Raw genomic sequence first — 57,671 nt, 5'->3', positions numbered from 1 at the left:
GCAAGAAGCGTTGAAAAGTGGTGCGGATATCGTGAAATTGTTCCCTGGCAGTGCTTATGGGCCAAGTATCATTTCAGCTTTTTCAGCACCGATGCCACAAGTTAGTTTGATGCCGACTGGCGGAGTTAATTTAGAGAATATGGCTGATTGGTTTAAGGCAGGTGCGGTGACTGTGGGTGTTGGTGGTGATTTACTAGCGCCAGCTGCAGTTGGTGATTTTCAAAAAGTGACAGAAATAGCTCGCCGATATGTAGCGAAACTAAAAGAAATTAAGGGATGAGTAGATGGGAAAAGTCGTTACTTTAGGAGAAATCATGCTGCGTTTATCTACTCAGACTGGCAATCGCTTAGTTCAAAGTCAATCTCTGCAGGCCCATTATGGTGGCGGAGAAGCTAATGTAGGGATTTCTTTAGCGAATTATGGACATGATGTCTTGTTTGCCAGTAAAGTGCCAGACACGGCTTTAGGTGATGCAGTTTTCAAACATTTGCAGCGCTATCAGGTAGATACTCGTTTTCTATTGACGGGTGGACCTCGTTTGGGAACATATTATCTCGAAGCAGGTGTAGGTGAACGAGCGGCTTCAGTCATTTATGATCGGGCAGGATCAAGTTTTGCGGAGATGGTAATGCTTGAGTGGGATTTAGCAGATTTGTTTCAAGATGTAACTATTTTTCATATATCAGGTATTACCCCTGCTTTATCTGAAAACTGGCGAATGATGACGTTAGAATTGATGAAACAGGCAAAAAAAGCTGGTTGTAAAATTAGTTTTGATATCAATTACCGTGGGAAATTATGGACTCAAAAAGAAGCTGGGGAAACCTTAAAACAACTCTTGCCATATGTAGATTATTGTTCGGCTGGAAAGCTGGATGCTATTTACTTGCTGGGAATAGCTGAAATGCAAGGGAATGAACAAGAGGAAGTAAGTTTTTATTATAGACAAATGCAACAGATGTTTCCGAATATTCAGGTGTTTTATTCGACTAAAAGAAACGTACAATCGGCGAGTGCCAATCAGTTGATTGGTACGTTATGGCAGGAAAATCAGTATTATCAATCGCAAATCCATGAGATTACTCCGATCGTAGATCGTGTGGGTGCAGGAGATGCTTTTGCTGCGGGGATTTTACATGGTTTGTTAGTAGAAATGCCCTCTCAAGGTACCGTCGATTTTGCTACTGCTGCATCGGCTTTAAAGCATACGATCCATGGCGATTGCAATCAGTTTAGCAAAGAAGAAGTCATGAACTTCTTAGCAGTAGGTTCAGGAAAAATAATTCGTTAAAGGAGCATGAATCATGCAAAATATGGAAAATAGATATACGCATAGTCCAGAAGATATCCGTCACTATTCGACGGAAGAATTACGTAGAGAATTTTTAGTAGAAAAGGTATTTGCGCCAGGTGAAATCAGTTTGACGTATACACATAATGATCGCATGATTTTTGGTGGTGTGACCCCTACAACAGAGCCATTAGAGATCGTTTTAACCAAAGAACTAGGGGTTGATTATTTCTTAGAACGTAGAGAGTTAGGCGTTATCAATATCGGAGGGGCAGGCTCGATCACTATCGATGGAAAAACGGAACCGATGAAAAAACAAGATGGGTACTATATTGGGAAAGAAACCAAACAAGTGATTTTTCAATCAGCCGATCCGGCCGATCCAGCGAAGTTTTATGTGAATAGTGTTCCAGCTCATCATAAATACCCTAATGTAAAAATCAGTATCGATCAAATCAAACCGATGGAAACAGGCGAAGCGTTAACGTTAAATAAACGCAGAATCTATCAATATATTCATCCCAATGTATGTGAAAGCTGCCAATTACAAATGGGGTATACCGTATTGGAACCAGGCAGTTCATGGAATACAATGCCTTGTCATACCCATGAGCGTCGGATGGAAGCCTATCTTTATTTTGATTATGCAAGTGAAGATACTCGTGTTTTCCATATGATGGGTAAACCAGATGAAACGAAACATTTAGTTGTTGCCAATGAACAAGCGATTATTTCGCCAAGTTGGTCGATTCATTCAGGAGTAGGGACGGGCGATTACACATTTATCTGGTCAATGTGTGGAGAAAATATCACGTATACCGATATGGATATGGTTCCAATGGACCAACTAAAATAGAAAAGAGGCAAGACAATGGATTTCAATATGGATATGTTTCGTTTAGATGGAAAAGTAGCCTTAGTGACAGGTGCTGTCCACGGGATTGGCTTGGAAATTGCTAAATCTCTAGCAGCAGCTGGAGCAACGATCGTTTTTAATAATTTATCTCAAGAATCAGTGGATAAAGGACTTGCTCTTTATCAAGAGGCAGGAATCAAAGCAGTTGGTTATGCTTGTGATGTGACGGATGAAGCAGCGGTTCAAGCGACCGTTGAGCGAATCAAAGCAGATGTAGGGTCAATCGATATTTTAGTGAATAATGCAGGAATCATCAAACGTATCCCGATGATCGAGATGTCTGCAGCGGAGTTTAGACAAGTAGTAGATGTCGATTTGAATGCGCCATTTATTATGGCCAAAGCCGTTATTCCAGATATGATCGAAAAAGGCGGCGGTAAAATTATCAACATCTGTTCTATGATGAGTGAGCTAGGTCGGGAAACAGTGAGTGCCTATGCTGCTGCTAAAGGTGGATTAAAAATGTTGACGAAAAATATTGCTTCAGAGTATGGACAATACAATATTCAATGTAATGGTATCGGACCAGGGTATATTGCTACTCCGCAAACAGCACCACTGAGAGAAGTGCAAGCAGATGGAGAGCGTCATCCTTTTGACCAGTTTATCGTGGGGCGTACGCCAGCTGCTCGTTGGGGGAATCCTGTTGATTTGGCTGGTCCAGCAGTTTTCTTAGCTTCAAGCGCCTCAGATTTTGTGAATGGACATATTTTATATGTGGACGGCGGTATTTTAGCCTATATTGGAAAACAACCTTAAGTAAATCATTTTTTAAAACCCATAATTGCTAAAAATGGCTTATGGGTTTTAAGTGATCAACCTTATGAAAACGCTTGCTTTTAGATGGTGAATATTCTATTGTGAACTAAATAGTTGTTGAATCAAAGAAGGAGGGTAACAATGATAAATTTACGTAAAAAAATAATGTTTATGCTTGGATGTTCTGTTTTAATTGGTAGTTTTTCTTATGGGATGAGTGATGAGGGTTTCGCTGTGGGCGCAACCGAAGTAACCTCAACGACTGCTAGTATTTACGAATCAGACTTTACTAAACAACTAGGGGAGTGGCAGGACATTGTCGGGAAATCAGATAAAACGACTGGCGATAACGGCCTGACGATCGCGAATACAAAGCAAGGGACAAACTTGGAAGCTGTTTCACTGAACAAAAGTGATGGTGTAAAAAGCTCGGGAGATCTTGAATATACTTTTTTATATGAAGGGCAAACTAACTTTGGCGTAGTGTTTCGTGGAGATTTAAATGACTCAAAAAAATGGCAATCGTTCGCTTATACTCGTGATGGTCAATGGCAATTGGGGCAGCCAGGGGGAAAATGGATCACAACGATTACTGGTGCAAAACTCATCTCCGGACAGCAGTATAAACTCTTGATTCGCTATGAAGGAAAAAGCATCAAAGCATTTTTAAACGATCGATTACTTTATGAAAATAACGAAGTCATTTACCCAAATACTTCGGCTTCTATTGATGGTGATTGGGAAGGATATGTAGGGATTCGTCTTTTTGGTAATCTGTCAAAACTAAATGTTCTTTCGATGCGTAGTGGAGCAGTTGGGAGTATTCCTGTAGAAAATGCTGCGAGCGATTATGCAAAATTGAAGGAAAAATGGAAAAATCAATTAGTATCTGAGCAATATGATGAAACGAATACAACGGTTGTTAATTATGTTCAAAAACTTTCAGATGAAGCAAACGAACTATATCAAACATTGAATAAAGAACCGAATCGAACGTATTTATGGCCAGTTGAACAAGGCAATACGGCATCGGCAGATTTAACGACACAATTTACAAAATTGCAGAAATTAGCATTAGCGTATGGAACGAACGGTAGTAAGTTTTATCATGATCCGCAAATTGCGACTGAAATCGAAGCGGGACTTGATTTTATGGTCACGAAAAAAGGATATGATGGAAAAAAATATCATGGCAATTGGTGGGATTGGCAGATTGGTGTACCGCAAAAATTTGTAGGAATTCTAATGATTCTAGGAGATGAAATTCCACAAGCGAAACAGCAACAATATACTGCTGCGATGAGTGGATATGTGCCAGATCCATTCAAACAATTGTACACTAAAGCGCAAGGAACCTTTGTCGATTTAGCGTTTATTCCAAATTTTGTAACATCAGGAGCGAATCGGACTGATCTTGCTCAAACGGTGTTGGCATTAGGTATTTTACAAGAAAATGAAGGGAAAATAAGCCAAGCTTCTAGTAGCATCGTGGATGTATTTAAACTCGTTACAAAAGGTGATGGGTTTTATCAAGACGGTTCATTTATTCAGCATAACAATATTCCGTACACAGGTTCATATGGTAATGTCCTAATGAAAGGAGTCGGTCAAATTTTAGCGATCACGAAAGATTCTAAGTTTGAAATGGCACCAGATATTGTGCAATCTTTTGTAGAAAATGTTGATCGGGCGTTTATTCCATTGATTTACCAAGGTGAAATGCTGCCTCTAGTCAATGGCCGCTCAATCTCTAGAGCCCCTGCTAAAACCAAAGTGGGCTATGGGTCTACTACACTTTACAATTTACTGATTGTTTCTAAATTTGCCCCAGAGGAGTATCAAACGAAGTTTAAAGAAGCAGCTAAACATTGGATGAAAGCAAATCCAACGTACTATTTGACCAATGCAAGAGATTACAACGATTTACAAATGACGATGTCGTTATTAAACGATTCTTCGATCATCGGTGACGCACTGCCATTTATCGGGACTAAAATGTACGCATCAATGGATCGATTTGTCCAAAGAACACCGAATTACATGTTAGGATTAAGCATGTATTCAAGTCGCACCTCTTCATTTGAAGCGGGAAATAAGGAAAACAAACGAGGTTGGCATACTGCTGATGGCATGATGTATTTATATAATGACGATGAAGTTCAATTTAATTCAGCGTATTGGCCAACGATCGATCCATACAGATTGCCAGGGACAACGGTAGATACAGTCCCTCTAAAAGATGAAGTATCAGCCTTTACAACGGTTACATCAAAAGAAAAATGGGTCGGCGGTGTTCAGTTAGAAGATCAAGCAGTTGTAGGGATGGCGCTAAATAAGACAGGTACGAAAAATAATGGCGCAGTGCTTCCAATGGATCTTCAAGGGAAGAAATCATGGTTTATGGTAGATGGACAAATCGTTGCACTAGGAGCAGGTATTAAAGGAAATACTACCGCGTCGATTGAAACAATCATAGACAACCGTTTATTAAATGAGAATTATACGTATCAAGTATTATCAAATAATGGTGTGATTCAACAAGAGAAAGAACGCAGTAGTAAAGAGTGGCTGCTTTTACAATCAGATCATCAAAACGCAAACATTGGGTATTATTTCCCGGAAAAAGCGACGGTCGATGTCATCAGTGAAGTCCGTACAGGCTCGTACGCGCAAATCAATGAGGCTTTCCCTAGTAACGATGTTTATACAGGGAATTATCGGAAATTTGTGATCGATCACGGGAAAAATCCAGCAAATGAGCAGTATGCGTATGTGACCTTGCCAGGTATCGATGAAGCAGCTTTAAAAGCATATGCGGCGGAAAAACCAGTAACGATTTTAGCAAATACGGCAGATATCCAAGCGGTCGAATTAAAAAAAGAGAATTATCTTGGGGTAAACATCTGGAAAGAAACTGGTGGCAGTATTGCTGGGATAACATCGAATAAAGCTGTGTCTTTATTGCGAACAAATAATGAAGGCAAGAAAACGTATGTAGTATCAGATCCAACACAGTCAAATGCGGTTATGACAATCAAATTGCCAAAAGATTTTACTAAGGTCTTAACATTGAGTGAAGGCATTACGTATGATGAAGCGACGGGTACATTTACACTCCGTTTTGAAGGAGCTGGCGGAAGTAGTAAACAAATCGTTGTAGAATAAAAAAATTTCAGAACCGATATTCAGTGTAAGACACTCTATTTGGGAGAGAAAACTGAATATCGGTTATTTGCAAAGGAAAATATACTTTATTAAAATAAGCGAAGTTTATCTATTGACATTTCCAATAAATCGCAGTATGATTCAAATGTAACTTATAATGTTACTAAGAGTTGGAGTGATAGACATGGCCATGTCGACAAAATTAAGCGTGGCGATCCATATTCTCAGTTTGATCGAAATCGGTCCGCCCGATCGCGTTAATTCTGAATTGATCGCATCAAGTGTAAATACGAATCCAGTCGTTGTCAGACGATTGATGAGCAAGCTAAAAAAAGCTGGACTCATTCATACAAGCAGAGGGGCAACCCAAACATACTTGTTGAAAAAGCCAGAAGATATCTCCCTCTATGATATTTATGAAGCAGTTGAATTAGATCATGAAGTATTCAATATTCACCAAAATCCTAATCCAAACTGTTTAGTAGGAGCAAATATCCAAACGGCTTTAGAAGAACAATATACAAAAGTACAGCATAGTATGGAATCAGAATTAAAAGAGATTGCTTTGTCTGATGTAATCCATCAAATCAAGCAACAAGAGACCTAGACGTGTCTCTTCTCTTTTTAGATTTAAATGTAACAAAAAAAGTTCCATTAATAGAAAGGAAGAATAAAACATGAAAGTAGCAATTTTAGGAGCAAACGGTAAAGCAGGTTCAGCAATTTTGAAAGAAGCTAAAAAAAGAGGTTTAGAGGTTACAGCGATCGTTCGTGATGCAGCGAAAATCACCGATGGTACACCAGTCATTGAAAAAGATGTTTACGGTTTGACTACAGATGATGTAAAAGGGTTCGATGTTTTAGTCAGTGCATTAGGTTTTTGGGGAGATGTGAATGAATTTACTGGATCGACCCAGCATTTGATCGACATTTTAACAGGTCAAAAAACTCGTTTGTTAGTTGTTGGAGGGGCAGGAAGCTTATTCGTAAACCCTGAACATACTGTTCGTTTGAGTGAAACACCTGATTTTCCAGAAGCATTTAAGCCACTAGCTACTGCAATGGGCAAAGGGCTAGACTTATTAAAAGGTTCTAAAGATATCAACTGGACATATATTAGCCCAGCGGCAGAATTCGATGCTGAAGGTGCAGCGACAGGTAAATATGTTGCTGCTGGAGAAGAGTTAGAAACAGATAAAGAAGGCAAAAGCTATATTTCGTATGCAGATTACGCAGTTGCAATGGTGGATGAAATTGAAAAAAATGTACATCCTAACCAACGTTTCAGTGTTCATCAATAAATAGAAATAAATGGATGGGTTAAAGCAAGGCCTTGAAAGGTTTTGTTTTAACTCATTTTTTATTTGGCTTAACGATTGAATATGACAAAATTGATAGATTCTTGAAAGATGATTCTAAGGTAAAAAAAGTGGCTTTATTTTATAATACGTTAGGTTAGTAAGGAGTGTATTATAATGGATAATGTAAGAATAGGTAAGTTTAAAGGGTTTACGACATTCGACTTAAAAATAATCGGGATCGTTTTGATGTTCATCGATCATATTCATCAAATGTTTGTTCCAATGGGAGCACCGAGTTGGTTGGATTGGTTCGGTAGACCTGTTGCAACGCTGTTCTTTTTTGTCAGCGTGATTGGTTTTAGTCATACGAGAAGCAAAGAAAAGTATATGTTGCGTTTGTACCTAGGGATGGTACTGATGGCTATGGGTAGTTTCTTTTTACAAAAAATTGTAGGTTATGAAGAAGTTCAGTTGATGAACAATATTTTTCGTGATCTTTTAGTGGGAACATTGATGATGTATGGTATCGATAAACTTTCAGAAGGGTTCGCAAATAAAAAATTTGGAAAGATACTATTTGGGATCGTCATGATATTATTTCCAATCATTTCGTCAGGCATTTTACTTTCACTTATGTCAAATCCAAGTACGATCATGGCGGCAGTTTGGGGAGCGAATTTTATTCCAGCATTATTGTTCGCTGAAAATAGTGTAATGGTCTTGTTGATTCCATTGATGTATCTAGCTAAAAACCAACGTTGGCTGCAATGTGTGCTGATTGCCTTGGTTGCGGTGCTGTTCTTTTTCCAAGGTTCAACACAATGGATGATGATTTTTGCTGTGATTCCGATTATGTTGTTCAATGGAGAAAAAGGACGAGGAATGAAAAATTTCTTTTATGTCTTTTATCCGCTGCATATTTGGATTTTGTATTTAATTTCTGCTTATATGTATACGCATTGATTTATTGGTGAAAAAATAGGCCTTCCTAGGATTGGAAGAGCCTATTTTTTTATCTATGATGCGTTTAATAGCATTTGGAACAAGGCGTCAGACCTCTCGCTTGGGCCTCTTCTAATGTCGCTGGCGTATAGGTTCCATTGCCGCATTTACGATTGTGGTATTTTGATCCAGTTGGCGTAACTAAGACTGTTTGCCCAGTTCCTTGTGTATCTGGGGCTGGGGTTTCTGGTGTTTGAGCGGCAGCGGCGACTTGTGCTTGTTGTTGTTCCTCAGCTGCTTTTTGTGCTTCTTGTTCTGCTTTCTTTTGTGCTTCGGCCACTTTTTTTGCTTCTTCTTTTTGAGTAGCAAGTGTTTGTTTGACATTGTTTACGCGGTTTGTTAATTCACTATTGCCGTTTGGTAGTTCTTTGATTCGGGCAATTGCTTGATTGTAATGCTCGTCTGTGGGTTCCTGTTCAGCTTTTTCTACGGCTTCACGAGCAGAAGCGATTTGTTTTTCAGTCTTTTCTTTTTCTGTGATTTTTTGTTGAACGGTTGTTAAACGTTTTAGTAAATCTTCTTTATTTAAAGTTGCTTTGGCTACTAAAGCTGTGGCTGAATCAACATGTTCTTTAGTTTGTTTGGTTTCAGCTAGTTCCACAGCTTCGTAAATCGGTACGTTTTCTTTTACGATGGCTAATCGTTTGGTGAAGTCCTTTTGCTCCTTAGTCAATGAAGTAATACGTGTTGCAGCCTCGTCATAATTTTTTTGAGTGGGTTTACTTTCAGCTAGTGTTAAGGCAGTTTCGGCTTTTTTCAGTGTTTCTTGATCTTGTTTTTCTTCATTTAAAAATGCCACGAAGGCTTTTGATGGTTTGACTTCGATTGTTTCAACTTTGTCCTTATCGCCGATAGAAGCGACAAATGTTAGTTTTTGCGGCTGGTCGTCTTTTAACGTAACTTTATACGTAAATTTGCCGTTTTCTGTTTCGATTTTTTCTCCATCCAGGGTGATGCTACTTTCGTCATTGGTTTTCCCCTCGATTACTGCGGTTCCTTGGTCGTTTGTTTCTATTGATTTATCCACAATGTCAACGCGTGGTGATGCTGGTAACGCAAAACCTGCTCCGATCATCAGGATAAAACTAGCTCCTGTTAAAAGTAAGGCTTTCTTTTTCGGTTGTTTTTTGAAGAAGGCTTTCAATGAAAGAACGCCTCCAACTATAATTCCTAAAAAACTTATAAGTGCAATAAATCCTAGCATATTTTTCGTTTCCTCCTTTTTAATCAATATACAAATTGTATCATATTATTATATAAAAGATAATTATATTGACGTTTGAAATATAAATCCAACAAGACGTTTGGCAGTAATAAAAAAAATTCCTGTGATAAAATGAAATAAGAATCATTTACGTATCTTATTAGAGAAGAGGAGAAAAATGAAAGCAGAGATCATTGCAGTTGGTACAGAGTTACTGCTGGGACAAGTCGTCAACACAAATGCGACTTTTCTATCAGAAGAGTTAGCAGATTTAGGAATCGAGGTGTATTATCATACCGTTGTAGGAGATAATCCGCAGCGTTTGGAACAACTATTAGTTGAGGCGGAAGAGCGTAGCGACTTGATCGTTTTGTGTGGTGGATTAGGTCCCACAGATGATGATTTGACCAAAGATACCGTTGCTGCACATATTCAGCATTCTTTGGTGCAAGATGAACAGGCGCTTACTCGTCTTAATGAATTTTTCACGTTTTCAAAACATAAAATGACAGAGAATAATTTAAGACAGACATTGATGATCGATGGGGGAATTGCGGTTCAAAATCCTACAGGGTTGGCAGTGGGGACATTGATCACCGAAAATAAAACGACTTATCTGTTACTACCAGGACCTCCCAATGAGTTAAAACCTATGTTTCAGCAAAACGCCCGTCCGTTACTAGAAGAGCTTTTCCCGCAAGCGGAGCAGTTGATTTCCAGAGTTTTGAGGTTTTATGGAATCGGCGAATCGCAATTAGTGACAGAATTAAAAGAGCTGATCGATACGCAAACCAATCCTACGATCGCGCCTTACGCTAAACCAAATGAAGTAACATTACGTTTAACAGCCAAGATAGCTGATGAAAGAGTTGGTCAGGAGTTATTGGATAACTTGGAAAATGCGGTCATGGATAAAGTAGGGGAGTATTTCTACGGCTATGGTGACGAGAACAGTTTAGTAAAAGTCACCGTTGATGCATTAAAAAAACACGGAAAGACTGTAACCGCAGCAGAAAGTCTAACAGCAGGTCTTTTTCAAAGTACGTTAGGAGATGTTTCAGGTGTTTCAGAAGTATTTAAGGGCGGTTTTGTCACGTATTCTGCTGAGACAAAAGCTCGTTTTTTAGGCATCGATCCTGCAATGCTTGAAAAAGAAGGAACAGTGAGCGAGGCTTGCGCGGTTGCAATGGCCGAACAAGCAAGACAATTAGCGGATGCCGATTTTGCGGTATCATTTACAGGAGTAGCAGGTCCAGATGAATTAGAAGGACAACCAGCAGGAACAGTCTGGATCGGCTTAGCAGAAAAAGGACAGCCGACTGTTGCTGTTCTGCAGCATTTTAATCGCGATCGGCATTATATTCGTAAAAGTGCCGTTATGAAAGGCTTAGATCTGATTCTAAGAGCCGTAGAGAAGAAAAAATAAAAAGGCGAATGTTTGTTCGTTTTTCTCTTGCTTTTTTTAAATAAACCAGTTATGATATATTTATTGAAAAGGAATTTAAATCGTTTATATATAAGGAGGATTATCGATTGGCAGATGATCGTAAAGTGGCCTTAGATGCCGCACTAAAAAAAATCGAAAAGAACTTTGGTAAAGGTTCAGTAATGAAATTAGGGGAGAAGATCGACCAACAGATCTCAACTATTCCTAGTGGTTCTCTAGCATTAGATGTTGCATTAGGTGTTGGTGGGTATCCCCGCGGACGTATCGTTGAAGTGTATGGACCAGAAAGTTCTGGTAAAACGACAGTTGCATTACATGCGATCGCTTCTGTACAACAACAAGGCGGAACAGCTGCATTTATCGATGCGGAGCACGCTTTAGATCCTCAATATGCCCAAGCATTAGGCGTAAATATCGATGAATTACTTCTGTCACAACCAGATACTGGTGAACAAGGCTTAGAAATCGCAGATGCGCTAGTTTCTAGTGGAGCGATCGATATCGTGGTTATTGACTCTGTAGCAGCTCTAGTACCTCGTGCGGAGATCGATGGAGAGATGGGCGCTAGCCACGTTGGTTTGCAAGCACGTTTGATGTCACAAGCGTTACGTAAGCTTTCAGGATCTATCAATAAGACTAAGACGATTGCGATTTTTATTAACCAAATTCGTGAAAAAGTCGGCGTAATGTTTGGTAACCCTGAAACAACACCAGGTGGTCGTGCCTTGAAGTTCTATGCGACAGTTCGTTTAGAAGTAAGACGTGCAGAACAATTGAAGCAAGGAACAGACATTATCGGGAACCGCACTAAAATCAAAGTCGTTAAAAACAAAGTGGCACCGCCATTTAAAGTCGCTGAAGTAGATATCATGTATGGTCAAGGTATTTCTCAAGAAGGAGAATTGCTAGATATGGCTGTGGAAAAAGATATTGTGGATAAGAGTGGCGCATGGTATAGCTATAAAGAAGAACGAATCGGTCAAGGTCGGGAAAATGTTAAGGTCTACATGACTGAACACCCAGAAATGGTAGAAGAAGTTTCAAAACGTGTCCGTGATGCATTTGGTATCGGTGATGGAACAGCATTTGTTGAAGAAGAACAAGCACAAGAGGAACTTCCTCTTGACGAAGAATAATATAGAGTAAAAAGCAAACCAATGAACGCTGTCAAAAGCATTTTATTGGTTTGCTTTTTTATGTAAGAACAATTCTTTTCAAGATAGAAGCTCTTTCAGTCAGAAAGGGCTTTTTTGAGTTGACACACTGGTGTACAAACATTAGAATAAAGTTGTGTGCAAAACACGTATGCAAGTAGGCATATTGATAATTGATTATAGTTTATCAGAAAACTACATGAATATTGAAAATTTGAAGATAGTACGGAGGTGGAAACAATGGTTTTAGGAATTCTCCTCGCTATCATCGGTTTAGTTGTCGGTCTTGGTTTAGGGTTAGTCGTTGCAAAATCACGTCATGAAAAGGCAATAGATGGTGCAAAGTCCTCTGCAGAAGGTATACTCGAAAGTGCCAATAAAGAAGCAGAGACTCTGAAAAAAGAAGCTTTATTAAAAGCTATGGAAGAAAACCAGAAGTATCGGTCAGAAATTGAAAGTGAGTTGAAAGAAAGCAAAGTAGAACTTAAATCTCAAGAAAATCGTTTATTACAAAGAGAACAAACGTTAGATCGTAAAGATGATTCTCTTGAAAAACGTGAAAACTCACTGGAAGAAAAAGAAGAGAAACTTGGTGCTAGACAGCAATTAATTGATGAGCGAGAAAAAGATGTAGAGAAACTAGTTGAAAAGCAACATCAAGAAATAGAACGTATTGCTTCACTATCTAAAGACGAAGCAAAAGATATTATTATGAAATCAACAGAAGAAGAATTAAGTCATGAGTTAACAGTAATGGTTAAAGAATCTGAGCAACGTGCCAAAGAAGAATCAGATCGAAAAGCCAAAAATTTACTTTCTCTGGCAATTCAACGCTGTGCCGCGGATTCAGTTTCTGAAACAACGGTTTCTGTTGTTAGTTTACCAAACGATGAAATGAAAGGAAGAATCATTGGGCGTGAAGGACGTAACATTCGTACATTAGAAACCTTAACAGGAATCGACTTGATTATTGATGATACGCCAGAAGCCGTGGTACTTTCAGGATTTGATCCAATTCGTAGAGAAATCGCTCGAATGACTCTTGAAAAATTAATTCAAGATGGTCGAATCCATCCAGCACGTATTGAGGAAATGGTTGAAAAATCTCGCAAAGAAATGGATGAACGTATTCGTGAATACGGTGAGCAAGCTGCATTTGAAGTGGGTGCGCACACGTTGCATCCTGATTTGATCAAGATTTTAGGACGTTTACGTTTCCGTACAAGTTATGGTCAAAATGTATTGAATCACTCAATTGAGGTTGCTAAATTGACAGGCGTCTTGGCTGCAGAAATTGGCGAAGATATTCAATTAGCGAAACGTGCAGGGTTATTACATGATATTGGTAAAGCGCTAGATCATGAGATCGAAGGCTCACACGTTGAGATCGGTGCAGAATTAGCCGCTAAATACAAAGAGAATTCAACAGTTATCAATGCGATTGCATCCCATCATGGTGATGTCGAAGCAACTTCTGTTATTTCTGTATTGGTTGCTGCAGCAGATGCTTTATCAGCTGCTCGTCCAGGTGCCCGTAGCGAGTCAATGGAAAATTACATTCGACGCTTAGAAAACTTAGAAAACATTTCTAATGGATTTGAAGGAGTTGAGTCTAGTTTTGCCGTTCAAGCTGGACGCGAGGTTCGTGTTATGGTCAAACCAGATGAAATCACAGATTTAGAAGCTGTTCGTTTAGTTAGAGATATTCGTAAGAAGATCGAAGACGACTTGGATTACCCAGGTCACATCAAAGTGACCGTTATCCGAGAAACACGTGCAGTAGATTATGCGAAATAAATTAGAAAGAAGCGAGCCCTTTAGGAGCTTGCTTCTTTTTTTACTCTAAATTAGAAAAAATTCAGAATATTTTTACTAAACCGCTTGTAGTATTTTAATTACGACCAACTTCTTTTTTTGATATATTCTTTGTAGCTTTTATTAAAATCGGGGGGGTTTTATATGAAATTAAAGAAAAGTGCCTTACTAGGCTTAATCGCAGTATCAAGCATGGCTCTAGTTGCATGTGGCGGAAACTCTAAAAGTGAGGACAACGGATCTGGCACTGATGAAAAAGTATTTAGATTTATTGAAAGACAAGAAATGCCTAGCGCAGATCCTTCATTAGCAACAGATGAAGTAAGCTTTGTAGCATTGAATAATGTTTACGAAGGAATTTATCGCTTAGACAAAGACAGTAAACCTCAACCTGCTGGAGCAGCCGAAATGGCAGAAGTCAGTGAAGATGGATTGACTTACAAAATTAAATTAAGAGAAGATGCAAAATGGACAGATGATAAACCAGTAACTGCAGCAGATTTCGTATATGGATGGCAGAGAACGGTTGATCCAGCAACTGGATCAGAATATGCTTATATGTTCAATTCTGTAAAAAATGCTGAAAAAATCTCTAAAGGTAAAATGAAAAAAGAAGAACTTGGCATAAAAGCGATTAGTGATCATGAATTAGAAATTACGTTAGAAAAAGCAACACCTTATTTTGATTACTTATTAGCGTTCCCTTCCTTTTTACCACAAAGACAAGATATTGCTGAAAAATATGGCAAAGATTATACAACAGCAAGTGATAAAGCGGTCTATAACGGACCATTTACTTTAACTGATTTTGATGGACCAGGAACAGATACAAGCTGGTCTTATACAAAAAATGAAAAATATTGGGATAAAGACACTGTTAAATTAGACAAAGTCGCAATCGATGTTGTAAAAGAAGCACCAACTTCATTGAACTTATTCCAAGATGGTCAAGCAGACGAAGTACCGCTTTCAGGTGAATTAGCACAACAAATGAAAAATGAACCAGACTATATTGTCTTAAAAGGTGCCTCAACGTTTTATCTTGAACCAAACCAAAGAGAAGCCGACTCACCTTATCGTAATGTGAATTTACGTAGAGCGTTATCTTATGCAATCGATCGTAAAGCGTTAGTTGAGCAAATTTTGGCTAACGGTTCTGCTATTCCGACAGGACTTGTGCCAGAAGGTTTAGCTGCTGATCCGAAAACAGATGAAGATTTTGCGAAAGAATCAGGGAACGAAATTGTTTACGATGTTGATAAAGCAAAAGAATCATGGAAGAAAGCAAAAGACGAATTAGGAATTTCTACATTATCAGTAGATTTGTTGATTGATGATACCGATAATGCTAAGAAAATGGCTGAATATCTTCAAGGTTCATTATCTGATACTTTAGAAGGCTTGAAAGTATCTGTTAGCCCAGTGCCATTCTCTGTTCGTTTGGATCGTTCTAACAAAGGCGATTTCCAAATTGCTGTTAGTGCTTGGGGCGCCGATTATGCTGATCCAAGTAGTTTCTTAGACTTATTTACAACGAATAATTCTTATAACAGAGGTCGCTACTCAAATCCTGAGTATGACAAACTAGTAGAAAGTGCTGCAACAACTAATGCAAATAATCCAGAAGCACGTTGGAAAGATATGTTAGATGCTGAAAAAATGATCACGGATGACATGGGTGTTATTCCATTGTATCAAAAAGCCGAAGCACACCTTCGCTCTGACAAAGTCAAAGATGTTGTGTATCACTCAACTGGTGCAAAATACGACTTTAAATGGGCTTATATCGAAGAATAAAAATAAGTAAAAAAACTCTTTCAGATCATCTCTGAAAGAGTTTTTTTCTATCTACATGACAAATGTCATAGAGATTCATGACAAGAACATCTAACACAATCCCCAAGCGTTAGGTAAGATAAATACATAAGCAAAGGGGAGAAAAAAATGATTACAGTAAAAAATCTAACAAAAACAATCAAGAATAAAACAATCTTAAAAAATGTATCACTAACTGTCGATAAAGGAGAAATCATCGCTTTAGTCGGACCCAATGGCGCAGGGAAAACAACCTTGATCAATTGTCTAACGGGGCTGATTCGCCTAACAAGTGGTGAAATCGAACTCTTTGGGAAAAATCCAATGAATAAAAAAAATAAAATCAATCTTGGTGTCATGCTTCAAGAAAGCACGACGTTAGAAAATGTTAAAGTCAAGGAACTGTTTACGTTATTTCGCAGCTTTTATTCTCAGCCGTTGTCACTAGAGGAATTATTAGAGTTGACAGGCTTAAACGAACATCAAAATACCTACACGACTAAATTATCCGGCGGACAAAAACGTCGTTTAACCTTTGGATTATCTATTATTGGCAACCCAGAACTGCTTTTTTTAGATGAACCAACAACGGGAATGGATGTCACTAGTCGTAAAATTTTCTGGGAAAAAATCAATAAGCTAAAAGAACAAGGCAAAACAATCATCTTAACCACGCATTACTTAGAAGAAATTGAAAAAGTAGCCACGCGGATTTTACTAATGAAACAAGGGGAAATCGTTCATGATGGTACATTGAAAAGTATTCAATCTGAAATGCTGCAAAATAAAATGAGCTTTCAGTTACTAGACAAAAAAGATGAAGCGAAGCTAGCTGAGTTACCCCATGTCTCAACAATCGAAAAAGAAACCGAAAAAATCACGCTTTATACCACAAATAGTGATGAAACACTGTTGGAAATAGTAGCAACTAAGATCAGTTTTAAGGATTTACTGATTATCCCAGGGAATTTAGAAACAGTTTTTAACACATTAGTCGAGGAGGAAAACAAATGAACGCACTTGTTATACAAACGAAAACAGATTTAAACCGATCATTACTTAGAAGCAAACCATTTATCTTTTTTTCACTAGGAATGCCAGTGGGGTTCTATTTACTGTTTACTAAAGTATTTAATATGGGGATTCCAGCAGAACATATGGCTACTTTTTACAAGGAAAGTATGATTCAAATGGCGACATATAGCGTGATGATCAGTTCTTTATTTTCATTTTCTATGACCTTGATCGAAGATCGCAAGCAAGGGGTCAAACAGTTTTTACGATTATCACCGCTTCCAGAAAGTATCTACTATACTAGCAAAATTTTTACTCAATTTCTGATCAATATTTTATTGCTGATCGTTATTTTTTTAGTAGGTCATTTTGTTAATGGCGTGGAAATGAATGCAGTCGCTTGGCTGACTAGCGGTTTATGGATTTTATATGGTTGCTTACCGATTACAGCTCTGGCTACGATCATTAGCTTAGTGAAAGATCCTAATACTGCAAGCGTATTGAATAATATGGTGTTGATGCCATTAGCTATCATTAGCGGATTATGGTGGCCGATCGAGATGTTTCCAGACGTGGTTCAAAAAATCGCCGCATCTCTACCGACATTTTACGCAGCACAAGGAGCAAAACAATTGGCTAACGGACAACGACCAGATGTAAAAGGAATTTTGATCATTTTCGTTTATTTCATTGTCCTTATGGTATTATCAATATATCTGAATGGGCGCAAAGAAGAAGTAAAACGTTAGGGGAAAGTTATGATTGGTAAATTTAGGTTGTATCCAAAAGAAGATGGTTTTGTAGCATTTATATGGTTGATTTTTATATTGATTCCGATTATTGCTATGTTTCCGTATGATAATGTTGATAAGCAGTTGGCATTGGTGCTGTTGGGTATTTTTGTGGTGACGTATCGAAATTGTTTGTTTAATGGGAAGTGGTTTCCGTTTTGGATGGGGTTGATGTATGTGATATCCCTGTTTTATACGCTGTACTTTGGTTATATCTATTTGTTCATCTATCCAGCGTGGATGATCGGTTTCATGCCAATGAAGAAAAAGGTATTTCGCTATTATTATATTGCCTTGTTATGTATGCTGGTGCCAGTTCCTTTTGCATTGAACCAATTGCCAGAATATATGACAAATGAGCTGCGAATCACGATTTTTGTCTATGGATTTTTTATCTGTGCCGCTCCTTTTGCGGGGCGTTCAATTCGTAAACAAGCGCAGCTACGTAAGCAGATGTATCAATCAACGCAACGAATGGAATATGTTATTAAACAAGAAGAACGCTATCGAATTGCCAGAGATTTGCATGATACTTTAGGACAATCCTTATCCATCATGACAATCAAAGCGGAACTTGCTGGAAAGCTTATAGTTAAAGATCATGAGCTAGCCAAAAAAGAAATGACGGAAGTGGCTGACACGTCAAGAGGGACCTTGCAGACGGTGCGGGAAATTGTTTCAAGTATGCGTTATGTTTTGATTGTTGAAGAAATGATCACGATCGAAAAAAATTTACGAACAGCAAAAATCATCTTATCCACAGAAGGAGAAGAATTAACAGAGGGGATTCCAGCTGATATTCAAAATACAGTGAGTTATTGCTTAAGAGAATGTATCACAAATGTGATTCGTCACAGTAAAGCGGGGCAGTGTAAAATTTGTATAAAAAAAACAGCAACGGATTATCTATTTATTGTTGAAGATGATGGCCGTGGAATGGGGCAATCAATACAGGGAAATGGCCTAACTGGACTAAGAGAACGAATTGAGAGTGTTGATGGAGAACTGGAATTTACGCAAAAAAATGGAACGAAGGTTTTATTCACAGTACCTGTGAATAAAAAAGAGGAGACAATCAATGATTAAACTGATTATTGCAGAAGACCAAGGCTTATTGTCTTCTGCCTTGGCGACGATTTTAAGTTTGGAAGAAGATTTAGAGGTTGTGGGGATTGCTAAAAATGGTGTGGAAGCATTAGAATTGATAGAAAAACATCAACCAGATATTTGTTTGACAGATATTGAAATGCCGTTGAAAACGGGACTGGATTTAGCGGAAGCGTTAAAAGGTCAAGCACAAAAAGTTATGATCTTGACGACATTTGCCAGAGAAGGCTACTTTGAACGTGCGGTGAAAGCGAATGTAGCTGGTTATCTCTTAAAAGATACACCGACGGATGAATTGATCGGAAATATTCGGGCAGTCATGCAAGGTAAAAAGTTTTATTCACCTGAACTTGTAACAGGTCTATTTTTACAACAAGACAATCCGCTGACTGAGCGAGAACAAGAAGTGTTACTAGCAGTTGGTGAAGGCTTGTCTTCTAAGGAAATTGCTGCAAAATTATTTTTAACTAGTGGAACGGTACGAAATTATATGTCGGAAATCTTGAATAAATTGGACGCAAAAAATCGGATCGAGGCAGTGAGTATTGCAAAGGAAAAAGGGTGGATATAGGCAAAGAAAAGATAATTAAGTGATGATAGATGGTTAGGTTTTACACGGGATAGTTTAACCAGTCGCAAAAAATGAAAAAAACCCTTATTATTTATTAATTTTTTTATAAATAAATTTTAATTAAATATGTTTTTGTTTTTTTATCATTTATTATATGAAAGTATGTTTTAAAAATAGAAGGAGTTTAATTATGAAAAAGACTATCATCAGTTTATTTACTTTGGTAATGGCACTATTCTTGGTGCCTTTATCAAGCGAAGCGGCCCAGATCAACTTTTACGATATTGACTATCTTAGTCCACAAGAACAAGCTGCTATTATTAAGGAAAAGCCTTCAGTAAGTGGAAAGTATGAACAGTACAATCTTATTTACCAAAAAATATCAGCTGCTGCAACACCTAACGATAATTCTAATTCAGGATTATCCATTGGGTCAAAGAATGACGGGATGACTGCAAAACCAAGCAGTCAGTCTCAGTTGCCAAAAGCAGGAGAGTTTGAGCATTCTAACTTGTTGTTATATGGCAGTGGGTTTATAGTTGCGAGTTTGTTTATTTTTTATAAACGGAGAAAGTACAGTAAACTATTACTTATCATTATGATTCCAGCAGCTATAAGTAGTTCATCGATGATTGCCTTAGCGGCAGGAGAGCCTTTGCTTCCGAAAGAAAATATCTCGATTTCTAAAGACGAAACAAAAATCATTGAGCCAACTCTGATCGAAGGATATGAATATGTAGGATACTATCCAGACGCTGAAGTGGTTCCGCCAGCAACTGAATCCACGGTCACCGTACGTTATATAGATGAGAACAGTGAGGAGATTCATGAAGCCAAAACGATTCATGGAACTGTTGGGGAAGGTTATGATGTATCCACTGAACAATTTAAATTGCCTATAGCTAATTACAGCTTGAACGAAAACAACTTGCCAAATAATTCGGTTGGGACATTTACAAAAGAAGCTCAGACAGTTACATATGAATACCAGAAAGAAGTCGTTCCTGAAAAAGGAAAAGTAATGATTTATTATTTGGATAAAAATGGGGTAGAGATTCAGCCTGCGGATACATTAAGTGGCGAGGTAGATCAGCCATTTCATGTTGAACAAAAAGAAATCTCTGGCTACATACTTGAACATACTTCTGGTGAATTAGACGGAGTGTTTTCGGCCGAAGATCAAGTAGTTCAGCTTTATTACACAGATGAAGCGAAAATCAATATTCATTATATAGATAAAACAAGCAAACAACCTTTGGCATTAAATTCATTACCATTTTACGCACCTTACTTAAAACCTGATATAAGTGATATTGATGATTATTATTACACAAGTTCATACAATGGAAAGACGTATGAACAAGGTGCAATTGTGCCATCAGATCAATTAATCGTAAAAGTAGGCACAGTCTATACACTGCCAAAAGAAATCAGGTTTTTAATAACGAAACCTACTGGTGAGACAATGGATTACTTTTTCTTTCCAAAACCAATTTCACCACCAGGTGGTGGATTGATCATAGAGATCGACAGTTATTCAAATTTTCTATACTTTAATGAAAAGCCGGAATATATTCCTGTAAACTACACAGGAACTGCGGATCAGTTGGAAATTGATGTTACCTATGAAATAAGCTATATAGGTACTGCAATTCCTGAACCATAGATAAAAAAATTAGCTAAATATCAGTGAAAGAGAAATAAGCTTCTTCAAGCAACCTTGAAGAAGCTTATTTCTTATTTGAGATTGTTTAAGGGCGTGGGGAACCAAATAAAAAAATGCCAGATAGAATAAGCAACAGTTGACCATACTGAGTCGAGTGATTTCTTTTTTGATGCAGTAGTCTTGGTTTACTTTCAAGGGTCATAAACTGAATGGGCACTATAGGTTTTTTTCTTCGATAGACAAAAATGATTTCTTGTGGAGCGTCAGTAAAATTTCCCTCTTGGATCGACGTATTACTGAGTAGTTCCCAAGGTTGAGTAGTGTCTTTTCTTATGTAGTAAATAATAGAAGTTGGCTGAACAATTAATGATAATATCGAAAATAAGATGACAAAATAAAAACTAAAACATTTCCAATTTTTCATTTTCAACCTCCCTTAATTCAACGACAAGATCAGCAAATTTAGCCCAATCTGATGGGCTAGGAGGCTGCTTCCAGATAATTTGTGGACACGTAAGCTCTGTTATTTTGTAATCGGAGATAGAGAGCTGAGTCGTATTATTAAATCTCTTTTGAATAACGATATTCAAATCTCGAAAACGTTGTAAGCTTTGGCTAATGTATTCGGTATAGGCACTACCATGTGAAAAATCAATATAAATAGTTATGGGATTACCGAACTGAGAAGGCTCTAAGAACGCTAAAATAGAAAACATGAAATCATAATAAAGTTTGGCTTGTTCATTTTTAGAAAGATTCAAAGACAAACAAAAATGATTTTTTCGAATAAATCTTAAAACAAGCTTGTGTAACGGATTGTAAACTTCTGAAAAGTAGCTATAAGCGGAAATATCTACAAAAGTCGTATAGTTTTGCCTAAAAATAGACAAGCCTAGTACTTTTTTTAAAAATGAATGATATAAGTATTTCTCCTGTTTTTGGGTTAGTTGGAAAGCATCTGATAATTTTGTTACTAATTGTTTCGCAGTATCTTTTGTTTCTGCCAATAGGTCATCATTGAAGGATAAATCACAATCAAACATATCAGAGACAAATAAGAACAATAAAACATAATGACTTTCCTCTTCTGCCGAAGTCGGTATAGAAGATTGTAGTACTTTTTTTAGCATCGCTAGTTGTGAACCAAATTGCTGTTGGGTTTTTGCTCCTACTGTACAAAAATTTTCTTGTAAATCATGGTGATTTAGTCTTCGACTTTGCATGATCTGAAGAAATAAAGCAAGCTTTCTTTTTTGTAGAAAAGTTAGGTCTAAGTTAAAGTAACTGACTAATTGTTGTAGGAGTTGCTGTATTTTTTGTTCAGAATGAGTAAACGGATAGCGTTCGCCAAAATAAAAATAGGAGATAATATCAAAAATAACGGAACGAACTCGTGCTTCTGGTCCAATTAGTTTATTTTTTTGTATAGACAGACCTGCTTTTTTTAAATTAGATATCACCTTGGTACGAATCTGATAAAGCGTAGTTTTAGCTATATGCTGTTCTGCCTGAAATTTTTTGATTGATTTTTCTTCTACTAACACTTCAATAAAAAAGCGAAATTTAGGTGAACGCTCTGCATAGTGGTATTGCAACTCTTGAATGATTTCATTAGAGATTGGCTGAAAGGCGATTTCATCATAATATTCTTCTGATATACGAAGTTGAGGATATTCTTTGTTTAACTCAGCGAGGTAGCGTTCTAATAAAAATTTTGATAGACCAGTCAATTCCAATAACTTTTTTTTACTTAAAAATTGTTCATTGTATCGTTGTAATGTGGTTAATAGTTGAGCTTTTTCTTTGTCATCATCATCTAAAAAATCTAAGTATTTCATTATTTCACCCCAAAATCTGTTCGTAAGATTAGCTTGTATGAGTGGATAGCTGCTAGTGCGATAAATCTTTAGCAATTGCTGAAAATGAATCTCCAACTTCACCATGTAAGGTGCTTGACGAAGATATTTCGCGTCCATGTTCATCGACATATTTTATTGTAACAGTTCCCGTTTTCTTCTTTTTTTTCAATTCTTTCTTTTCTTTTCCTGTTTTTGGCTCAATCACAAATGTCCCTTCCTTTTTCTTCAACATAGTTGGGAGTTCAGTTAGAGGTAACAAAGAGTCATTGGCTGTTCTTGTTTCTGATATTGGCATCAGAGTATCAGGATAAGAGAGTACTAATGGTTCTTGGTTTAGTGTATTTTCAGGTACTACAGGGAAGTTGTTTGAGTTTATTGACACCTCATTTTTTTCTGCTTCGTAGACATAGGTTACAATTTGCTCTTGTGCTGTAAATATTCCTTTGCTGTTTTGCGGTAAGTCTCTTAGTTGCCAATTGTTCAGATATTTGCTACTTGTTTCATAGAAATCATTTAACTTTCCATTTAAACTTTCTGATTTTGCTATTTTTTTCCCATGAACATCTACATAGTCGACTATGACAGGTGCACCCTCTGCTTTAGTATAATTGTATGTTATTTTTTGTGGTTGGTCAGTGAAAACACCCGTTTGATTTTCAGGAGTATGAATCAAAATCCAACCTGGAATTTCTTTAGCAGATGAGCTATATCGTTCTCCGATATTCCCTTTTAGTAGTTCTAGTGAGGCTAGCTCATTACCCACTTCGTCTAGATAATGTACGGTGATAGGAGCGCCTGGTTCTGGGGGATTTACAATATTAAATTTATGGTTATATATACCGTTAGAGATAGAATAAAAAGAATATGAAGCAGGCTGCAGATAAGAGCCTGCAGGATTATCGATACGTGCACTGTAGCTCAAGCTAGATAATTGTTCATATTCTTCTTGAGAAACATTGGAGACTAAAAGACCTTCCCCTGTGATTTGAATCCGTTCAGGGGCTATTTGACTATTATTAAATGTGAGAATCGTATTGTTTACAGCATTCGATGTTGTAAACGGTGGTAGATAGCCGTCAAAATTTGTTAACCTGTTAGGCATAATTGAAAACGGAATAAAAAGAGTTTGAGCCTCAGACTGATAATCGAAGTCTGTTGGGTGGATCGTACTAGAATGTTGTTGTTTTCCTATATTTTGTCCATAGGCTCCTAAAATCGTTAAAGCCGGGAATGCATTAAGCACTGTAAAGTCAGCAACACCATCGTATTGGATATATAGCGTTTTTAACTTAGGCAAGGACTTTAGGGGAGTGATGGTTGTGATATTTTCGTTATATTCGATAAAAAGTTTTTCTAAAGATTTCAGAGGAATCAATTTATCTAAAACTTGATCATCAACGTTAGCACCCGTCAAAGAAATCAGATTGATCGATGGGTTATTACTCAGATCAGGAAAATTCTCAGTGGTAACATTTTCACCTTGAAGTCGTACATAAGTCAATTTTGTCAGTTTTTCCAATGAGCTGAAATCAGTTACACGTGTTGTGGTCATCATATTGAAACTATCCAAGTTGACTGCATACTCTAACCCAGAAAAACTAGTGATTTGCGCTGCGGATTCGCCAGAGAGATATAAAGAGGTCAGCTGAGCCAAATCATTATAAGTTAGTTGGTCTCCAATGGGTTTGCCTAAACTGGATAAAATGAATGTTTTTAAAGTGGAATCCATTTGTTCTATGATATCGAAACTATTCATCTTGTCATTGTTCTTTGAAGCTTGAGTAGATAACTGTTGAAAGTGGTTGATTTCGTCTGCAAATGTTTTATCTGTAGTAACTAAGTTTGTATAGGAAAAAGCACTAATACAAAGCAATAAAACTCCGATTCTTTTTTTGAAAGCGTTCATTTTTTCACCTCATAGCATAGTTGCAGTAGCGTGCATTTAAACAGAAGAAAAGAAGCATCTGTCTAAAACCCTTAAAAGTATAACGTATTTTTTATTAAAAAACCGTCGTTTTTCAAATTTTATAATTTTTTTATTTTTTTTTGAGATAAATCGATCTAGTTTATAAGGAAATAGAGAAGTAATTACTAAATATAGTACTATTTAACGTTGTTTGATTCTATATTGATTGCGTTTGTTTTTCCGTCTTTTTTCTTTTTTCCGTAAATATGATGAACTTTTACAATAATTAAAAAAAAATTCCAGTTTTACTTGGTTGTTTTGGGAAGCAAATTGTTTGAATATATAGGAGTACCAACAAGTGATGGAGCAGCGCTAAGTTAGTTTTGAGAAAGGGGAGAGATTGGATGGACCCTAAACTTATTGTAGAAATAATTAATGTTCCTGAAAATTTTGATAAAGAAAAATTAAATGATTTAAATAACTCAGGGATTTCTATAAGCTATGCCAATTCCTACATAAATAATACAAAGAATCCAATCAAACAACACATCGATTATTTTATTATTATTGAGGATCAACTGAGTTTAATGGAGGTCTTTGAAATTATCACCTCTATTAGAAAAAACGAACAAGGACTTATTTTTTTATTAGTTGAGCCAGAGCATGAACAACAAAAGCTATTCTACTTAAAAATAGGAGCAGATATTATAGTAAAAATTGATGAGACTTGGGAGGTTTTGAAATATATGATGTTAAATTTAGGTCGGCAAAAAATATATGAAAAAACAATCTTGACGAAAAATAATCAACTTGTTTTAAATGACTACAATTTAAGTGTCACTATTGCAGGTGAGGAAGTTTTCTTAACAAAAAACGAATTTCGCCTACTAAGGCTGTTAAATAAAACGCCTAACATCACAATTAGTTATCGTGAAATCAATGAATATCTTTGGAATAAAAAAGACAGTACTCAAGTAGCTAATATCGCCAATATTGTTTTTAATTTACGGGATAAATTGAAGCAAATTGAAGGGGCTGATCATTATTTGGTAACAGTTCGCTCTAAAGGATATATGCTGAATATCTCAGAAAAGTCCAAGGAACGATTGTGAAAGGAGGTGAAAAGGAAAAGATGAAAAAGAGGAAGAAAATGATTGTTGTGCTTGGTTCACTGATAATTTTTCTAGCGCTGATTTTGACTTTTTTCCATTCTGCTAATGAAAAAATTTCAGCTGAAGAATTGACAAAAGAAGCATCGTCCAATCCAGTCAGCTCGTATTTTAATTGGAAATATGATTGGCAAAAGAATAATGCAGTGAAAGTAACATCACTTAGAAATGAAAATAAAGCCATCAATCCTCCTACAATGTATAATCGAGCAATTGCTAACTATTTTAGCTTTGATCTTTTAGAAGGAGATACTCGGCCTGTGTTAAACTCGTCCGCCTACACATTTGGGCTGATTACACCAATTACAGCTTTAGAGTGGCCAGTATTTAATTCAGTAGATCCAACTGTTTATTATGAGTACAGTAATCCTTCCTATTGGAAAGGGATCCCTGCTAATGTTGATGGGAAATTTACGTCGACAAAGAGTAATTGGCCAAATATAGCTCATTGGAGTGGTTGGCCGAATGGGAATGTAAAAACAACGGCTTATGTAGTTTATCCTAAAGGCTCGACTACAAACGATTGGATCTCCTACACATTTTCAGATGATGTTCCAAATAATGTAACCATGGGGACCTCTGCACAAGTAAATGTTGATAACTCTTATGAAAAACCTGTAGCACCTCAGGTTTCATGGATTTGGGGATTGGGCTGGAACATTGAAATTCCGCAATTAGTAAAAGGGATATTCAAAGATATTGATAACCCAGACGGGCCAACACTCTCAGCGGATGAAGTCTTAGGATATGGTGGAGAGATGGCTGATTCTGTTGTTTTAAAGAATAAAGAACTAACGGGGTATAATTTTGTTTCCTCACAAGTAGTGCTAGGACCAACGATCAATTCAACTGGTTTTGGTACAGGAGTTCGAGAACCAAGTTCTTTTTACTATGATGAAAAAACAACTTCGATCAAAGAGCCAACCACAGATACTAGCTGGACAACAACGGTCGATAAACAGCAAAAAGGCATTATCTTTTGGTATAAAAAGAAAGCACCCGTGATCACATTAGATAAGAACGTGGATCAGTCATCTGCCATGATAGGAGATAAATTGACCTATACGTTGACAATGGAAAATGCTGGGGATGAGGCTTTATTGAAGTCAAAAATAACAGATAAGCTGCCAGAAGGGTTATCAAAACCTAATGCGATCATCTTAGATGGGAAACCATTGCTGGAAGGAACAGCGAATGTTGAAGGAAAATATTTTACATGGAATAACACGACTCGTGAATTAAGTATTTTTGCAGGATCCATTTTAGAACAGGAAAAGAAAATACTGACATATGAAACTGAAATTGTTTCAGGAGTATCAGGTGAGAAAAAGGTGAATACTGCTAATCTGACAGGTGAAAATACAGACCAAAAGCCAGAAGGGCAAGCGACAGTAACTATTTTTGATCCATGGAAAGTTACCTTTGAAACAAATGGTGGGAGTGCTATTTCTGAGCAACGTGTGAAAGATGGGGAACTGGCACAACGACCAGCTGATCCAAGCTATACGAATAAAGTGTTTGTAGATTGGTATGAAGATCAGAATTTAACAAAACAATGGAATTTTGATACGCAGGTGACACAAGATATCATACTTTATGCAAAATGGCGTAGTAAGATAGTTGATCCAGAAGATGGTGTTGATCCATTAACACCACTTGATCCTAACGATGATACTGAAAAACCGATAAATCCAACTAGACAAGATTTGCGAATTGAATATGTATCAGACTTTGATTTTGGCAGTCATCAAAATACTGCCGAAAAATTGGCATTAAAGTCAGTAGGGGATTATGGCAAAACAGCTGATGATACGAATAAAATTGTACCATCGTTCATCTCGATTATTGATGATCGAACGAGCAGTAACACGAATAGTTGGGAGCTGCAGGCTAAAGCATCTGCTTTTAAAGATGAAACAGGAGAACCATTAAAAGGAGCAAGATTACTTCTTTCAGATTTGAATTATGCCGATACGGGAAAGGCGAGACCAGAAGTAACAAAGGATGTTGTTGATTTATCGGGAGACTATGTTCCGATAACAAGTACTTTAGGAAAAAAAATTGGTAATGGGACATGGTCTTTGGCATTTGGAACGCTAGATTCTAATCAGCGCTCAACAGGTGTGACGCTAGACATTGCGCAGGGATATGGCAAGAAACAGGCGGATTATTCAACTTCTATTGATTGGGAGTTAGTAGTCGAGCCTTAAGGGAATAAAGAAAGAGGAGAGACATGAAAAAATTATTTTATAGTATCTGCTTTAGTTTGTTCTGTTTCTTGTTAGTCGGTGGACCTGCTGTTAGTCTAGCTAGCGGCATAACCTCAAACGGGGGGATCAATTTTACACCTGCTTCACAAGAGCAGACAGAGAGTAGTGAACGTGAGCAACAAAAATCAGATGTAACGACAGAAACAAAAGCGGACTCAGGAGTCAAAGAGTCTAACCAAAGTAAGGGCATCTTCCCGAAAACAAATACAGATAATAGTCACTTTAACACTTATTTAGGTGTGGGACTATTGATTCTTTGCCTACTAATTGGCTTAGCGAGGAAGCAACAGTTAAGGAACAACTGATTTAATGAATATTAGGTATATCGTAATATATTTACTTTATATAAATTGACAAACTAGAGAGGAAGAAAAAAATGAAATTAAAAAAAGTAATTATCGGTAGTACATTAGCAGCAACTATTTTAGGAGGATTAGGGGCTCAAACAGTACAAGCGGCTGAGTATCCATCTGCAACCGAAGCTAAAAGTGAAGGGAAAGTCACTTTTACAGAAGGTGGACCTGAAATTGTTGATCCAACTGATCCAGATATTCCAATCGTACCAGTTGACCCAACTGACCCAACGAATCCAACAAAACCAATAAATCCAGGTAAAGCGGATTTAATGATTCAATATGTATCAGATTTTGATTTTGGCACACATTCAAATAGCCTTAAAGCATTAAAAGCAAATGCAAAACCAGATTACGCTTTTGCGCTAGATGCACAAGGGGATCGGACGGGAGATTTATATGCCGTTCCATCATTTGTTTCAACGAAAGATGTCCGTGCAGAAAGAAAGGGTTGGGAATTAACAGTAACAGCTTCTAAATTTACATCTACTAAAGGAACTGAACTAAAAGGAGCAGAAGTTACACTTAAAGATTTAACATATAATACACCAACAAATCCGATTGGTACGGCACCGATCGCTGCTACGGGCAATAAAGTTTTAACACCTGCAACGGAAACAACGGTTGCAACTGCAGGTGATAACAGCGGTATTGGTTCGTGGTCATTAGGTATGGGTGCATTATCGGCAGATGAAAAAGCTGTTGAAGGGGTTGAATTAAACATTCCTCAAAACTCTTTGAAAGAAAATGATACCTATAAAGCAACCTTTGATTGGGAATTAAAAGCAGATCCAACTGTTGCGCCATAATAGTTATAGAATAACAGACGAATAATTTAACAAGTAGAAGATCGTTAAGATTCTGTTAATTATACGAATCTTAACGATTTTTCTTTTAGGAAGGTGACAATAAATGAATAAAAAATGGCTGATATACATACTAAGTTCGTTTTTTCTAGCCACGTTATTTTTCGTAACGGCTTTTGCGGATGAAACAAAGGAAGAAGCAAATAAGGGGACGGGTGCTGCGTTTAGCGTATTGCCGATTTATCCAGACAATCAAGTGAATGGAAAAAATGGCTATTTTGAACTAAATGTAGCGCCGAAACAAAACCAAGTTTTGCAGATTGAACTGCAAAATTATTCAGAAAAAACAATAACGATAGACATAGAGGCAAATCGCGCAACAACAAGTGATGCGGGAATAACAAGTTACAAAAAAAGCAACAAAGAAAAAGATGATACTCTAAAAGTAGATTTTGAATCATTAGTGCATTTAGAAGAACAAGAAGTCACGTTAAAAGCTAAAGAAAAAAAAACAATCAATATTACGCTGCAAATGCCAGATGAATCATTTGTAGGTCAAGTCTTAGGTGGGATTCATTTTTCTCAAAAACCAGATGAAAAAGAAAAAAATGAAAAGAAAAACGCTGTGTACAATACGTTCTCATATAGTATTGCTGTACTTTTAACAGAAAATAAGCAGCAAGTGGAGAATCAGTTAAAACTGATCGATGTCTATGCAGATCAAAGGAATTATCGAAACTTTATTGAAGCAAGCATTCAAAATGCTGCGCCGACCATGATCAAAAACTTATCAATAAAGTCTGAAATATTTGAAAAAAAATCTTCAAAAGCAGCATATCAAGCCAATAAAAGTTCTCTTAGAATGGCTCCGAATTCAACATTCAATTTTGGTTTAGATTTACAAAACACAGAATTGATACCAGGAGACTATACGCTAAAAATGACTGCGGATGCAGATGGTAAAGAATATAAATTTTCGAAAGATTTTACAATCAGCCGCAAGCAAGCGAATGAACTCAATGATCAGGCCGTTTATATAGAGAAAAAAGATAATAAACAGTTGTATATGATTATTGCTGGTATCTTATTGGTAGTTATTGTTATTGTAATCATTTTGATTAAGCGAAAAAGAGCAAATAAAAAGAAGCAGCAAAGTAAAAAAGGAAAAAAGAGAAAAAAGAAAATAATGTAAACAGCTTGATTAATGCAGGCTGTTTACATTATTTTGAGGTATTGTGACAAGGCGTATAATCTGAAAAATAGGTTGTAAATCATACATAAAAGAACAGCGAGTATCAAAACAAATAGTGTCTAGTGATTTAGGCATATGAACAGTTGAATTTGATTGAGATGATAAGTGTTGATAGATGAGAGATAGGCTGAAATTATTTAGTACTTTTCATAATTGATCGATACTTAAACAGTCAGCCTATTTTTAGTGATAATATTTAATATAAAAAAACAAATGAAATGGAAGGGAATCAATTTTTTCTGTTCTTTTAAAAAAAATATTGATTTAAAATGCTTATTAAATGGATTATGTTGCATACGTATTCTAAAGAAAGACAAGAAGATAAAAATCAAAAAAAAACATATAGACATGAAAAAAAGCTGATGATACTATGAAAGTAAGGAGGAGATAAAACATGAAAAATAAAGTATTGAAAGTTGCTGTAGGGAGTTTAGCGTTGTCAATGGTTGGGTTAGTTGGTTATCAAGCAAAGGCAGAAGCTAGTTACATGGATGAGTTTCCATATGTATATGTGGTGCCGGAAGCCATGAAAGAATCTTTGGCTTATGAAATACGTGGAAGCGAAACGGAAGATGAAGCAAGTCTACGTGATCAATTTCAACTCTTTACTAAAGCAAATTTAGCCACGGTCCGTGCTATGGAGTCAGAAGGAGAGTACAGCACTTTAGAAGGAATTCAGCATGTTACGAATTTAGAAGCTTATGGTGTTGAAGGTAAGACTTCTGTTGTGGACCCTAGATTATTAAGCAAAAATACAAAAATGAAAAATTTGGAGATATCAGGTTCGTTTTACTCGATTGATTTTTTGAAAAATCTATCTAAGTTAGAGAGACTTGATTTACGGAATACTTCTGAAACGACAGATGAGTATAGAGCGTTACTAGGTGAAAAAGATCGTAAAGTTCGTCCGTTATTTGATTTATCTGTTTTAGATTCTTTAAATAATTTAAAAAGTATTCGAGTGCAGTCAGAAGGATTTACTGAACCCGTTGCACTGAAAAAAAGCATGACAAACTATACAATGGTCAGCCCAATTGTTTTACCTCAAGTCTTTGTCGATAAGGGGGCAAAAGTAATCATCGAAAGTGAAGATCAAAATTTCACATATCAAGATGACGTGTTGTCGTGGGCACAACTATCATCTGATACGAAAGAACTACACTTTTCATGGCATGTTGAAGACTGGACTTATTTTGGTGAAGCAACGATTCCAGTTCTTTGGAAATAATGGAAAAGTAATAATAGCTTACAATGACTGAGTGGGGTTGAGAAAGGGGTATTTAACTCTGATAATGCGTCTACTCCAATCGTTTAATCGAATTCCTTGTGACTGGAATGTAGCTTTTAAAGTTATGTCCTAGTCACTTCTAAGTTATTTTTTTAAATCCTCAATAATAAAATTTTTCATTTTCATTAAGGAGTAATAGGCAACAAGAATAATGAAAAGAAAAGTGATCCTAAATTAGTCGACAAGCGAAGTCCTGCTTGATCCTCAAAACCTAAACGAATCCACCAAACAACTCACAAACTCTTCATAAGAAGCCGCTTTTAACAATGCCTCGATCGTTTCTTGATTATCCAATGATTCAACAATCAAATTAAATATTTTCCGAAATTCTTTTCGTTCAGACTTATTCATGGCCATCATCACGACGATTTGTACATATTCTTCATCCCAAAGCAGAGGCTTTTCATTGATCACAAAGTAGAGGGACGTTTTTAATGCATTCATTTCCATCGAATGAGGCATGGCCAGACCGTTGCCAAAGCTTGTGGAGGACATTTTTTCACGCCTAAGGATTTCTTCTTCAAAATTTGGCTTTACTCGGTTTAACTTAGTTAAGTGTGTGGACATGCGATGAATCAGCTGATATTTCGTTTCTGAATGTTGATTTTTTTCAAATAACTCTTTAGAAAAATACTGTTCGATTATTTTTTTCATTTTTAGCTGTTGCATACTTAGATTGATTTTTTTGACTGCTTGTGTGAGGATCTCTTTATCCTTTTCATTGAAAAAAGGTGTGATTTTTACATATTCTACATTGCTTGGTAGTACGATCGTGGAAATAATCAGCTCTTGATTTAGGTTAGAAATCGGCGCATCAACCTCTGTAATGATTTTTTTTATGTCTAATTCATAATCAAACGCTGCTAAAATTTTCTCAGAAAGATCGACATGCATATCGTAATAACTAGGACAAATCAACGTAGCGAACAACTTACTTTGGTTTATTTTAGCATGTTCAAAATAAGCACCTAGATGAAAAGCTAAGTAAGTGATTTCATCTTCCGCAATTTCTGATCCTAAGTATTCTTCCAATTCATTAGAGACAAAAACAGCTAAATCATAAACCAATGGATAATTCTCCTTGATCTCTTTGGTCATCGGATTTAAGGCAACTTGTTTTTCCCGATTGCGGTTCAGCAGGTTTTGTAAATGTAGGGAAAATTTAATGAAGAAATCTTCATCATCTAAAGAAAGTAAAAATTCTTCATTGATTTTCTGTAAAATCCGATTAGACAATTGAATACTTTCGTCTGCGATATACTCTTTCAAATCTTCTTTGATATCTGCGTAATTCAATAAGGTTGTTTTACTTTTTAAAAGAATCGTCATATAAGAAATTTCACTTTCTTTTAAGGAAATATCATAAGTATCTTGAATGTAGTTCGCAATATCAATCGCTGAGCGATGTTCTGCTGCTAGACGCGCATCGATTTTTGGAATAGCTGTCTCTACGATTTGATTGCTGTCATAGATTCGTTCCATCGCAACTACTATGTGTAAGATAATGCTATTTAAAGTATAACCGTTGATATATAAATTGTTTTCTTTAAGAATTTGGGTGATCGTCAGTTTCAACTCATCCAAGTCATAGCCGTAAAAGGCAGCTTGAATCGTTGCCAGATGGAGGAAATCAGCACTTGTTTCGTGATAAAACTGTTCTCTGATCCACGCGCGTTTCTTCTCTTCAGCACCAGATAAATAGACACTGTTTTCTTGACTAATGATTTTCAAGTGAAATTTACTCAATTCCTTATTTGCTTTACTGATCGTTCGCTCTAAAGTAGAAAGGCTGATAAAAAGCTGTTCTGCTAAATCGTATTTATTGATGGGTGTAACTAAATAAATGAGTTTTTCAGTCAATATCTGTTCTCGACTGACTTCTTTTGAAGATAGGTCGACTGATTCATTTTGGTTGATAACATATCCTTTTGATGTCGCTTGAATCAGTTTTTGAGTCTGGCGTGCATTGATTTTTTTGATGTAGTTTTTAATCGTTCTAGTTGAAACCGAAAAAGCATGAGCTAACTGACTAGAAGAAGTCAGACCGTTTACGCGAAGATATTTTATCAATTGTTCTTCAGATAATTTTTTCATCGCACTTTCCCCCACAGTCTTTTTTTTACATATGCTTCGATTATTCTTGGCTTCATTATATAGTCTTAGATCAAAACCCACAAATCACACTTTTTCACCGTAAGTGATTACTAGTGCAAAAGGTTGGATTGCTTACGTGACAGAAAATGGAGATAATTTGAGTGTAAAAGATCAAAGGAGGAAATGAATGTGAGCAAGAAAAATATTTTATTAGTTTGCGGTGGCGGAGCATCTAGCGGCTTTTTAGCTCAAAGTATGAAAAAAAGTGCTAAGACACAAGGGCTATCAGTAACGGTTGAAGCGGTTGGAGATTCTGAAATCGAAGATTATATCGATGAAAAAGATGTAGTGTTGTTTGGTCCGCATTTACGTTATATGGAAGCTGAATTAAAAGAAACGATGAGTGAATTTGATTCGATCCCTTATGATTTTATTCCAGATGAGTATTACGGCGCGTTAGATGGGGAAGGAACATTGAATTTTGCATTGTCATTAATGGCAGATTAGATTAAAAACTAGGTGGGAGAAAAATGAAAAAGATTATTGATTGGATGACAAATGTTTTTGCGCCAAAAGCTAACAAAATAACGAAAAATCCTTGGATCGGTGCTATTCAAGAAGCAATGACAACGGTAATGCCAATGATTTTAGTCGGTTCACTAGTGACGATTTTTGCTATTTTTGAAGAATATATTCCAAATTTTCCAGATATTTCGCCAATCAGCAGTTTTAGTTTTGGGTTAGCATCAGTCTTCGTGGCATTTTTTATTCCTTATCTGCTGTTGGAGAAAAAGAAGAAACACAAATTAAAAAAACAAGCTGGGATGATTGGGATCGCATTTTTCTTGATGTTGGTTTTTCCGACATTTAATGAAGAAGGCGATATCATCATTGAATTTGCTAAATTAGGTTCTGGCGGTATGTTTGCAGCAATTGTTGGGGGATTGTTTGTAGCATTTGTCATGGATAAGTTTTCTAAATTTAGTTTGTTTAAAGAAGATACCATGATGCCGCCGTTTCTAGTAGAAGGATTTGATAGCATTGCGCCAACATTTTTGATTTTAGCAATTGGCTGGATCGCGATTTTTATTTTTAATATTAATCTGTATGATGGCATTTACTGGATTCTATCTCCCTTAGTTAATGTGTCTCAAAGTTTCTGGGGATTTGTGTTGATTATGTTTATTCAAGCGTTCCTTTATTCATTTGGTATCAGTAGTTGGGTTTTAGAGCCGCTGTATGTGCCAATTGGGTTGCAGGCAGTGGGACAAAATGCGGCAGATCTAGCACGTGGTGTTGATCCATCGTTGATTTTGACTAACGAAACATTGCAAGGATGGGTTTGGATCGGGGGAGCAGGTTCTACGTTAATGCTTTCTATATTTATGTTATTCACGAAGTCAAAGCGTTTGCGGGCTATCGGAAAGTCATCGATCGTTCCTTCATTGTGTAATATCAATGAGCCCTTGGTATATGGCGCACCAGTCGTCTTTAATCCAATGTTGATGGTGCCGATGTGGATTTCAGGCATTGTCGTACCAGCGATAACCTATCTTTCTTTCCAACTTGGCTGGGTCAGTATTCCGACAAAACCATTTGCTTTATGGTATTTACCAGTGGGGATACAAACTTGGCTGATCAATGGTGATTTAAATGGGCTAATTTTATTAGGGGTATCGTTAGTTTTAACAGGATTTATCTACTATCCATTCTTGAAAGTATATGACAATCAAATTTATAAAGAAGAATTGCTAAAAGCGGAGGAAGCTTAAGATGACACAAGAAGAAATAAATGAAGTAGCAATGCAAATGATCTTACATGCCGGCAATGGTCGTAATTTGATCAAAGAAGCACTAGAAAAAATGGATGAAGATTATTTTGTCGAAGGAGAAGAGCTGTTAAAAGAAGCTAAAAAAGAATTAAACTTAGCACACAATGCGCAAACAAAAGTCGTTCAGTACAGCATGGAAAACACAGTTGAAATCAATTTATTGTTCACTCATGCGCAGGATACGTTGATGACGATTTTAAGTGAATATAATATTGCCAAACACTTATTTAAATTGTATTACAAAATCAGTAAAATCGGAGGGTGATCAAATGCCTTCTTTTCCAAATGAATTTTTATGGGGAGCAGCGACTGCGGCGTATCAAGTGGAAGGGGCTTATTTAGAAGACGGGAAAACATTGTCTGTTGTGGATGAAAGTATTGCTCCTGAATACGCAGATACAAGTATTGCTAGCGATCATTACCATCGGTTTGAAGAAGACATTCGCTTGATGAAAGAATTAGGCTTGACGGCCTATCGTTTTAGTATTGCTTGGACGCGAATTTTGCCTGATGGTAGAGGGAAAATCAATCAGGCGGGGGTTGATTTTTATACTCAGCTGATCGATGAATTGCTTAAAAATAAGATAGAACCCATTGTGACGATCTATCATTTTGATTTACCAGTTGTTTTACAAGAGGAGTATGGCGGTTTTAGTTCAAGGAAAATCATTCCTGATTTTATTGAGTATTGTCGCGTATTATTTGAACAGTTTGGTGATCGAGTGAAGTATTGGCTGACGATCAATGAACAAAGCAATATGTTTTTATTGCCGTACCTGATTACGTTTACTGAAGAGAATGAGCAATCGTTATTAAAGCAAAAGTATGAAATGAACCATATCATGACTTTAGCGCATGCTAGTGCAGTAAAATTATGTCATCAGCTTTTACCCGATGCAAAAATTGGTCCAGCGATCGGGATCTCACCCGTGTATCCCAAAACCTGTGATCCAAAAGATATCTTGGCTGCCGAAAAAGCAGAAGAGTTGCGGAATACCTTCTTTTTAGAATTATATTGTAAGGGAAACTACTTACCTGCGATGCAAGCTTATATGAGAGAACATGACTGCCAGCCAACGATTGAAGCAGGTGATATGGAGCTGATCAAAGAAGGACGCTGTGATTTTCTTGGACTTAATTATTACGATAGTAAAACGGTCGAACATGTAACAGCATACGATCGTGGTAAAGAATTAGTGATCAATAAATCAGGTGAAGTTGGTTCAACTGAGAAAGAAGTCATCGAAGGAATTTATAAAGGGTGCAACAATCCCTATTTAGATAGAAATGATTGGGATTGGGAAATTGATCCGGAAGGGTTGCGGATAACCTTGAATCGAATCTATCAGCGTTATGAAGTCCCTTTGATCATCACTGAAAATGGTTTGGGTGCAGTCGATACACTGACTGTGGACAAACAAATTCATGATGAGTACCGCATCGATTATTTGAAAAAACATCTTGAGCAAGTTCATTTAGCGATGGTGCAAGATGGTATAGAAGTATTTGGTTTTTGTCCATGGTCGTTTATTGATTTAATCAGTACGACTAGTGGGTTCAGAAAGCGATATGGTTTTGTTTATGTAGATCGAACGGATACAGAAATCAAAGAGTTGATTCGATATAAGAAGGACAGTTTTTATTGGTATCAAGGAGTTATTAGGAGAAATAGAAAAGGGTTTGAATTATAGAGCATACTATAGAAAAGGTTATATTTTCGAATATAACCTTTTTAGTGTGTTCATAATTCAACTATTCTCTACCAACCAAAAACTTCTAATGTCTAAGGATAAAAGCAGGTCAGGAATGACGGACTATGAAAAAAGAGGATCAGATTGAAATAATACATGTTAAAAATACATATGTTTATATAATAAATAAAAAATATTTGAAATTTTTCCGAATTAAAAATACATAGAATGAATAAAAAAGCGCTTTCTTCAGAGCGCTAATCCCCTTTATTTATATTAAGATAAACAAAAATGATAGATAGATCATTGTTTCAAGGATGAAGGAAAAGAGAAAGGAGTCATCATAGATGTATTTTGTCGGTATTTTATCAATGTCCGCCGAACAGGAAAACGTATATTTAAATGTATTAAAAAGACTGGATTTTGACGTTAAATTTATCCCTTTGAATACTATTGAACAGCACCAAAAGTACATAGATACAATCATAATTGATGAAACAGGAGGCTCAACTTCGGGCAATAGTTACGAAATAATTATGAAAGTAAGGAGTGTATTTGATAAGTACCTTCTATTACTAACAAAAAATCGAACGACAACAACAGATTTGGTGTATTTGAGATTAGGTGTTGATGGAATAGCAAGTGAAGATACGGATTATGAAGTTACGTTCACTCAATTAAAACGTGTGCTAGAAGTCAGTAAAAAACCAGATATAAGCAATGAAAGCAAGAAATCAAATCAAGTAACAGAAGATTTATTAAAACTCAATCCACAAAATAGAAGTGTTCTTAAAAATGGTACTGAGGAAATCGAATTAACAAATACAGAATACCAAATTTTAATTGTTTTAATAAATCATATAGGAACGGCTATTTCTTATGATGAGCTTTATCAAAAAGTATGGGGTAAGGAAAATCAAATGAACAGGAACCGCCAATCTTTAGTGACAAATGTTGTCTTTAAACTTAGGGCAAAAATAGGGAAGGGGCATGGTGGTCAAAGTTATATTAAAACGGTTCGCACAAAAGGGTATATGTTTAACCCGTTAATAAAAATAGTGTAGAAAAAAATAGAAGTAGGCTCTATATTTTGTAGATCTAGTAATAGCATCAATAATTATTCTTGATTCAAGCGAAGACCTAAAACCTAGAGTTTTAAAGGAGGTGGTGTAAGAGCTTGAATAGTCATGGGCGTAAAAATAAATAAAGAAAGGAGACAAAATGGAAAAAGTAAAAAATAAAAAAATGTGGAGCGTGATTGCTCTGGTATTTATTGGGTTTGTGATGGTAGCAACTATTTTTAATCAAAGTTCTTCTATATCTGCCAAAACAGATGAAAGTTCCAAGAAAGTAACTCAAAGCAAAACTCAAGATATACCTAATTTAGATTCACAAGATAATCAAAATGGAATACATGAAAATAATTTTTCTAGCAGACTGATGAACCCAATCGAAAATGAGAGTGGGTTAAAGGCTACCGCGAAAATATTGACTGTGGCGCAAAATAAAGCATTTCCTTCTCTAGCTACCGTGGCTGGTCGTAATATGCTTTTTTCCCAAGTTGTTATTCCCGATCCGCAAGCTGGAGCTTCGTATGTCTATGTAGATTCAGAGGGTTCACTGTCAAATCCAAGTAGTAGTGCAGTTGGTTTTCAAAAAATTTATGTGAAAATTACTGAGAATGCGACCTCTTCTAGCATCATTGTCCCAATTCCTGTCACTGTGACTGATGCAGGAACAAGTTTGTTGTTCAGTAATACAGTTGCTCTTCAGGTAAATAATACTAGTGGAAAAATTATATTGTATCCAAATGATACAAAAGGCAAAAACGCTACTGAATTAAGCCAATTAGTTCAATCAAAGGGAAATATTCAAGCATGGAATATGGAAACAGGAGAAGCTGTTCCAGTAAATGTTCTTAACACAACGATCAATGCCACGACGATAGGAGCTTACACTGCGAATGTTGAAGTGACTGCTGGATCTGGAGCTGACCAACAGAAAGTGACAACATCGAAAGCGGTTGTTGTTTTCGGAGCAGAACCACAAAAATATGTGAACGTTACACAAAATACACCATTGGTATTATCTACTGTTCCTACAAATTTATTTACGAAGTTCCAAACGGTGACAACTACGATATCCACTGGAGTGAATTATAAATTTGTGGATGAAGAAGGAAAAGAGCTGCTAAATTCTAAGTTTGATACCAGTGAAGTCGGTTTTCATTGGGCTAATATTAAGATGACGGATAATAATAACCCAAATATTTCTACAGTTATTAAAGTAGCAGTCAATGTGACGAACGATACTATTTCAACTCATTTTGGCGCTACAGTTATGCTTAAAAAAGATAAAGATGCGGTTGTTACGCTGAGTGATATCAAAGGGAAAAACTCAGCTGAGGTGGCAGCGATTGTTCAAGCTAAAATGAATCTGAAGGCTTGGAATATAAGTACCGGCGAAACAGTAGCAGCGAAAGTTACAAGTACGACAGTAAAGCCAAATACAATTGGGAACTACAGTAGCACAATTCAATTAAGTTTAGCTGGAAAAACAGAGACAACTTATTCGAGTTTTGTTGTATTCGGCGCCATGCTAAAAGCGCCATATTATACTGCGATTTCTCAATTTAGAACATTAGATATGGGTTTATATGCTGGGAAATTTTTTGATAAATATCAGACATTGACAGGAAATTTAGGCGGTAATGCTAATTATGAATGGGTAGCAAATGAAGCAGGAGACCCGATAGAGAGTTTTGATTCTAGTAAAGCGGGTTTTCAATGGGGCTATATCAAGATGTCCGAAAAAACCAACGCTTCCATATCAACCGTTATCCCAGTTCCAATCACTGTAACAAATAACCAAACGACCATTGTAAATGCCAAGGCTGGATTGAGTTATGATCTGCCGCTTGTGACCAAAGGTGAGCTCAAAAATTTGGATAACATCCAAATCATTCAATTGTTGACCAATAAATTATCGTTAAGTGCTTGGGCGCTAACTTCGGGGAAAAAACTAGATGTAAAGGTAACGGGTACAACGATTACACCACTTAGTCAAACTGGTGAGATAACGGTCACGATTACTTCTGAAACAGAAATAATCCCATATAAACTAAATATTTTAGTTGTTCCGGATAAAGTATTTGGAAAAGATCTTTCAAACGACTGGAAAAATATCCCGTTGAATTCTTCAGAAGGATTGGTTATTAATCCTCTTACTGGATCAAAAATGAGTTTTCCTCAAAGAGGCCTAACGAGTGCGCTTAAAACAGATCAAGGGTTTATCATTAAGGATGAACAGAATCGAGGATACGTTTTTTTTGATCAAAAAGTGTCTGATATCCCAGGTGTAGGAAGTTATCCTCTATATGGAGGAAGTGTCGGTTGGAGTAGAACGAATGGTCTTGGTTGGGATGAAGTGGATAGTAGAATCGTAACTAGTTATTTTATGAGAAAAGGCAACACGATCAAGCAAATTTTGTTCGATCAAAAGAATCAGGTTATGTATGTTTATACATTATCCTTAGCCCGAAATTTAAACTTTTCTGTTTACTTGGACATGTACAATCTTTCTAACGAGACAAAGAAATTTTCTATGTTAGAAAGTGTAGACACAGACTATCTATCAGATTTAGTTTCAATTTATGCAATGGGAAATAATAGTGGATTCTATATGGAGAAGGAACAGGATGTGAATAATAAACCCGTTAAACGGCGATTTTCAATTAAGTTGAAAGACTCCAAAGGACAGTGGCTATCAGATTATACAAAATTTATTGCTGGTGCCTATAAAGGTATTGGGGTTTTTAACGACTATAATTATTTTGGCAATGACTTTAGTAAGTCTGGAAATGAAAGTGACGAATTAGCTGAAGGTGATGTCATTTCAGAAAATGTAGATACAGCTTATCAATTAGGAGCACCTTGGAAAGATATTGCATCAGGAGAGTCTTTGAAAACAGGATATGAAGTGTTTGTGGGTCAGGAACTTCCTTACATGCAATTACAAGCAGATCCGGATGTTTTTAATATCTATCAAGATCATACAGAAGATTTAGTGTCAGATTATACGATAAGTAAGATTCCAGAAGCTGGAGCTAAAGGTTCAGTGTATGTTACGTATCCTGACGGAAGTGAAAACCAACTTCCTTATCTTTCAAATGAAGTAAAAGAATTTGATGGGCGTTTGGTCATTCCAGTGAATAAATTATCGGATAATCTAAATGAAGAACAAGGAACAATCAAAAGTTATGATACAAGCTTAATAGCCGTAGATGAATCCGGCGGACCAACGAATGGTGTACCATCACATGATTATCAAATCAAGGTCAATGTCTATCATCTAGGCGGTTCACCTATAGCGCAAATTCTTAAAAAAGATAGCGTTTGGAACAAAGAAGCCAATACGCTGATTGCGGATCCAGTCATTTTACCAGGTCATAAAGCAGATTTTGAGTATGTGAATCCATCTAAACCAGTTGATACATCTAAACCAGGTCTGCAATATATGGAAGTTCGTATGACAGACATGAATGATCCTTCTCAAAAAACGATTATTCGCGTTCCTGTAATGGTTTTAGACGATACTTTACCAACAACAGGCGTGATGGTTGGAGCTGTTGACTTCGGTACAAATAGGAAAGAAGTTTCTGGTTTGTCAGACGAAGAACTGAATGCCTTGATTTTGAAAAAATCAGATGCTGCCGGTTGGGATATTGCTACAGGTTTACAAAAGGATGTGGAATTATCCGTTCTTAATACAACCCTGACGAACGATCCTGATATCACAAAAAAGTATACAGCTACGATTCAAGCGAAAAAGGGTGCAGTGACTGAAACAACTACAGTTCAAATCACCCTCAGTGCGAAGCTGATCGTCAACTTTTTAGACATCAAAGGGAATGCAATTCATGATCCTTATACGGGAACAAATGAAATAGGCAGCACTGTTGATTTGACCGAATTGTCAGAAGTGACTGATATTTTAGCTAAGTTGAAAGCAGATAACTATGAATTAGTCAAAAAACCAGATAATGAACAGTTTAAAATCGTTTATGGAGAAAATAGGGCTGATTATCAATTTAATGGTGCATTGACACTGATTTCAGCACCAGATGTACTTGATTTTGAGACGAAAAATGCGACGGTCAATGCAGTGAAATTCACTGATCCTAAAGTGGTTGGAAAACCATTAGTTGTATCAGATACTCGAGCAGAAAAAGAAGAATGGTCGTTAAAAGCCAACGTTGATCAGCCATTGACCAGTTTAGCGAATAAAGAAGTTATTATTCCTGATGCCATCAAGTATAACTATCAAGGAGAAGACTTGATGTTAGGAACAGATAGTGTCGTTATTGTTAATCACACGAATACAGCTTCTGATACCTACGATATTACCAAAGAACGCTGGTCTAAAGGAGAAGGATTTTTACTCGATTTACAACCAGGAGCGATTAAAGCACTTGGAAAATATCAGGCAAAAATAACAATTACATTGGAAAATACCAAGTAGAAGGGCGGAGGAATAGCATGGAAAAACAGAATTTTTTAGTTAAAACTATACTTTCTTCTTTACTCATACTTGTTTTTTCAGTAATTGCTGTGGGAGATGTAAACGCTGAAGATGGGGCACAGATCCAAACCAAAGGAGAAATAACACTCTTTGATGATACCTCACCGAGTACAAGTGAATCAGTTTCGTCCAGTTCAATGAACCCATCCAGTTCGTCTAACGTTATGATAAAACCAGAGGGTAGATTACCTTCGACCGGTGAGTTGATCAAGTATAGCTTTTTGATTAGTGGAATCTTATTAATACTGTTATTACTGTTGATCTGGTGGCTCAATCGTCGACAAAAGGGAAGGAGCAATGAGTAAATGAGTAAAATTCATTGGATCTCTCCATTAGTATTTGTCATTGTCGCTACTATAGTAGCTGGAGGGGCAAATTATGCCTATGCCGAAAAACAAACAGGAGACATAGGTATCTCATTCAAAGGGCTAGTTGATCCAGGCTTTGGCGTATTAGATCCTGAAAATCCTAAAAATGAGTTAATAAGTGAGGATGAGTACGGGAAGACTAATGGCCCGTTAAGAATTGATTTTGTTCCTAACATCAACTTCAGTAGTAACAAAATAGTGAAAAATGATATCAGCTATCCAGTCGATTCATTACTATTTAAAGGAATCATTGCTCCTAAAGGGAACTTTATTCAAATTTCCGATTATAGAGATACGCAAACGGGTTGGAGTTTACAAGTTCGCCAAGAAACTCAATTTACTAAGCAAGATAAAGAGAAGCATCAACTTGATGGCGCGGTTCTTTCTTTCGATAAATCATGGGTCAACACACCAAATGGAATCCCAAAATATCCTAGTGTTTCAAAAGAAGTCATTCGTTTGAACAATCTAGGAGAAACCTATACCTTAGCTAAAGCTGAAAAAGGAACAGGTGGAGGAACATGGAGTATTATTTTCGGAACGTCAGAAGACAATCCAAATGATGAAAAATCTACGTTAGTTCCTCGGTTAGATGAAAACGGGAAGCCTGTCATTGACAATTCTAAAGATAATCAAGCTGTTTATTTAAATAATGCAGTTCGATTGACTATTCCTGGGAGAACTAAAAAAGAACCAGGAACTTATACAACGGTGCTGACTTGGATTATTTCCGAGTTACCATAAATAAAAACACACAATATAGGAGGAAACACAAATGAAATTAACAAACAAATTATGTGGTGCTGTATTATTAGCAACACTAGGAGTAGCGGTAGCTGTACCAGGAATTACAAAGGCAGATAATACAACTTTTACAGGTGATATGGATATCCAATTCACTCGTAATACAGGTGATGATACAGACACGACAAGACCAAAACTAACTGATTCAGATGGAAACTCAGATACTGATATCGAATCTGGTTCAGTTACTAGACCGATCAGACCAGCTATTTTTGGGATTCAAGATGTGACACCATTAAGCTTCGGAATGAATGCTGTTGTGACAGACGGAAATGACCGTGTCTTCTGGGCTAAAAATTATACAGAAAAAGAAGCAGTAATGGCTAATAACGTATTGATCAAAGATGTTCGTAGTACATTGAACCACAACTATACGCTAACAGCTCAAATCACAAAACCAATGACAACTACTGTTAAGGACGGGGAAGAATCGCAAGAACGTACACTTTCTGGAGCAACGTTGTTATACAGAAATATTGGCCGCAAAACAAATGTAGCAGAAGAAATTGCATTACCAACAAGCGCGGTAAAAACTTCTGCCGAAGTAACTGAAGCTTCTGCAGTAACAATCGTTGATAATACTGGTTCAAATAAAGACCAAGGTCAAGGACAAACTTACATCCACTTTGGTAAAACAAATGCGACAGGTGAAGAATCATCTGAAAAATCAGTGAAGTTGACTGTTGGAAAAGATAAAACAATCTTTGAAGGTAATTACAAAGGTGAAGTAACTTGGGTATTAACTGCTGCTAAGTAAGTAGCTTAAAGGAAAATAATGGTTGTCGGCTACTTACGGCCGACAACTCATTTTATAAAAGAAAGTAACTGGAAAGGAAACAATCATGAACTCATTTTTTAAAAAAAGTCTATTTTTAGTTGTATACATAAGTTGTTTATTTTTAAGTATGCCTCATTCTACATATGCTGCGGAAGAAGATTTTGGGATAGGCTATAGCTATAAAATCATCAAACCTGAAAATCAAGTAGGGAATGCCGGCTATTTTGATTTACGAATGACACCTGAACAAAAACAAACTGTTGAAATCGAGTTATATAATATGACCGACAAAGAACTTTCTGTGGATTTATCTGTGCACAGTGCTAAAACCAATAGTAATGGTGTGATTGAATACGGTCCAACTAAAATCGAGAAAGATCCTTCATTGAAATATAGCCTAGAAGATATTGCTAAAGTCCCAGAAAAAGTCACGCTGCCACCCAAAGGAACAGTAAACGTTCCTGTAAAAATCACTATGCCAAAAGAACGATATGACGGCTATATTGCTGGTGGAATCTATTTACAAAAAGCGCAATCGGAGGAAGAAAAAAAAGCGGATGAGAAGGCTAAAGGAGTAGTGAATAAATACGCATTTATCGCTGGTATGTTGTTGAGTGAAACCGATGCTAAGCTGCAGCCGGAGTTGAAATTCAATAAAATCGAGGCTGGTTTAACGAATTATCGTAACTCCTTTATGATTAATTTTTCTAATATTGAACCTGTCTATATTGAAGGGATGACAGTAGATGCACAAATCTTTAAAGAGGGTTCAGATGAGATTTTATATGAATCGAAAAAAGAAAATTATCGTATGGCGCCGAATTCTGCAATGACTTTCCCTGTAAATCTAAATGGTGAAGCATTTGTTGCAGGCGATTATATTGGGCATATCGTTGTTACAGCAGGGGATGAAAAATGGGAATGGCGTGGGAAATTCAAGGTTACTCGAGAAGATGCTGACAAGTATAATGCTGAAGATGTTTCTCTTATTCAAGATCGAGGGATTAATTGGAAAATGATTGCACTGATTGTTGGGAGTATTCTTCTTATTTTATTAGCAATTTATATCATCACACGTACTGTTTCTAAAAAGAATCAAGACAAGAAGAAAAGAAACAAAAAAAAGAAGCGCTAATGGAAGAAAGGAGATAAAAAAATGACGGTATTGGATTGGCTTTCTGTGGGGTGTTGTTCAGCCTTCCTAATCACTTTTCTTATCGGGCTTTTTTCTTTCGCACTATTTTTTATTACCAATAAAGACTTAGATGAATTAAATCGCAAACGACCAAAAAATAAACAAAAAAAGAAACGCTGGGCACGCGCTCGTCGATTATTGATTAGAAAGAAAAAAGCCCAAGTTAAACGAGGAACTATTTTGATTATTTTGAGTGTGCTATTTGTGAGTAGCGGACTTTATGCACGATACTATCAACAAACTAATCTATCTTCAGCCGATAGCAATATTATTGTTCAAAGCTATTTTGTGACAGATGAAATGAATAAAACTTTGGTTAACTTTCAAAATGGTGGGGACGTAGAAAAATCAAAAGAGAAATTAATGGAGCTAAGCTCTTTGATGGCATCTTATGGCAGTTCAACTCCATCCAATGGTCTATCAAAAGAAGGGCAACAAATTCTAAATCGCTATTATGTACAGGTACGTGAATATGGAACAAATGCTTATTCGCTTACAGCAAAACAATTGAACAATCCAGAAATCATTTCTACTTACATAGATGATTTAAAACGGATCAAAGAAACACAAAAAAAAGTTTTTAAGCAATTTAGCATAAATGAATCTGCATTAAAGCAGAAAAAATAAACGAGCTATAGGGAGGCTAATGTGAGTATAAAAAAAAGAAGCAGTTCTCATGGGCGCCCTAAAAAAACAGGAATAAAAGATCAGAAAAAGAAGTTGGATGCTTCTAAAGACCGAGTAATTAATCAAAGCAAGAAGCATCCCACACATATAAAAAGGAAGACAGTAAGGGTTCTTGAGGTGAAACAAATCCGGATAAAAAAAAGACGATTGGTCCGCATGAAGAGAACATTCGTTGAATTTGGGATTAGTTTAGCTATATTAGGAATCTTTTTGTATTTATTATCCTTTTTTACGCTTTCATTTACTAAAGTAGCAGGTTATTCAATGGTACCTACGCTGAATAATGACGAGTGGGTACTCGTAAATAAATTAGTTAACCCCAAACGATTCAAGTTAGTTGTACATAGAGATTCAACGAGTAAAGAAACATCAGTAAGACGTGTGATTGGGTTACCAGGTGAAGCAATTCATTATAAAGATGATACTTTATATGTCAATGATCATGATGTTTATGAACGATTCATAGCGGCAGAAGTGCAGCGAGCGAAAAGTAGTAAAGGTGAATATACAGCTGATTGGACACCAGAAACAGAGATAATACCTAAAGGTAAGTATCTGTTATTAGGAGATAATCGCCCATATGCTGCTGATAGTCGAGAGTACGGGTATGTAGATGAAAAAGAAATTGTTGGCGTTGTTGAAATGAGAGTTCTACCGCTTCACTTGATACAACAATTTTAGGTGGCGGAGGATGAAAGGATGATTGACATAGAAAAGAAAAAATTAAAATGGCGAGAGATTAAAGAAAAAGTAAAGATACGTTACTTTAAACTAGCTTGTGTTTTGTTCGTTGTCTTTTTGAGTGGTTGTTTTTTTATGAAAATAAAAGCTCACATGGTAAGCGGGGAATCGATGATACCAACGCTACAGAATAAAGACCGTTTGTTTATCGTAAAAAGCAAAGATCCGACGCGCTATTCAATCATTACTTTTCAACCTAATGAAGTTCCAAATGAATCTTATGTAAAACGAGTGATGGGACTACCTGGTGATCGTATTTGGTTAGACCAAAATACACTGTATTTAAATGGGCAAATGGCTGAGACCAACCCCACACCAGCTGATGAAACAAACCTTTCAGGAATTGAGTTGCCAGACGGGACGCTCAAAGTTCGAGTGACTTGGGAAGTTGCGGCGAAGCTAGAAGGACTTACGATGATTCCTGACAATCAATTTTTTGTGTTGGGAGACAACCGAAAACATTCTGCGGATAGTCGAGAATTAGGGTTGATTGATCGAAATAAAATCGAAGGAGTCGTGACATTTAGGTATTATCCATTGAATCGGCTTGGGTTAATTAAGTAAAGAAAAGCGAGGACAACGATGAAACAAAAGAAATCATTTTTTAAAAGAAATAGCATAGCGATAGCGCTGAGTTTTGTTCTGCCTGTGCTCATTATGGCAGCGAGTTATTATCGATTAGGGATTTATCCCACCAGTGATCGGACAATTTTGGCAAGCGATGCTTTTGGTCAATTAGTTAATTTTTATGCAGGATTTAATAATTTATTGCATGGTGAGCAGTCCTTTTTCTACACATGGACGGGTTCTCTAGGATTAAATTTTGTCTCGTTAATGAGTTATTATGTGAACAGTTTATTTAGTTTTATCGTGTTTTTTTTCGATAACATACAGATGCCTGATGCTATGTATTTAATTTTATTGATTAAAATAGGTTCGATGGGTGTGACTTTTTGGGTATTCTCACATTTTACCTTCCGGTTGCCACAATGGTTAAAAGTAGCGTTAAGTGTGAGTTATGCATTGATGAGTTTTACGGTAGCTTATTCGATCATGTTGATGTGGATGGATGCAATGATTTATCTTCCATTGATTTTATTAGGGATTCATCGTGTGATGGATAAACAAAAACCGTTATTATTGTTCATTTCCTACTTCTTATTATTTGTCACAAATTACTATATGGCGTTTATGGTGGGGGTGTTCAGCTTTTTGTATTTTACCATTCGTACTTTGACAGATTGGAAACGGAATAAAGGAGCAATCTTCCCTTATCTAATTACATCAATTCTTGCTGGTGGAGCATCTATGGTAATCATTCTTCCTTCAGTGATCGATCTGAGAACGAATGGAGAAAAAATGGATACCATCGACTATTTTTTTACTAATGATGTCGGGTCTTGGGATTTTGTCGTCAAAAGTATGGCGGGAGCTTATGATACATCCAAATTCGGTAGCGCTCCGTTTATTTACATCGGACTCTTACCACTGCTCTTCTCTATTTTCTATTTTGTAACTAAAAAAATTCCTTTAAAAAACAAATTGCTGTACGGCGGACTGCTTTTATTTATGGTAATCAGTGTATATGTCCAACCTTTAAATCTATTCTGGCAAGGACTCCATTCACCTAACATGTTTTTATTCCGTTACAGTTTTTTGTATTCAACTTTAGTGTTGATATTAGCAGGATTTGGATTGGAGCAATTTGAGAAAAAAGACCTTAATCTATTAGGCAATATTACCTTATCTGTCATTGGCATTTTTATCGTAGCAGCGATTTTTTCCAATAAAAAAAGATATGGTTATATTACCCAAGAATCATTGATTGTCACAGTCATTTTATTCATTGTTTATGTCTCTTTGTTTCTATTGAAAGAAAAAAAGGGGAAGTGGGCATGGTTCATTCCTACTCTACTAGTCGCTTGTGTTTGTGGAGAACTCTTTTTTAATACTTATCAAATTATGATTGGAATCAATCGGGAATGGGGCTATACCAGTAGAGAAAAGTATACGAATGCCTACAAAGATATTGAACCGTTGGTAAAAAAAGCGCAAGCAGAAAATGATTCCTTTTATCGACTAGAAAATGTAGATGCCGTAAGTCGGACGGATAGCTTTAATTACAATTATTCAGGGATTACTATGTTTTCTTCCGTTCGGAATCGGCATTCTTCCCAATACTTAGATCGTTTGGGCTACCGTTCACCAGGTACGAATCTAACGGTTCAATATCGAAATAACACGATTTTAATGGATGACTTACTTGGTGTTAAATACAATATTGCCAAAAAGGATCCTAAAAAATATGGCTTTAAAAAAATTGCTACACAAGGAAAATATAGCTTATATGAAAATAAAGATGCCTTGCCATTAGGAATGCTTACGGATAAGGGGATTTACCAATCAAAAAATAATGAAAACCAAACTGCATTAATTCAATACCTTTCAGAACGAAAAGAGCCTCTTTTCCAATTTACAGGATTGAGTGAAGTCTCTCGTGATAATTTGTATATCCGAGAAGAAGGGGATTTCACATACTTTTCAGAAGAAACTAACGCAAGTGAAGAAAAAAGCATCACTTGGGAAATCAACGTTCCAGCACAGGCTCAAGCCTATCTGAACTTAGACGCTAGAGCAAATCGAGGGGGCGAGGATGGTATTGTAGAAGTGACAACTTCTGGAAGTAAGGTGACAGGAATTCTTTCTTCGGTAGGGTCCTACTACAATCTGGGGCACTATGATAAGGCAGAAAAAATAATTGTGACAGCTAAATTCAAGGAATCATCTGTTGTAAAAGTAATTCGTCCTTCCGTGTTTGTCTTAAAAACAGATGCTCTTAATGAATCAATCAAAGCAATCAAACAAAAAGAAGTAATATTCGATGTCAAAGGAAACCAAGCGAAAGCCACAATTTCAACGGAGAAAGAGCAAGTCGTATTTACAACAATTCCTTACGATGCAGGTTGGCAAGCCACTATTGATGGAAAACCAGCAAAAATTGAGGCTGTACAAGACGCCTTGATTACTGTAAAAATACCACCAGGCAAACACACCATTCAACTGACTTATTATCCCAAAGGAATGAAACTAGGCGGCATACTATTGATAGTTTGTGTCCTACTGTTTGGCTTGTATGTCTATTGGTCTCAGAGAAATAATCAAAAGAGAAAGCAAGAGGATTCGATACTATGAAAAAAAGAAAGGCCTTCTATTTAGCCATAATTGTTGTCGTATTTTTTTTAAGTGGTTGCGGTCAATCGTTAGATAAGAAAAAGCAAGCGTTCACCGATAGAGGTATATCGTATGAGTTACAGTTGCCTTCTGGATGGAAAGTAGATAAAGGAACAAACGATGAATATAGTCTTCACACACCTTTCAGCGCAGAGGATACGAAAAGTAACTCCTACTTATTTATTATTACGGCACCTGTGATGGAAGTCGATCGAAAAGAGTTCGGGGAACAAACTCGAGAAAAACTAAAAGAACGATACAAATACAAAAAAGCAAAAGATATTTATATGAAAGAACTGAAAATAAACAATAATCCCGCCTATAAATATACCTTAAACACCATTTATAACGAAAAAAGTGTTTGGGCGCATTTCTACTATATCTGGACAGAACATGGTTTTGTCCAACTGACTTTTTATTCTGCGGATGATAATTCCTATAAGAAACGCTCGGAAATCATTGATGCTTCAGTAGGAACCTTTAAAGAAGTTTCTTATGACAAAGAAAATGCAGAAAAAGACGAAGAAGAGCAGAAAAAAGAAGAAGGCGATGTTATTACCATTGAAAATGATGAAATAAAAATGGAAACAACAGCTGTACGTCAACTAACGGGTGCTAATCACAAGAAATTGTTGGCGATCCGATATACGTTTACAAATTTAAGCACAAAGCCGATGCAACCATCTGTATGGAAAGATTTAGTAACGGCTAAGCAAAATGACAAAGCGCTCTCATTTGGAAGTCTTCCAGAAGGTACATCATTACTAGATGTAAAAGATTTAATGTCAACTCAAACAAAAGAAGTAAAAGAAGGAGAATCTGTTGAAAGTGTAGTTCTTTACGAACTTTCTGATCAGAGTACGGTGGAATTGAGTTTTTCACAAGAAGCCTTTTCAGGGCAAGGACCGACACGGGTGGTGGTTCCTAAATGAGAAAGCAAACGGCATATATAGGATTAGGATGCGCAATTCTGTTTTTTTTGTTAGTTATTTCAGGTTGTACGAAAACATCCCGATATGAACACTTCTCTAAAGCAGATCAAACATTAAGTTGGACGGGAAATCAAACTCGTTCTTTTGGGGACTCTGATAATTCGGGTTTGAAAACAGAAAAGGACGCTTTTGAGCTGATAAAAGAGAAATATAAACTAGGGATTCCAGCCTATTATGAAGAAACGAAGAAACTGTTGACAAAAGAGATTCCATCAAAAGAGGTTCAACAAAGGCAAACTACCTACTCAGTTTTTGCCAAAAATAAAGAACTAGAATTTCGTACTTTATACACTTTTTACAAGGAAAAAGAACTACAAATTATCGTAGAAGTCACCTTCAACTACACATACTCAGCTGATCGCAAAGAAGCATACTTAAAATCCCAGCTTATAAATATTAAAATTGCTCCTATTAATGAAACATTGCCGAATAACAATCTGGCGGATCTTATCAAGGGCATCGGACAAAATATGAAACTAGCTGAAAATAAGATCAACTCTGGATTAGCCGGTTATGAAAAAAAAATAAAAGAAGACAAAGAACCAGTTACTGCCGATTATCTGCCTGTTATCTCTAACGCAAGTGGATTAAAAAAAGAGCAAGAATTTTTGAAAGAGATTGCTGTTGTATATGATCAAAACGGAACGTTTAGAGAACTCTACGCAGAAATTTCTGATCAGAAATGATGGAAGTAAATATCACGTTTTAAGGATTTTTGAAAGAGATTAAAAAAGGCCTGAGATACAACTCTTAACGTTATGTCTCTCCTTGTCATATAGGGGAGAGATACGATGATTTTTTCTGAAAAAGAATGTACTCGTAAAAAATAAAAACTCTTAATATGACCGACTCTTTCCTTCCATCCCAAAAACCTCTATAATAACAATAGAAATCAAAAGAGAAGAGGAAGTTTTTTGCGTATATTATTTATAGGAGATGTGGTAGGTTCACTAGGCCGAGATACGATCACCACTTATTTACCCAAGCTGAAGAAAAAATATCGTCCCCAAGTAACGATACTGAATGGGGAAAATGCGGCAGCAGGTCGAGGCATCACGGGTAAGATTTATAAGAAGTTTTTACAAGACGGCGTAGATGTTGTCACATTAGGCAATCACACGTGGGACAATAAAGAAATCTTCGAATTTATCGATGACGCTAAAAAAATGCTTCGGCCAGCTAACTTTCCAGAAGGCACACCAGGCCAAGGCATGGTTTTTGTCAAAGTCAATCAGCTAGAATTAGCTGTCATCAACATGCAGGCGCGTGTTTTTATGGCAGATATCGATGATCCATTTCGTAAAGCAGAGGAATTGGTAGCTGAAGCGCGCAAGCGGACACCATTGATTTTTGTTGATTTTCATGGAGAAACGACTAGTGAGAAGCAAGCAATGGGCTGGTTTTTAGATGGACAAGTCAGTGCAGTTGTAGGCACGCATACGCATGTCCAAACGAATGATGCTAGAATTTTACCAGAAGGCACGGCTTTTCTAAGTGATGTGGGGATGACCGGACCCTATGACGGCATATTAGGGATGAAGCGCGGACCGATTATTGAAAAGTTCAGAACGGCGTTGCCAAAACGTTTTGAAGTTGTCGAAGAAGGCCGGAGTGTCTTATCAGCTTGTGTGATTGATATCGACGATCAGACAGGACGAGCGAAAAAAATTGAACCCATCCAGATTAGCGAAGATCGTCCATTTGAAGAATAAGTAGTTTAATTGATTGAAATACAAAAAAAGAGACCGAAGTACAAACTCCACTCAATAAAGGGAGTTGCTTCAGGCTCTTTTTATTTGAGTTGGCAAATCTGTGAGCATTTATGAACCAGAGTGTAGCAATTTGCTTTATAATGAAGAAAATAATCAGAGTACAAAGACTAAGATAGGAGGCATCTATGCGAAATTCATTTATGGGAAAAAAAGAACGGATGAAGTTTGATCTATTCAAATCGATTGTTTTCTCGAAAAATGGGTTGAGCTTTAATGAGTTGATGCAAAAGCATACTCTTACGAAAAGTACCTTGAGCAGATATATCAATGATTTAGCGCAGGAGGTAGAAGAGACCTTTGATGGACAAGTTCATTTAGTCCAAAATGCTCAGACTGGGACATATCAAATCGAAACATCTGAACCGTACAGTATTGGCTATTTGGTGGACTATATTCATTTGTTTTTTGTCAAAAAAAGTGGTGTTTTTTTCATTTTAGATGGGATGCTAAAAAATCATTATAGTTCAATCGAGGCAATGGCTCTTGATTTGCATATGAGTAGTTCAGCGCTTTACAAACAAATACGGGAGTTAAAACAAATGTTAGTTCCTTTTGGCGGGAAAATTTCATTTGATAAAGTAGCCAGTCCATTGACAGGTAATGAAGTCGGGATTCGTCTGTTTGCTTTTTATTCATACTGGTCAATTTTTAAATCAACTGAATATGACAATCAAAATTATCCAGCTTCATGGTGGGAGATCAAAGAATTTGAGGAATATTTTGATCATACAGCATCATTATCAGAATCTCAACGAGCGAAATTGCGTTTTATTCAATTGATTACATTAAAAAGGGCTGTCAGGCAAAAAAATCCTATAGAGATATCAGAAAGCTTTTTATCTGATATTGTCTATTTTGATACGAAAGATTCGGAATTGTTGCCAGTGCTGAAGCAACGATTATCAATGGAGGATTACCATAAAGAACGAGCGTTATTGCTGTATGCGACTAGAGGCTTGATTTACAATTTGGACTCAATGGAAACCAAAAAGAAAATTGTTGAAAACTATCAACAGTCATCACTAGAGATTGCAGAATACACGACAAAGTTAATGGCAGAAATTCAAAAAGAATTCAACTTAGAATACAGCGAAGAAGGATATGTTAACTTTTACTTTTATCTGCTTATTTTATTGATCTATATCAAACATATCAATATTGATATTTCCGGCTACTATAAAAATGGATTGTCGTTTCATTCCATCATCGATTACGATGAAACGAGCGTGGAAATTTTCAGTAAGATTGAGAAAGTGATCGAGCAGCAGGAATTTTATTCTAAAATAAACAAGAAATCGTTGAAAGGTGTCATGTCGATTCTCACACTAACCATCTATTCAGGTATTTATTTAAATAAAAAAGCGGGGAGTATGTCAATTTGTGTTATCTTTAACAATAACTTGATCTTGGCAGATGGTATCAAAAAAATTATTCTAGATATTTATAATCGGGAACGAATTATTTTTACGAACGACGTATTGACAGCTGATCTAGTTATTTCTGATTCATATGAGATTGTAAATCCTAAGACAGAATATTTTTATTTTGATGAGCAGTTGAATCCTGAACAATGGGGGAAAATGATCGACGCAATCAATGATATTTTTTACAAAACGATTTTTTCTGTGTCGTAGACAATACTTGTTAAAAGTGGAATGTATATTATTTATCGCTGAATTCTCACTATTTTATCTTATTTTTAGAGTTGAAACAGAACAGTCGAATGTTCTGTTTCAGCTCGTTTTTACATGCTGTTAAAGGGTTTCTGAATAAAAAACCGTTGTTTTTTTAATTTTGAAACAGATTGTTTCAGAAATATATAAATTTTTTCTGAAAAAAATTGTATTATTTCATAGTAGTCAAGAAGTTGCTTAGCAGGTATTGCTTAATGAAATAAGCAGATAGGAGAAATCGATGAAAAAAAACATGTTTCGTTTACTCATTTTGTTTTTCTGTCTTTTATATAATGTAAGTTCGATGGATAAGGTTTTCGCTGAAACGACCGTACCACCTGATAGCTATCCACTAGGTGTTTCAACAAAAACGAATTTGACGGCTGGCGGTACACTTTATTTTAATACCGATCAATTGCAAGACAAACAGCTTGTAGGACAATTTCTAGCAAAAAATATAACGTCTAATGGCTCCTCTGGTTTGTCAGACGGTGGCTTTCAAAATTACCAACATTCACTACGTCAGTGGGACTTGGAACAAATCGATCCTGGAGTAGTTTCTGAAACGATTACAGGTAGTGACGTCATCCGCTGGTATGCTAACGCAACAAGTTTTAAGTATGTTGATGGTCAAGATTTACATTATTATATAGGAAGTTTACCAACGGAAAAGGAAATGAATGATGCATTACAATATTATCCTGCTTTGCGGGAAAATTTTTCGAAACGAATATATAAGGACTCACTTGATTCATTTCCATCATTCACGGATAACGGCATTTCGAACTTTTCCCAAGTGACAGGAAATATTCAGAGTGTCAGCGATTATTACGCAGCACTGACCGATACAGAACAGTCAACGGTTTATAATTCGGCAGTTCAAACAGCTGAAATAAACACCGAGAAAAAAGTAGTGAACCCGAATGATTGGGGCGGACAGTCATCTATCCAGATCAATATTGCCTTGAAAAAAGGGGCGACGGAACAGGCAGTGGTGATTGTCGATGTAGATGGACAAATCGATCATTTCAAAACGGCACAGGATATTTCGATCAATTATACAAATTACGACCCAGATACGATGTTACCGCCGTATTTATTTATTAACTATAAACATTTTCCATCTTTTAATTTCAGTGGCAGTACCTTCTTTCATGCGACAGCTTATCCTAGTTTGCCCGGCGATGAAGAATATAGTTTCGAAGGAAATAAAGGTGTCTTTTTTGAAAGAAAATATGCGGATAAAGCAATGCCATTGATAAAATCAGATAGCCATACAATTTCTGAAGAGTTAAAAGAAAAAACGTATAAAACGGCAACTCATCTTGTTCACAATTTTAATGATGAAGACCAAGAGATTCAATTTAGAAGCAACGCTTCATTATTTATAGGAACAGTCTTAGCACCGCGAACTTCTGTGACCCTTGATGATACACAGGGACGAGTGTTAGGAAGCGTGATTTCAGGCTACGATATCCATACGAATATGTCGATTGATACGGAAGAAAGTACAGCGATGTTTGATTATGATGATTTCCCAGGATTGGGAGACATTGCAGGTGGTGAAGAGCTTGAAGCACCAGTGAAAACTGGGGACCATTTCACTTATACAGGGAATGACAAGCGACACTTATACACGATTGCTCAAAAAATTCCGGCTTATTCATCTCGATTTCCGATTCAATCAGTCAAAATCACAGATGCTTTATCAAATTTACTAGACATTTCATCAGAGGACATTACGATCAATGATGAAACAGGAAATAACGCTATTGATTATTTTTCGCTTAGTAAAGATGCAGAAAATGAGCTACAAGTTGAAGCAAAACCAGAAAGTTTAGCGGATGAAGCCTTTTATGGAAAGACCTATACGATTGAGCTGAACGGCACTTTAAATCCAACTCAAGAAGATATATCTGATCTTAGTGTCAACCAACTTCTGATTCCAAATACAGCCATAACGACTGTAAATGACGAAGTTAAACTTAGTAACGAAGCGCAACTTGAAGCTGACTTTGTTCAAGGCGAACCAGTTGTTGTAACCTATTTAAATGAAGACGGACAAGAGATTGCGCCATCCGAAATATTGAATGGCAAAATCAGCCAACCCTATCAGACTGAAGCAAAAGAAATTCCAGGCTATACGCTGACAGCCGCACCACCAAATGCGACAGGGACTTTCTCAAGCGAAGGACAAACAGTGGTGTATAACTATCAAGGACACTTAAGTTTTTCTACTGTACCAACGAAAATTAGTTTTGGAACCCATGCATTATCTAGTAAAGATGAAGAGTATAAGATTGAATCTAAG

Annotated in this window: 47 protein-coding genes (2 of these 47 only partly in view); 42 read left to right on the top strand and 5 right to left on the bottom strand. The window is 36.5% G+C overall.

Going from position 1 to position 57,671, the window contains the following annotated elements:
- The 8 genes from A5821_RS11115 to A5821_RS11080 form a co-directional block, all read left to right on the top strand.
- On the top strand, positions 1 to 280 hold the 3' end of the coding sequence (locus A5821_RS11115) for a bifunctional 4-hydroxy-2-oxoglutarate aldolase/2-dehydro-3-deoxy-phosphogluconate aldolase (RefSeq protein WP_086314642.1). It extends 365 nt beyond the left edge of the window; 280 of the gene's 645 nt are visible here — the last part of the coding sequence; its start codon lies off the left edge, out of view; its stop codon occupies positions 278 to 280.
- A gap of 4 nt (positions 281 to 284) precedes the next feature.
- Positions 285 to 1,292 (top strand): sugar kinase, encoded by a 1,008-nt coding sequence (locus A5821_RS11110; RefSeq protein ID WP_086314641.1) that lies wholly within the window; start codon positions 285 to 287, stop codon positions 1,290 to 1,292.
- Between the two features lie 13 nt (positions 1,293 to 1,305).
- The gene (gene kduI, locus A5821_RS11105) at positions 1,306 to 2,148 is read left to right on the top strand and encodes a 5-dehydro-4-deoxy-D-glucuronate isomerase (RefSeq protein WP_170923022.1); all 843 of its coding nucleotides are present in this window, start codon (positions 1,306 to 1,308) and stop codon (positions 2,146 to 2,148) included.
- 15 nt (positions 2,149 to 2,163) lie between these two features.
- A complete protein-coding gene (locus A5821_RS11100; protein ID WP_086314640.1) occupies positions 2,164 to 2,967 on the top strand; it encodes a gluconate 5-dehydrogenase in 804 nt (267 codons plus the stop codon).
- Positions 2,968 to 3,180: 213 nt separating this feature from the next.
- Entirely contained in the window at positions 3,181 to 6,132 is a 2,952-nt protein-coding gene (locus tag A5821_RS11095; protein WP_249921884.1) for a polysaccharide lyase 8 family protein, read from the top strand.
- Between the two features lie 184 nt (positions 6,133 to 6,316).
- On the top strand, positions 6,317 to 6,739 hold the full coding sequence (locus A5821_RS11090; RefSeq protein WP_086314639.1) for an Rrf2 family transcriptional regulator: 423 nt from the start codon (positions 6,317 to 6,319) through the stop codon (positions 6,737 to 6,739).
- Between the two features lie 70 nt (positions 6,740 to 6,809).
- A complete protein-coding gene (locus A5821_RS11085) occupies positions 6,810 to 7,433 on the top strand; it encodes an NAD(P)-dependent oxidoreductase (protein ID WP_086314638.1) in 624 nt (207 codons plus the stop codon).
- A 174-nt stretch (positions 7,434 to 7,607) separates the two neighbouring features.
- Complete coding sequence (locus A5821_RS11080; RefSeq protein ID WP_086314637.1) at positions 7,608 to 8,396, top strand: TraX family protein; 789 nt, start codon at positions 7,608 to 7,610, stop codon at positions 8,394 to 8,396.
- Positions 8,397 to 8,460: 64 nt separating this feature from the next.
- Here A5821_RS11080 and A5821_RS11075 read toward each other — a convergent pair whose 3' ends face one another.
- Positions 8,461 to 9,639 carry a hypothetical protein gene (locus A5821_RS11075; RefSeq protein WP_086314636.1) on the bottom strand — a complete coding sequence of 393 codons (1,179 nt, stop codon included), beginning with the start codon at positions 9,637 to 9,639 and terminating at the stop codon, positions 8,461 to 8,463.
- Positions 9,640 to 9,817: 178 nt separating this feature from the next.
- Between A5821_RS11075 and A5821_RS11070 the strand changes: the two genes are divergently transcribed.
- The 9 genes from A5821_RS11070 (at position 9,818) to A5821_RS11030 (ending at position 21,019) form a co-directional block, all read left to right on the top strand.
- Positions 9,818 to 11,065 (top strand): competence/damage-inducible protein A, encoded by a 1,248-nt coding sequence (locus A5821_RS11070; RefSeq protein WP_086314635.1) that lies wholly within the window; start codon positions 9,818 to 9,820, stop codon positions 11,063 to 11,065.
- Between the two features lie 107 nt (positions 11,066 to 11,172).
- On the top strand, positions 11,173 to 12,222 hold the full coding sequence (recA, locus tag A5821_RS11065; protein WP_086314634.1) for a recombinase RecA: 1,050 nt from the start codon (positions 11,173 to 11,175) through the stop codon (positions 12,220 to 12,222).
- 258 nt (positions 12,223 to 12,480) lie between these two features.
- Positions 12,481 to 14,037, top strand: coding sequence for a ribonuclease Y (rny, locus tag A5821_RS11060; protein ID WP_086314633.1), 1,557 nt, complete (start codon positions 12,481 to 12,483; stop codon positions 14,035 to 14,037).
- Positions 14,038 to 14,199: 162 nt separating this feature from the next.
- Positions 14,200 to 15,852 carry a peptide ABC transporter substrate-binding protein gene (locus A5821_RS11055; RefSeq protein ID WP_086314632.1) on the top strand — a complete coding sequence of 551 codons (1,653 nt, stop codon included), beginning with the start codon at positions 14,200 to 14,202 and terminating at the stop codon, positions 15,850 to 15,852.
- A 147-nt stretch (positions 15,853 to 15,999) separates the two neighbouring features.
- Entirely contained in the window at positions 16,000 to 16,884 is an 885-nt protein-coding gene (locus A5821_RS11050) for an ABC transporter ATP-binding protein (protein ID WP_086314631.1), read from the top strand.
- Positions 16,881 to 17,633 carry an ABC transporter permease gene (locus tag A5821_RS11045; RefSeq protein ID WP_086314630.1) on the top strand — a complete coding sequence of 251 codons (753 nt, stop codon included), beginning with the start codon at positions 16,881 to 16,883 and terminating at the stop codon, positions 17,631 to 17,633. The genes A5821_RS11050 and A5821_RS11045 overlap by 4 nt, the downstream gene beginning before the upstream one ends.
- A gap of 9 nt (positions 17,634 to 17,642) precedes the next feature.
- The gene (locus A5821_RS11040) at positions 17,643 to 18,761 is read left to right on the top strand and encodes a sensor histidine kinase (protein WP_086314629.1); all 1,119 of its coding nucleotides are present in this window, start codon (positions 17,643 to 17,645) and stop codon (positions 18,759 to 18,761) included.
- Complete coding sequence (locus tag A5821_RS11035; RefSeq protein ID WP_086314628.1) at positions 18,754 to 19,353, top strand: response regulator transcription factor; 600 nt, start codon at positions 18,754 to 18,756, stop codon at positions 19,351 to 19,353. The genes A5821_RS11040 and A5821_RS11035 overlap by 8 nt, the downstream gene beginning before the upstream one ends.
- A 190-nt stretch (positions 19,354 to 19,543) precedes the next feature.
- Entirely contained in the window at positions 19,544 to 21,019 is a 1,476-nt protein-coding gene (locus tag A5821_RS11030) for a MucBP domain-containing protein (protein WP_086314627.1), read from the top strand.
- An 85-nt stretch (positions 21,020 to 21,104) separates the two neighbouring features.
- Here the strand turns inward: A5821_RS11030 and A5821_RS11025 are convergent, their stop codons facing one another.
- Genes A5821_RS11025 through A5821_RS11015 form a run of 3 tightly spaced genes read right to left on the bottom strand, consistent with a single transcriptional unit; the run spans position 21,105 to position 24,784 of the window.
- Complete coding sequence (locus A5821_RS11025; protein ID WP_086314626.1) at positions 21,105 to 21,443, bottom strand: hypothetical protein; 339 nt, start codon at positions 21,441 to 21,443, stop codon at positions 21,105 to 21,107.
- A complete protein-coding gene (locus A5821_RS11020) occupies positions 21,421 to 22,857 on the bottom strand; it encodes a helix-turn-helix domain-containing protein (protein WP_086314625.1) in 1,437 nt (478 codons plus the stop codon). The genes A5821_RS11025 and A5821_RS11020 overlap by 23 nt, the downstream gene beginning before the upstream one ends.
- Before the next feature lie 52 nt (positions 22,858 to 22,909).
- A complete protein-coding gene (locus A5821_RS11015) occupies positions 22,910 to 24,784 on the bottom strand; it encodes a MucBP domain-containing protein (RefSeq protein WP_086314624.1) in 1,875 nt (624 codons plus the stop codon).
- Positions 24,785 to 25,188: 404 nt separating this feature from the next.
- Between A5821_RS11015 and A5821_RS11010 the strand changes: the two genes are divergently transcribed.
- From A5821_RS11010 to A5821_RS10985, 6 genes are all read left to right on the top strand, one after another.
- Positions 25,189 to 25,896, top strand: coding sequence for a winged helix-turn-helix domain-containing protein (locus A5821_RS11010; RefSeq protein ID WP_086314623.1), 708 nt, complete (start codon positions 25,189 to 25,191; stop codon positions 25,894 to 25,896).
- A 20-nt stretch (positions 25,897 to 25,916) separates the two neighbouring features.
- Positions 25,917 to 28,163 carry a WxL domain-containing protein gene (locus A5821_RS11005; protein ID WP_086314622.1) on the top strand — a complete coding sequence of 749 codons (2,247 nt, stop codon included), beginning with the start codon at positions 25,917 to 25,919 and terminating at the stop codon, positions 28,161 to 28,163.
- 23 nt (positions 28,164 to 28,186) lie between these two features.
- Positions 28,187 to 28,528 carry an LPXTG cell wall anchor domain-containing protein gene (locus tag A5821_RS11000; protein ID WP_086314621.1) on the top strand — a complete coding sequence of 114 codons (342 nt, stop codon included), beginning with the start codon at positions 28,187 to 28,189 and terminating at the stop codon, positions 28,526 to 28,528.
- Positions 28,529 to 28,599: 71 nt separating this feature from the next.
- On the top strand, positions 28,600 to 29,385 hold the full coding sequence (locus tag A5821_RS10995) for a WxL domain-containing protein (RefSeq protein ID WP_086314620.1): 786 nt from the start codon (positions 28,600 to 28,602) through the stop codon (positions 29,383 to 29,385).
- A gap of 103 nt (positions 29,386 to 29,488) precedes the next feature.
- Positions 29,489 to 30,574 (top strand): DUF916 and DUF3324 domain-containing protein, encoded by a 1,086-nt coding sequence (locus A5821_RS10990; RefSeq protein WP_086314619.1) that lies wholly within the window; start codon positions 29,489 to 29,491, stop codon positions 30,572 to 30,574.
- Between the two features lie 454 nt (positions 30,575 to 31,028).
- The gene (locus A5821_RS10985; RefSeq protein WP_086314618.1) at positions 31,029 to 31,862 is read left to right on the top strand and encodes a hypothetical protein; all 834 of its coding nucleotides are present in this window, start codon (positions 31,029 to 31,031) and stop codon (positions 31,860 to 31,862) included.
- A 264-nt stretch (positions 31,863 to 32,126) separates the two neighbouring features.
- Here the strand turns inward: A5821_RS10985 and A5821_RS10980 are convergent, their stop codons facing one another.
- Positions 32,127 to 34,016: a BglG family transcription antiterminator gene (locus tag A5821_RS10980; protein WP_086314617.1), complete on the bottom strand. Its 1,890-nt coding sequence runs from the start codon at positions 34,014 to 34,016 to the stop codon at positions 32,127 to 32,129.
- A 189-nt stretch (positions 34,017 to 34,205) separates the two neighbouring features.
- On the opposite strand from A5821_RS10980, the gene A5821_RS10975 reads away from it, so the two are divergent.
- From A5821_RS10975 to A5821_RS10885, 19 genes are all read left to right on the top strand, one after another.
- Positions 34,206 to 34,523 carry a PTS sugar transporter subunit IIB gene (locus A5821_RS10975; RefSeq protein ID WP_249921871.1) on the top strand — a complete coding sequence of 106 codons (318 nt, stop codon included), beginning with the start codon at positions 34,206 to 34,208 and terminating at the stop codon, positions 34,521 to 34,523.
- A gap of 23 nt (positions 34,524 to 34,546) precedes the next feature.
- On the top strand, positions 34,547 to 35,788 hold the full coding sequence (locus A5821_RS10970) for a PTS sugar transporter subunit IIC (protein ID WP_086314615.1): 1,242 nt from the start codon (positions 34,547 to 34,549) through the stop codon (positions 35,786 to 35,788).
- A gap of 1 nt (position 35,789) precedes the next feature.
- Complete coding sequence (locus A5821_RS10965; protein WP_086314614.1) at positions 35,790 to 36,113, top strand: PTS lactose/cellobiose transporter subunit IIA; 324 nt, start codon at positions 35,790 to 35,792, stop codon at positions 36,111 to 36,113.
- A gap of 4 nt (positions 36,114 to 36,117) precedes the next feature.
- The gene (locus A5821_RS10960) at positions 36,118 to 37,539 is read left to right on the top strand and encodes a glycoside hydrolase family 1 protein (RefSeq protein WP_086314613.1); all 1,422 of its coding nucleotides are present in this window, start codon (positions 36,118 to 36,120) and stop codon (positions 37,537 to 37,539) included.
- Positions 37,540 to 37,886: 347 nt separating this feature from the next.
- Positions 37,887 to 38,603 (top strand): response regulator transcription factor, encoded by a 717-nt coding sequence (locus tag A5821_RS10955; RefSeq protein WP_086314612.1) that lies wholly within the window; start codon positions 37,887 to 37,889, stop codon positions 38,601 to 38,603.
- A 157-nt stretch (positions 38,604 to 38,760) separates the two neighbouring features.
- The gene (locus A5821_RS10950; protein ID WP_086314611.1) at positions 38,761 to 43,059 is read left to right on the top strand and encodes a hypothetical protein; all 4,299 of its coding nucleotides are present in this window, start codon (positions 38,761 to 38,763) and stop codon (positions 43,057 to 43,059) included.
- A 17-nt stretch (positions 43,060 to 43,076) separates the two neighbouring features.
- Positions 43,077 to 43,424 carry an LPXTG cell wall anchor domain-containing protein gene (locus A5821_RS10945; RefSeq protein WP_086314610.1) on the top strand — a complete coding sequence of 116 codons (348 nt, stop codon included), beginning with the start codon at positions 43,077 to 43,079 and terminating at the stop codon, positions 43,422 to 43,424.
- Positions 43,425 to 44,231 (top strand): WxL domain-containing protein, encoded by an 807-nt coding sequence (locus A5821_RS10940; RefSeq protein WP_086314609.1) that lies wholly within the window; start codon positions 43,425 to 43,427, stop codon positions 44,229 to 44,231.
- Between the two features lie 31 nt (positions 44,232 to 44,262).
- A complete protein-coding gene (locus A5821_RS10935) occupies positions 44,263 to 45,048 on the top strand; it encodes a WxL domain-containing protein (protein WP_086314608.1) in 786 nt (261 codons plus the stop codon).
- Between the two features lie 85 nt (positions 45,049 to 45,133).
- Positions 45,134 to 46,204, top strand: coding sequence for a DUF916 and DUF3324 domain-containing protein (locus A5821_RS10930; protein WP_086314607.1), 1,071 nt, complete (start codon positions 45,134 to 45,136; stop codon positions 46,202 to 46,204).
- Positions 46,205 to 46,225: 21 nt separating this feature from the next.
- Positions 46,226 to 46,891 carry a hypothetical protein gene (locus tag A5821_RS10925; protein WP_086314606.1) on the top strand — a complete coding sequence of 222 codons (666 nt, stop codon included), beginning with the start codon at positions 46,226 to 46,228 and terminating at the stop codon, positions 46,889 to 46,891.
- A gap of 21 nt (positions 46,892 to 46,912) precedes the next feature.
- On the top strand, positions 46,913 to 47,632 hold the full coding sequence (lepB, locus tag A5821_RS10920) for a signal peptidase I (protein ID WP_086314605.1): 720 nt from the start codon (positions 46,913 to 46,915) through the stop codon (positions 47,630 to 47,632).
- Between the two features lie 18 nt (positions 47,633 to 47,650).
- On the top strand, positions 47,651 to 48,256 hold the full coding sequence (lepB, locus tag A5821_RS10915) for a signal peptidase I (RefSeq protein WP_086314604.1): 606 nt from the start codon (positions 47,651 to 47,653) through the stop codon (positions 48,254 to 48,256).
- Between the two features lie 18 nt (positions 48,257 to 48,274).
- Positions 48,275 to 50,884, top strand: coding sequence for a YfhO family protein (locus tag A5821_RS10910; protein ID WP_086314603.1), 2,610 nt, complete (start codon positions 48,275 to 48,277; stop codon positions 50,882 to 50,884).
- Complete coding sequence (locus A5821_RS10905) at positions 50,881 to 51,855, top strand: DUF5067 domain-containing protein (protein ID WP_086314602.1); 975 nt, start codon at positions 50,881 to 50,883, stop codon at positions 51,853 to 51,855. The genes A5821_RS10910 and A5821_RS10905 overlap by 4 nt, the downstream gene beginning before the upstream one ends.
- Positions 51,852 to 52,601 (top strand): hypothetical protein, encoded by a 750-nt coding sequence (locus A5821_RS10900; protein WP_086314601.1) that lies wholly within the window; start codon positions 51,852 to 51,854, stop codon positions 52,599 to 52,601. Before A5821_RS10905 ends, A5821_RS10900 begins: the two co-directional genes overlap by 4 nt.
- 228 nt (positions 52,602 to 52,829) lie before the next feature.
- Positions 52,830 to 53,627, top strand: coding sequence for a TIGR00282 family metallophosphoesterase (locus A5821_RS10895; RefSeq protein WP_086314600.1), 798 nt, complete (start codon positions 52,830 to 52,832; stop codon positions 53,625 to 53,627).
- 185 nt (positions 53,628 to 53,812) lie between these two features.
- Positions 53,813 to 55,321, top strand: coding sequence for a helix-turn-helix domain-containing protein (locus tag A5821_RS10890; RefSeq protein ID WP_086314599.1), 1,509 nt, complete (start codon positions 53,813 to 53,815; stop codon positions 55,319 to 55,321).
- A gap of 280 nt (positions 55,322 to 55,601) precedes the next feature.
- Positions 55,602 to 57,671, top strand: partial view of a MucBP domain-containing protein gene (locus A5821_RS10885; RefSeq protein ID WP_086314598.1) — the 5' portion only. The gene runs 336 nt beyond the window's last position; 2,070 of the gene's 2,406 nt are visible here — the first part of the coding sequence; the start codon lies at positions 55,602 to 55,604; its stop codon lies beyond the right edge, outside the window.

It is taken from the genome of Enterococcus sp. 7F3_DIV0205, assembly GCF_002141365.2.
Taxonomy (GTDB): domain Bacteria; phylum Bacillota; class Bacilli; order Lactobacillales; family Enterococcaceae; genus Enterococcus_L; species Enterococcus_L palustris.
This window is presented reverse-complemented; position numbering and strand designations above follow the sequence as displayed.

Bases quoted from the DNA above. Each gene is read 5' to 3' on its own strand.
- A5821_RS10995 (WP_086314620.1), top strand. From the start codon at position 28,600: ATGAAATTAAAAAAAGTAATTATCGGTAGTACATTAGCAGCAACTATT.
- A5821_RS11090 (WP_086314639.1), top strand. From the start codon at position 6,317: ATGGCCATGTCGACAAAATTAAGCGTGGCGATCCATATTCTCAGTTTG.
- A5821_RS10970 (WP_086314615.1), top strand. From the start codon at position 34,547: ATGAAAAAGATTATTGATTGGATGACAAATGTTTTTGCGCCAAAAGCT.
- A5821_RS11095 (WP_249921884.1), top strand. From the start codon at position 3,181: ATGAGTGATGAGGGTTTCGCTGTGGGCGCAACCGAAGTAACCTCAACG.
- A5821_RS10945 (WP_086314610.1), top strand. From the start codon at position 43,077: ATGGAAAAACAGAATTTTTTAGTTAAAACTATACTTTCTTCTTTACTC.
- A5821_RS10985 (WP_086314618.1), top strand. From the start codon at position 31,029: ATGAAAAATAAAGTATTGAAAGTTGCTGTAGGGAGTTTAGCGTTGTCA.
- A5821_RS11005 (WP_086314622.1), top strand. From the start codon at position 25,917: ATGAAAAAGAGGAAGAAAATGATTGTTGTGCTTGGTTCACTGATAATT.
- A5821_RS11055 (WP_086314632.1), top strand. From the start codon at position 14,200: ATGAAATTAAAGAAAAGTGCCTTACTAGGCTTAATCGCAGTATCAAGC.
- A5821_RS11100 (WP_086314640.1), top strand. From the start codon at position 2,164: ATGGATTTCAATATGGATATGTTTCGTTTAGATGGAAAAGTAGCCTTA.
- rny (WP_086314633.1), top strand. From the start codon at position 12,481: ATGGTTTTAGGAATTCTCCTCGCTATCATCGGTTTAGTTGTCGGTCTT.
- A5821_RS10990 (WP_086314619.1), top strand. From the start codon at position 29,489: ATGAATAAAAAATGGCTGATATACATACTAAGTTCGTTTTTTCTAGCC.
- A5821_RS10940 (WP_086314609.1), top strand. From the start codon at position 43,425: ATGAGTAAAATTCATTGGATCTCTCCATTAGTATTTGTCATTGTCGCT.
- A5821_RS10925 (WP_086314606.1), top strand. From the start codon at position 46,226: ATGACGGTATTGGATTGGCTTTCTGTGGGGTGTTGTTCAGCCTTCCTA.
- A5821_RS11035 (WP_086314628.1), top strand. From the start codon at position 18,754: ATGATTAAACTGATTATTGCAGAAGACCAAGGCTTATTGTCTTCTGCC.
- A5821_RS11015 (WP_086314624.1), bottom strand. From the start codon at position 24,784: ATGAACGCTTTCAAAAAAAGAATCGGAGTTTTATTGCTTTGTATTAGT.
- A5821_RS10965 (WP_086314614.1), top strand. From the start codon at position 35,790: ATGACACAAGAAGAAATAAATGAAGTAGCAATGCAAATGATCTTACAT.
- A5821_RS11020 (WP_086314625.1), bottom strand. From the start codon at position 22,857: ATGAAATACTTAGATTTTTTAGATGATGATGACAAAGAAAAAGCTCAA.
- A5821_RS11075 (WP_086314636.1), bottom strand. From the start codon at position 9,639: ATGCTAGGATTTATTGCACTTATAAGTTTTTTAGGAATTATAGTTGGA.
- A5821_RS10950 (WP_086314611.1), top strand. From the start codon at position 38,761: ATGGAAAAAGTAAAAAATAAAAAAATGTGGAGCGTGATTGCTCTGGTA.
- A5821_RS11050 (WP_086314631.1), top strand. From the start codon at position 16,000: ATGATTACAGTAAAAAATCTAACAAAAACAATCAAGAATAAAACAATC.
- A5821_RS10960 (WP_086314613.1), top strand. From the start codon at position 36,118: ATGCCTTCTTTTCCAAATGAATTTTTATGGGGAGCAGCGACTGCGGCG.
- A5821_RS10910 (WP_086314603.1), top strand. From the start codon at position 48,275: ATGAAACAAAAGAAATCATTTTTTAAAAGAAATAGCATAGCGATAGCG.
- kduI (WP_170923022.1), top strand. From the start codon at position 1,306: ATGCAAAATATGGAAAATAGATATACGCATAGTCCAGAAGATATCCGT.
- A5821_RS10905 (WP_086314602.1), top strand. From the start codon at position 50,881: ATGAAAAAAAGAAAGGCCTTCTATTTAGCCATAATTGTTGTCGTATTT.
- A5821_RS10900 (WP_086314601.1), top strand. From the start codon at position 51,852: ATGAGAAAGCAAACGGCATATATAGGATTAGGATGCGCAATTCTGTTT.
- A5821_RS10890 (WP_086314599.1), top strand. From the start codon at position 53,813: ATGCGAAATTCATTTATGGGAAAAAAAGAACGGATGAAGTTTGATCTA.
- A5821_RS11080 (WP_086314637.1), top strand. From the start codon at position 7,608: ATGGATAATGTAAGAATAGGTAAGTTTAAAGGGTTTACGACATTCGAC.
- lepB (WP_086314604.1), top strand. From the start codon at position 47,651: ATGATTGACATAGAAAAGAAAAAATTAAAATGGCGAGAGATTAAAGAA.
- A5821_RS11040 (WP_086314629.1), top strand. From the start codon at position 17,643: ATGATTGGTAAATTTAGGTTGTATCCAAAAGAAGATGGTTTTGTAGCA.
- A5821_RS11025 (WP_086314626.1), bottom strand. From the start codon at position 21,443: ATGAAAAATTGGAAATGTTTTAGTTTTTATTTTGTCATCTTATTTTCG.
- A5821_RS11085 (WP_086314638.1), top strand. From the start codon at position 6,810: ATGAAAGTAGCAATTTTAGGAGCAAACGGTAAAGCAGGTTCAGCAATT.
- A5821_RS10930 (WP_086314607.1), top strand. From the start codon at position 45,134: ATGAACTCATTTTTTAAAAAAAGTCTATTTTTAGTTGTATACATAAGT.
- A5821_RS11070 (WP_086314635.1), top strand. From the start codon at position 9,818: ATGAAAGCAGAGATCATTGCAGTTGGTACAGAGTTACTGCTGGGACAA.
- A5821_RS10980 (WP_086314617.1), bottom strand. From the start codon at position 34,016: ATGAAAAAATTATCTGAAGAACAATTGATAAAATATCTTCGCGTAAAC.
- A5821_RS11030 (WP_086314627.1), top strand. From the start codon at position 19,544: ATGAAAAAGACTATCATCAGTTTATTTACTTTGGTAATGGCACTATTC.
- A5821_RS11000 (WP_086314621.1), top strand. From the start codon at position 28,187: ATGAAAAAATTATTTTATAGTATCTGCTTTAGTTTGTTCTGTTTCTTG.
- A5821_RS10955 (WP_086314612.1), top strand. From the start codon at position 37,887: ATGTATTTTGTCGGTATTTTATCAATGTCCGCCGAACAGGAAAACGTA.
- A5821_RS10935 (WP_086314608.1), top strand. From the start codon at position 44,263: ATGAAATTAACAAACAAATTATGTGGTGCTGTATTATTAGCAACACTA.
- A5821_RS11110 (WP_086314641.1), top strand. From the start codon at position 285: ATGGGAAAAGTCGTTACTTTAGGAGAAATCATGCTGCGTTTATCTACT.
- A5821_RS11045 (WP_086314630.1), top strand. From the start codon at position 16,881: ATGAACGCACTTGTTATACAAACGAAAACAGATTTAAACCGATCATTA.
- A5821_RS11010 (WP_086314623.1), top strand. From the start codon at position 25,189: ATGGACCCTAAACTTATTGTAGAAATAATTAATGTTCCTGAAAATTTT.